55 protein-coding genes (1 of these 55 cut by a window edge) are annotated in these 56,526 nt (G+C 61.4%); 40 read left to right on the forward strand and 15 right to left on the reverse strand.

Features of this window, described 5'->3' with window-relative positions; all coding sequences use genetic code 11:
* A protein-coding gene (locus tag NL532_RS18430; protein ID WP_023755282.1) for a sensor histidine kinase crosses the window boundary here: on the forward strand, positions 1-740 show its 3' portion. It extends 784 nt beyond the left edge of the window; 740 of the gene's 1,524 nt are visible here — the last part of the coding sequence; the start codon falls outside the window, past its left edge; it ends in the stop codon at positions 738-740.
* A 9-nt stretch (positions 741-749) separates the two neighbouring features.
* Here NL532_RS18430 and NL532_RS18435 read toward each other — a convergent pair whose 3' ends face one another.
* On the reverse strand, positions 750-1,748 hold the full coding sequence (locus tag NL532_RS18435; RefSeq protein ID WP_023738819.1) for a nicotinate-nucleotide--dimethylbenzimidazole phosphoribosyltransferase: 999 nt from the start codon (positions 1,746-1,748) through the stop codon (positions 750-752).
* A 185-nt stretch (positions 1,749-1,933) separates the two neighbouring features.
* On the opposite strand from NL532_RS18435, the gene NL532_RS18440 reads away from it, so the two are divergent.
* Positions 1,934-2,167 carry a DUF1289 domain-containing protein gene (locus tag NL532_RS18440; protein WP_023824914.1) on the forward strand — a complete coding sequence of 78 codons (234 nt, stop codon included), beginning with the start codon at positions 1,934-1,936 and terminating at the stop codon, positions 2,165-2,167.
* 13 nt (positions 2,168-2,180) lie between these two features.
* Entirely contained in the window at positions 2,181-2,885 is a 705-nt protein-coding gene (locus NL532_RS18445) for a TIGR02281 family clan AA aspartic protease (RefSeq protein ID WP_023726599.1), read from the forward strand.
* A gap of 5 nt (positions 2,886-2,890) precedes the next feature.
* On the opposite strand, the gene dusA is transcribed toward NL532_RS18445, so the two are convergent.
* Entirely contained in the window at positions 2,891-3,886 is a 996-nt protein-coding gene (dusA, locus tag NL532_RS18450; RefSeq protein WP_023829846.1) for a tRNA dihydrouridine(20/20a) synthase DusA, read from the reverse strand.
* 115 nt (positions 3,887-4,001) lie between these two features.
* On the opposite strand from dusA, the gene NL532_RS18455 reads away from it, so the two are divergent.
* Both NL532_RS18455 and NL532_RS18460 read left to right on the forward strand, forming a co-directional pair.
* Positions 4,002-4,622, forward strand: a complete 621-nt coding sequence (locus NL532_RS18455; RefSeq protein ID WP_050591015.1) for a hypothetical protein — start codon at positions 4,002-4,004, stop codon at positions 4,620-4,622.
* 38 nt (positions 4,623-4,660) lie between these two features.
* Positions 4,661-5,008, forward strand: coding sequence for a DUF1294 domain-containing protein (locus tag NL532_RS18460; RefSeq protein ID WP_023755284.1), 348 nt, complete (start codon positions 4,661-4,663; stop codon positions 5,006-5,008).
* A 586-nt stretch (positions 5,009-5,594) separates the two neighbouring features.
* Here the strand turns inward: NL532_RS18460 and NL532_RS18465 are convergent.
* A complete protein-coding gene (locus NL532_RS18465) occupies positions 5,595-6,269 on the reverse strand; it encodes a methyltransferase family protein (protein WP_023829848.1) in 675 nt (224 codons plus the stop codon).
* A gap of 745 nt (positions 6,270-7,014) precedes the next feature.
* Here NL532_RS18465 and NL532_RS18470 point away from each other — a divergent pair.
* The 3 genes from NL532_RS18470 (at position 7,015) to NL532_RS18480 (ending at position 8,814) form a co-directional block, all read left to right on the forward strand.
* Complete coding sequence (locus tag NL532_RS18470) at positions 7,015-7,500, forward strand: tetratricopeptide repeat protein (RefSeq protein WP_023755287.1); 486 nt, start codon at positions 7,015-7,017, stop codon at positions 7,498-7,500.
* 98 nt (positions 7,501-7,598) lie between these two features.
* Positions 7,599-8,186 (forward strand): hypothetical protein, encoded by a 588-nt coding sequence (locus tag NL532_RS18475; protein ID WP_155923875.1) that lies wholly within the window; start codon positions 7,599-7,601, stop codon positions 8,184-8,186.
* A gap of 67 nt (positions 8,187-8,253) precedes the next feature.
* The gene (locus NL532_RS18480) at positions 8,254-8,814 is read left to right on the forward strand and encodes a hypothetical protein (protein WP_023829851.1); all 561 of its coding nucleotides are present in this window, start codon (positions 8,254-8,256) and stop codon (positions 8,812-8,814) included.
* A 33-nt stretch (positions 8,815-8,847) separates the two neighbouring features.
* Here NL532_RS18480 and NL532_RS18485 read toward each other — a convergent pair whose 3' ends face one another.
* From NL532_RS18485 to NL532_RS18500, 4 genes are all read right to left on the reverse strand, one after another.
* A complete protein-coding gene (locus NL532_RS18485) occupies positions 8,848-9,813 on the reverse strand; it encodes a phosphatase PAP2 family protein (protein WP_023829852.1) in 966 nt (321 codons plus the stop codon).
* Positions 9,814-9,911: 98 nt separating this feature from the next.
* A complete protein-coding gene (locus tag NL532_RS18490; protein WP_023755291.1) occupies positions 9,912-10,187 on the reverse strand; it encodes a hypothetical protein in 276 nt (91 codons plus the stop codon).
* Positions 10,188-10,341: 154 nt separating this feature from the next.
* A complete protein-coding gene (locus NL532_RS18495) occupies positions 10,342-10,536 on the reverse strand; it encodes a hypothetical protein (protein ID WP_286487400.1) in 195 nt (64 codons plus the stop codon).
* Between the two features lie 294 nt (positions 10,537-10,830).
* On the reverse strand, positions 10,831-11,358 hold the full coding sequence (locus NL532_RS18500; RefSeq protein ID WP_031203561.1) for an A24 family peptidase: 528 nt from the start codon (positions 11,356-11,358) through the stop codon (positions 10,831-10,833).
* 435 nt (positions 11,359-11,793) lie between these two features.
* On the opposite strand from NL532_RS18500, the gene NL532_RS18505 reads away from it, so the two are divergent.
* The 17 genes from NL532_RS18505 to NL532_RS18590 all read left to right on the forward strand — a co-directional run bounded on the left by NL532_RS18505 (position 11,794) and on the right by NL532_RS18590 (position 27,813).
* The gene (locus tag NL532_RS18505) at positions 11,794-11,988 is read left to right on the forward strand and encodes a hypothetical protein (protein ID WP_023755294.1); all 195 of its coding nucleotides are present in this window, start codon (positions 11,794-11,796) and stop codon (positions 11,986-11,988) included.
* Positions 11,989-12,147: 159 nt separating this feature from the next.
* Positions 12,148-13,149 (forward strand): Flp pilus assembly protein CpaB, encoded by a 1,002-nt coding sequence (cpaB, locus tag NL532_RS18510; RefSeq protein WP_023755295.1) that lies wholly within the window; start codon positions 12,148-12,150, stop codon positions 13,147-13,149.
* Positions 13,150-13,191: 42 nt separating this feature from the next.
* Positions 13,192-14,697, forward strand: a complete 1,506-nt coding sequence (locus tag NL532_RS18515; RefSeq protein ID WP_023830081.1) for a type II and III secretion system protein family protein — start codon at positions 13,192-13,194, stop codon at positions 14,695-14,697.
* A 34-nt stretch (positions 14,698-14,731) separates the two neighbouring features.
* On the forward strand, positions 14,732-14,965 hold the full coding sequence (locus NL532_RS18520) for a pilus assembly protein (RefSeq protein ID WP_155922393.1): 234 nt from the start codon (positions 14,732-14,734) through the stop codon (positions 14,963-14,965).
* Positions 14,966-15,054: 89 nt separating this feature from the next.
* Complete coding sequence (locus tag NL532_RS18525; protein WP_023830079.1) at positions 15,055-16,521, forward strand: Tad domain-containing protein; 1,467 nt, start codon at positions 15,055-15,057, stop codon at positions 16,519-16,521.
* Entirely contained in the window at positions 16,518-16,997 is a 480-nt protein-coding gene (locus NL532_RS18530; protein ID WP_023830078.1) for a TadE/TadG family type IV pilus assembly protein, read from the forward strand. Before NL532_RS18525 ends, NL532_RS18530 begins: the two co-directional genes overlap by 4 nt.
* Positions 16,991-17,620, forward strand: coding sequence for a TadE/TadG family type IV pilus assembly protein (locus NL532_RS18535; RefSeq protein WP_023755300.1), 630 nt, complete (start codon positions 16,991-16,993; stop codon positions 17,618-17,620). Before NL532_RS18530 ends, NL532_RS18535 begins: the two co-directional genes overlap by 7 nt.
* A gap of 43 nt (positions 17,621-17,663) precedes the next feature.
* On the forward strand, positions 17,664-18,797 hold the full coding sequence (locus tag NL532_RS18540) for a hypothetical protein (RefSeq protein ID WP_023830077.1): 1,134 nt from the start codon (positions 17,664-17,666) through the stop codon (positions 18,795-18,797).
* Positions 18,794-19,378 carry a L,D-transpeptidase gene (locus NL532_RS18545; protein ID WP_023830076.1) on the forward strand — a complete coding sequence of 195 codons (585 nt, stop codon included), beginning with the start codon at positions 18,794-18,796 and terminating at the stop codon, positions 19,376-19,378. The genes NL532_RS18540 and NL532_RS18545 overlap by 4 nt, the downstream gene beginning before the upstream one ends.
* Positions 19,379-19,392: 14 nt before the next feature.
* The gene (locus NL532_RS18550; RefSeq protein WP_023830075.1) at positions 19,393-20,835 is read left to right on the forward strand and encodes a TadA family conjugal transfer-associated ATPase; all 1,443 of its coding nucleotides are present in this window, start codon (positions 19,393-19,395) and stop codon (positions 20,833-20,835) included.
* 7 nt (positions 20,836-20,842) lie between these two features.
* Positions 20,843-21,796, forward strand: coding sequence for a type II secretion system F family protein (locus NL532_RS18555; RefSeq protein WP_023755304.1), 954 nt, complete (start codon positions 20,843-20,845; stop codon positions 21,794-21,796).
* Positions 21,797-21,805: 9 nt separating this feature from the next.
* Complete coding sequence (locus NL532_RS18560; RefSeq protein WP_023755305.1) at positions 21,806-22,747, forward strand: type II secretion system F family protein; 942 nt, start codon at positions 21,806-21,808, stop codon at positions 22,745-22,747.
* A gap of 1,656 nt (positions 22,748-24,403) precedes the next feature.
* Positions 24,404-24,880, forward strand: coding sequence for an Hsp20 family protein (locus tag NL532_RS18570; RefSeq protein WP_023824891.1), 477 nt, complete (start codon positions 24,404-24,406; stop codon positions 24,878-24,880).
* A 74-nt stretch (positions 24,881-24,954) separates the two neighbouring features.
* The gene (locus NL532_RS18575) at positions 24,955-25,464 is read left to right on the forward strand and encodes an Hsp20/alpha crystallin family protein (protein WP_023696160.1); all 510 of its coding nucleotides are present in this window, start codon (positions 24,955-24,957) and stop codon (positions 25,462-25,464) included.
* Positions 25,465-25,645: 181 nt separating this feature from the next.
* Positions 25,646-26,302: an NADH dehydrogenase ubiquinone Fe-S protein 4 gene (locus tag NL532_RS18580; protein ID WP_023750881.1), complete on the forward strand. Its 657-nt coding sequence runs from the start codon at positions 25,646-25,648 to the stop codon at positions 26,300-26,302.
* A 205-nt stretch (positions 26,303-26,507) separates the two neighbouring features.
* Positions 26,508-27,005, forward strand: coding sequence for a 2,4'-dihydroxyacetophenone dioxygenase family protein (locus tag NL532_RS18585; protein ID WP_023755307.1), 498 nt, complete (start codon positions 26,508-26,510; stop codon positions 27,003-27,005).
* Between the two features lie 70 nt (positions 27,006-27,075).
* Complete coding sequence (locus tag NL532_RS18590; protein WP_023706883.1) at positions 27,076-27,813, forward strand: SDR family oxidoreductase; 738 nt, start codon at positions 27,076-27,078, stop codon at positions 27,811-27,813.
* A 513-nt stretch (positions 27,814-28,326) separates the two neighbouring features.
* Here NL532_RS18590 and NL532_RS18595 read toward each other — a convergent pair.
* Together NL532_RS18595 and NL532_RS18600 are read right to left on the reverse strand one after the other, a co-directional pair.
* Complete coding sequence (locus NL532_RS18595; RefSeq protein ID WP_155923885.1) at positions 28,327-28,884, reverse strand: hypothetical protein; 558 nt, start codon at positions 28,882-28,884, stop codon at positions 28,327-28,329.
* Between the two features lie 292 nt (positions 28,885-29,176).
* Positions 29,177-30,271 (reverse strand): mandelate racemase/muconate lactonizing enzyme family protein, encoded by a 1,095-nt coding sequence (locus tag NL532_RS18600; RefSeq protein ID WP_023755309.1) that lies wholly within the window; start codon positions 30,269-30,271, stop codon positions 29,177-29,179.
* Positions 30,272-30,458: 187 nt separating this feature from the next.
* On the opposite strand from NL532_RS18600, the gene NL532_RS18605 reads away from it, so the two are divergent.
* From NL532_RS18605 to NL532_RS18630, 6 genes are all read left to right on the forward strand, one after another.
* Positions 30,459-31,208 carry an FCD domain-containing protein gene (locus NL532_RS18605; RefSeq protein ID WP_023682469.1) on the forward strand — a complete coding sequence of 250 codons (750 nt, stop codon included), beginning with the start codon at positions 30,459-30,461 and terminating at the stop codon, positions 31,206-31,208.
* The gene (locus tag NL532_RS18610; protein WP_023755310.1) at positions 31,205-32,824 is read left to right on the forward strand and encodes a GMC family oxidoreductase; all 1,620 of its coding nucleotides are present in this window, start codon (positions 31,205-31,207) and stop codon (positions 32,822-32,824) included. Before NL532_RS18605 ends, NL532_RS18610 begins: the two co-directional genes overlap by 4 nt.
* Before the next feature lie 102 nt (positions 32,825-32,926).
* Entirely contained in the window at positions 32,927-33,907 is a 981-nt protein-coding gene (locus NL532_RS18615; protein WP_023672664.1) for an ABC transporter substrate-binding protein, read from the forward strand.
* 60 nt (positions 33,908-33,967) lie between these two features.
* Complete coding sequence (locus tag NL532_RS18620) at positions 33,968-35,512, forward strand: sugar ABC transporter ATP-binding protein (RefSeq protein ID WP_023830072.1); 1,545 nt, start codon at positions 33,968-33,970, stop codon at positions 35,510-35,512.
* A complete protein-coding gene (locus tag NL532_RS18625) occupies positions 35,509-36,513 on the forward strand; it encodes an ABC transporter permease (protein WP_023693472.1) in 1,005 nt (334 codons plus the stop codon). The genes NL532_RS18620 and NL532_RS18625 overlap by 4 nt, the downstream gene beginning before the upstream one ends.
* A 3-nt stretch (positions 36,514-36,516) precedes the next feature.
* On the forward strand, positions 36,517-37,482 hold the full coding sequence (locus tag NL532_RS18630) for an ABC transporter permease (RefSeq protein ID WP_023682464.1): 966 nt from the start codon (positions 36,517-36,519) through the stop codon (positions 37,480-37,482).
* A 183-nt stretch (positions 37,483-37,665) separates the two neighbouring features.
* On the opposite strand, the gene NL532_RS18635 is transcribed toward NL532_RS18630, so the two are convergent.
* Positions 37,666-39,066, reverse strand: a complete 1,401-nt coding sequence (locus tag NL532_RS18635; RefSeq protein WP_023707500.1) for a Do family serine endopeptidase — start codon at positions 39,064-39,066, stop codon at positions 37,666-37,668.
* Between the two features lie 445 nt (positions 39,067-39,511).
* On the opposite strand from NL532_RS18635, the gene NL532_RS18640 reads away from it, so the two are divergent.
* The 3 genes from NL532_RS18640 to NL532_RS18650 all read left to right on the forward strand — a co-directional run bounded on the left by NL532_RS18640 (position 39,512) and on the right by NL532_RS18650 (position 41,736).
* Positions 39,512-40,123, forward strand: a complete 612-nt coding sequence (locus NL532_RS18640; RefSeq protein ID WP_023672669.1) for an ATP-dependent Clp protease proteolytic subunit — start codon at positions 39,512-39,514, stop codon at positions 40,121-40,123.
* Between the two features lie 69 nt (positions 40,124-40,192).
* Positions 40,193-40,621, forward strand: coding sequence for a GFA family protein (locus tag NL532_RS18645; protein WP_050591035.1), 429 nt, complete (start codon positions 40,193-40,195; stop codon positions 40,619-40,621).
* Between the two features lie 47 nt (positions 40,622-40,668).
* Positions 40,669-41,736, forward strand: a complete 1,068-nt coding sequence (locus NL532_RS18650) for a M42 family metallopeptidase (RefSeq protein WP_023672671.1) — start codon at positions 40,669-40,671, stop codon at positions 41,734-41,736.
* A 129-nt stretch (positions 41,737-41,865) separates the two neighbouring features.
* Here the strand turns inward: NL532_RS18650 and NL532_RS18655 are convergent, their stop codons facing one another.
* On the reverse strand, positions 41,866-42,690 hold the full coding sequence (locus NL532_RS18655; protein WP_023745098.1) for an SIR2 family NAD-dependent protein deacylase: 825 nt from the start codon (positions 42,688-42,690) through the stop codon (positions 41,866-41,868).
* A gap of 912 nt (positions 42,691-43,602) precedes the next feature.
* Between NL532_RS18655 and NL532_RS18660 the strand changes: the two genes are divergently transcribed.
* Positions 43,603-43,815 (forward strand): hypothetical protein, encoded by a 213-nt coding sequence (locus tag NL532_RS18660; RefSeq protein WP_023830069.1) that lies wholly within the window; start codon positions 43,603-43,605, stop codon positions 43,813-43,815.
* Entirely contained in the window at positions 43,812-44,309 is a 498-nt protein-coding gene (locus NL532_RS18665; protein ID WP_023830068.1) for a metallophosphoesterase, read from the forward strand. Before NL532_RS18660 ends, NL532_RS18665 begins: the two co-directional genes overlap by 4 nt.
* 196 nt (positions 44,310-44,505) lie before the next feature.
* On the opposite strand, the gene NL532_RS18670 is transcribed toward NL532_RS18665, so the two are convergent.
* The 3 genes from NL532_RS18670 to cphA are packed head-to-tail and all read right to left on the reverse strand — an operon-like array spanning position 44,506 to position 49,123.
* Complete coding sequence (locus tag NL532_RS18670) at positions 44,506-45,330, reverse strand: cyanophycinase (protein ID WP_023830067.1); 825 nt, start codon at positions 45,328-45,330, stop codon at positions 44,506-44,508.
* Positions 45,327-46,226, reverse strand: a complete 900-nt coding sequence (locus tag NL532_RS18675) for an isoaspartyl peptidase/L-asparaginase family protein (protein WP_023830066.1) — start codon at positions 46,224-46,226, stop codon at positions 45,327-45,329. The genes NL532_RS18670 and NL532_RS18675 overlap by 4 nt, the downstream gene beginning before the upstream one ends.
* Positions 46,226-49,123, reverse strand: coding sequence for a cyanophycin synthetase (cphA, locus tag NL532_RS18680; protein WP_245270412.1), 2,898 nt, complete (start codon positions 49,121-49,123; stop codon positions 46,226-46,228). The genes NL532_RS18675 and cphA overlap by 1 nt, the downstream gene beginning before the upstream one ends.
* A 537-nt stretch (positions 49,124-49,660) precedes the next feature.
* Between cphA and sdhD the strand changes: the two genes are divergently transcribed.
* Positions 49,661-50,050, forward strand: a complete 390-nt coding sequence (gene sdhD / locus NL532_RS18685) for a succinate dehydrogenase, hydrophobic membrane anchor protein (RefSeq protein ID WP_027050929.1) — start codon at positions 49,661-49,663, stop codon at positions 50,048-50,050.
* 103 nt (positions 50,051-50,153) lie between these two features.
* Here the strand turns inward: sdhD and ctaD are convergent, their stop codons facing one another.
* Positions 50,154-51,812: a cytochrome c oxidase subunit I gene (gene ctaD, locus NL532_RS18690; RefSeq protein WP_023830064.1), complete on the reverse strand. Its 1,659-nt coding sequence runs from the start codon at positions 51,810-51,812 to the stop codon at positions 50,154-50,156.
* Between the two features lie 311 nt (positions 51,813-52,123).
* On the opposite strand from ctaD, the gene NL532_RS18695 reads away from it, so the two are divergent.
* The 3 genes from NL532_RS18695 to NL532_RS18705 all read left to right on the forward strand — a co-directional run bounded on the left by NL532_RS18695 (position 52,124) and on the right by NL532_RS18705 (position 56,113).
* Positions 52,124-52,951: a DUF2243 domain-containing protein gene (locus NL532_RS18695; RefSeq protein WP_286487402.1), complete on the forward strand. Its 828-nt coding sequence runs from the start codon at positions 52,124-52,126 to the stop codon at positions 52,949-52,951.
* Between the two features lie 30 nt (positions 52,952-52,981).
* Positions 52,982-54,358: an NAD(P)/FAD-dependent oxidoreductase gene (locus NL532_RS18700; protein ID WP_023706866.1), complete on the forward strand. Its 1,377-nt coding sequence runs from the start codon at positions 52,982-52,984 to the stop codon at positions 54,356-54,358.
* A 285-nt stretch (positions 54,359-54,643) separates the two neighbouring features.
* The gene (locus NL532_RS18705; protein ID WP_023830062.1) at positions 54,644-56,113 is read left to right on the forward strand and encodes a protein adenylyltransferase SelO; all 1,470 of its coding nucleotides are present in this window, start codon (positions 54,644-54,646) and stop codon (positions 56,111-56,113) included.
* Positions 56,114-56,526 lie beyond the last annotated feature (413 nt).

The following is a 56,526-nucleotide window of genomic DNA, read 5'->3' on the forward strand; positions in this document are numbered from 1 at the left end:
CGCGCTTCCTTGCTTCTATGAGCCATGAGCTCAGGACGCCCCTCAACGCCATTCTCGGTTTTTCCGAGGTGATGGCCAATGAGGTGCTCGGGCCGATGAGCAACCCGACCTATCGCGACTACGCCCGCGACGTGCACGATTCCGGCCAGCATCTGCTCGACCTGATCAACGAAATCCTCGATCTGTCGCGCATCGAGGCCGGCCGCTATCAGCTCAACGAAGAGCCGGTGATGCTGCTCAACATCGCCGAAGATTGCTGCCACATGATGGAATTGAAGGCGCGCAACAAGGACATCCGCATCGTCCAGGATTTCGAAAGTGCCCTGCCGCGGCTGTTCGCCGACGAGCGCGCGGTGCGGCAGATAACGCTCAACCTCCTGTCCAACGCCATCAAATTCACCGCCACCGGCGGCGAAGTTCGCGTGCGCGTCGGCTGGACGGCGGGCGGCGGCCAGTACATTTCGGTCAAGGATAACGGGCCGGGCATACCGGAAGACGAAATCCCGATCGTGCTGTCCGCCTTCGGCCAGGGCTCGATCGCCATCAAGAGCGCCGAACAGGGCACCGGGCTCGGACTGCCGATCGTGCAGGGCCTGCTCGCCATGCATGGCGGCGAATTCGAACTTCAGTCGAAATTGCGCGAAGGCACCGAGGCAATCGCCATTTTCCCGCTCGCCCGAGTGATGGAGGAACTGCCGGCGCTGCCAACCAAGACCGTGGCGGCGGCCCGCCGACGTTGACAGCTTGTTCTAGGCTTTGACCGCCGCCGCCATGCCCGAACTGGTAAGCGCCGCCGCCTTGACCAGACCGGCGGCAAGGGCGGCCCCTACCCCTTCGCCGTGGCTGATGCCGAGATCGAACAGCGGCCTGAGGCCGAGCCGCTCGGCGGCAAGCCTTTGGCCGGGTTCGGGCGACTGGCTGGCCAGCAGGCAATGGTCGAGCGCACCCGGGTTGGCGGCATGCAGCACGGCAGCGGCAGCGGTCGCGGCGAAGCCGTCGAGCAGCACCGGGATTTTTTGCATCCGGGCGGCGAGGATGGCGCCGGCAATGGCCGCAAATTCGCGGCCACCGACCCGGCGCAGTGCTTCCAACGGGTCCTTCAGAGCCGCACCATGGAAGGCGACGGCTTTATCGACTACATCAGCCTTGCGCGCCTGCATGGCCGCGTCCGCGCCCGAGGCGGGGCCGACCCAGTCGGCGCCGCTGCCACCGAACAGGACGGCGCACAAGGCCGCCGCAACGGTGGAGTTGCCGACGCCGAGATCGCCGAGGCAAATCAGATCGGAGCCACCGGCAATGGCTTCCATGCCGAAGGCCATGGTGGCGGCGCAGCCGCGTTCGTCGAGGGCGGCGTCCTCGGTGATGTCGGCGGTCGCAATGTGCAGCGCCAGATCGAACACCTTGAGGCCAAGATTGTTGGCGACGCAAATCTGGTTGATTGCCGCACCGCCGGCGGCGCACAGCTCAACGGCGTTTGCGGTCGCAGCGACAGGGCGCGGCGAGATGCCGTGGCGGGTCACGCCATGGTTACCGGCGAAGATCGCCACCAGGGGCCGGTTCACCGCCGGCGGGGCGCGCCCGCTCCAGACAGCAAGCCAGGCGGCGATGTCCTCGATACGTCCAAGCGAGGCTTTCGGCTTGTCGGCCTTGGAAAACAGGGTGCGCACCCTGTTTTCCGCGACTGTATCGGCAGGCGGCAGGCTCGCCAGCAGATTGCGAAAGTCGTCGAAGGGCAGCGCGCTGGTCATGTCGGTCCTGATCATCCCTGGGATTGATCAGCGGCATAACCGCCTTGCCCGGCCGGCACAACTCCCCTCGACATTGGCGCGAAAGCGGTTGCCGCGCCGCATTCCGAAGGGCTTGCATTGGCTTTGCCGTTGCACCATGTGGAGATGAAACGAGGGATTCCGGACGGAACCTTCAAGAGAAAGTCATGACGGCCATCGAATCCCCATGCATCCTGGTCTGTTCGATCGACATGAAAACCGGCTTCTGCTTCGGCTGTGGCCGCACGCGCGATGAAATCGGCGCCTGGATGGGGATGACGCCGGAGGTACGCCGCAGCGTCATGGCCGAGTTGCCGGCCCGATTGGAAACGGTCGAGCGCCGGCCGCGCCGGGAAACACGCCGCAGCCGCATGGCGCGCGAGCGCGACGTCCTCTCTTGAAACGGCAGGTCCAATGAACCGACTGTTCTGGATCGTGATGGCGGCAATCGGCCTCGGGCTGGTGCTGCTGATGATCAACAACGACGCCGGCAGCACGTTCGGCATCGAGAATTACGATTTCAGCCGTCTGGTCTGGCTGGGGGCGATCGGCTTGCTGGTCAGCGCCGGCCTTGTCCGGTCCGGCAGGCCGCTCGGCGTCATGGCCCGCAATCTCGGCACGTGGGCCCTGATCGTGCTGGCGCTCGTCGCCGGCTACCAGTACCGCTACGAGTTGCAGGATTTCGCCAGCCGGGTGACGGCGGGCCTCGTTCCCGGCAGCCCGCTGGCGCTCGGCGTCGAGGACGGCCATGCCACCGTGACCCTGGACAAGGCCGACAGCGGCCATTTCGAGGCCCGCATCACGATCAACGGCGCGCCGATCCGCACCGTCGTCGATACCGGCGCGACCAGTACAGTGCTCACCGCCGAAGACGCGCAGGCGGCCGGCTTCAATCCGGCAGCGCTGAGCTTCACCGTCCCGGTCTCGACCGCCAATGGCATGGCACGCGCCGCTTCGGTGCGCACCGACGAACTGGCGATCGGCGGCATCGTGCGCAAGAACATGCAGGTGATGGTCGCCGCGCCCGGCGCGCTCAGCCAGAGCCTGCTCGGCATGAACTTCATCGGTTCCCTGTCGGGTTTCGACGTGCGCGGCGACCGGATGATTCTGCGCGACTGAACTGCTTAAGCGGCCTTTTCAACACGGTCGAAATCGACGGCAGCGAACGCTGCCTTCAGCACATCCGGTCCGGCGCCGGGTTTCGTCGCGTCGGTGGACAGTATCTGCCGGAAGCGGCGCGCGCCCGGCAGGCCGTGGAACAGCCCGACCATGTGGCGGGTGACGTGGCCGAGCCGCCCGCCCTGCTCGATATGCCGCGCGGCGTAGTCGGCCATCGTGTCGATCAGCGCGGCAAAATCGTAGGCGCCGGCCTTGTCGCCGTAGAATGCCGCGTCGACGCCGGCCAGGATGCCTGGCGTGTGGTAGGCGGCGCGGCCAAGCATGGCGCCATCGACATGATCGAGGTGGCGAGCCGCCTCTTCGAGCGATTGAACGCCTCCATTGATGCCAATGAATTTGTTCGATTTTCTAGCCTTGAGGCGATAGACCCTGTCATAGTCGAGCGGCGGGATGTCGCGATTTTCCTTCGGGCTCAGACCCTCCAGCCAAGCCTTGCGCGCATGCACCCACAGCGCGTCGGCGCCGGCCGCGAAAACGCCGTCGGCCAGCGCGTCGAGCGCGGGCTCCGGATCCTGCTCGTCGACGCCGATGCGGCATTTGACCGTCACCGGGATTGTCACCGCCGCCTTCATCGCCTCCACACAATCGGCGACGAGGTCAGGCACTTTCATCAGGCAGGCGCCGAACGTGCCGGACTGGACCCGGTCGGACGGACAGCCGACATTGAGATTGATTTCGTCGTAACCGAAGCCCTCGCCGATGCGCGCCGCCTCGGCCAGCTTTTGCGCATCGGAGCCGCCGAGTTGCAGTGCCACCGGATGTTCGGCCTCGTCAAAACCAAGCAGCCGCTCGCGCGCACCATGGATGACAGCGTCCGCCACCACCATTTCGGTGTAGAGCAGCGCACGCTGCGTCAACTGGCGGTGGAAGAACCGGCAATGCCGGTCCGTCCAATCCATCATCGGGGCCACGGCCACTCTATGATCTTGATTATTCAGCATTTTTTCTTTAACATCAAATCGTTATAACCTACCGAGTGCACACGAATTTACGCCAGAATACGACCCTTTTCGCCACGTTTCGATCTCTCATTGCACACGGAGCGCACACGAAAAAATGGCCACCTACACGAAGCTCTCATCCGGTTCCTGGCGCGTCCAAGTCCGTCGCAAGGGTCGCTACGTCAGCGAGACCTTCCTGCACCGAGACGACGCCCGGCGTTGGGCCACCGAAACCGAGCGCCAGGTCGATCGAGGTGAGACGCCGACCAAGTCCCGCATAGCGCGCCTCAAAACCTTCGGCGAACTGATAGACCTTCATATCGACGACATGTGCGATGTAGGCAAGTCCCCTCGCCGCTCCAAGGCCGCGGCCCTCGATATGCTCCAACGGCATTTGGGGAAGTGCAACCTAGCAGCGCTCGATCGCGAACGGCTCATTCGTTTTGGTCGTGACCGCGCCGCCCAAGGTGCCGGACCGATGACTCTCGGTATCGACATCGGCTTTATAAAACTTGTTCTTACTCACGCCGCTGCGGTGCACGGTCTGCCCGTCAAGGTCGAACCGGTTGATCTCGCGCGTATTGCCCTGAAGAGGCTTCGCGTGGCTGGAAAGGCCATCAGCGCGACAGGCGCCCGACGCAGGATGAACTCGACAGGCTCATCGGTCACTTCGTGTCACCATGACGACGTTTCAGATAGCCCATTTAGATGGACCCGTTGCCATCCGATGATTTAGCGGGCTTAGGTTATACTGGCCCGAAGGTGGAGGAGCGCATGCCGGGTCAGTTTGCAATCGGGGTCATCGGCTACGCTGTCGCGGTAAACTTGCTGGCTTACGCCACCATGTCGTTCGACAAGGCTATGGCCAAAAACGGTGCCCAACGCATTCCAGAGTCGACGCTTCTTACACTCGCCATCATTGGCGGTAGCATCGGGACTGTGATCGCGCAAAAGACGATCCGGCACAAGACGCGCAAGGAGCCGTTCCGCTCCAGCCTCGCTCGCATCGTCCTGCTCCAAGTCCTCGCGGTAATCGCGATTGAAGTGGGATTGCTCTTTCCGGGATTGCCCGAAGCGCTCTCGCAATTACTGACATTCGGAGGCGAATTCGGGGGCCTCTAGTTTCAAGGGTGTCAAGAGCGGACGTTCAGGTCATACAATTCGCGACATGGCCGAAACGGATGAGGGCGCGCATTGCCTGCTGGCAGATTTGGCGGCAAGCGGCGCGTCCATCCGGCCGGCACCTAATAATTGTTACCCAGTTACGTGGTGCTGTCCCTGGTAGCCGTTCTGAGTGGCCCGGCACCTTGGCGGGGCTCCACCAAGTACGCGCCGGGCCTAGCCGGAAGTGGACTATCGGGAAACCGGCTGGGGCCACATGCGCACCATCTGGACATCGGCGAAACATGCAGACGAATGACGCCCTGCCACGCGCTGAGAGCTTCCCTGCGTCGGCCTCTATTTGCTAGCAGGGACGGCGGTTTCGAGAAACACGCCAAGCTTGGTCTCGTCTTGCAATCCCGCAAACCAGCGCCACGCCGTAAAGCTGGATCCAGGTCCCGTGAGCGGATCGTCCCAACCCATTCGGATGACGGCAGCGCACGCTCTAATCTTAACTTGCTCCCAATGAAAGGCTCCAATGCCAAGCGGCACCGGATCAGCGATGAATGTGGGGCGCCCTACTGGAACCGTCCCCGACTGGTGCCCCTCAATGCGCGGCTAGCGTCAACCTTCGCGAAAAAGGAATGAGCATCGGCACCTTTCGCGAGTACGAGTCATATTCGGGAAAGGACAAGGACAAGACGCGTTCTTCGTTCAAGATCCGCCAGTATTGAATGGCGAAATTCACCACGACCGACGTGATGACCACGGGTGACGGATTGGCCGCGACGGCTCCGAGCATGAAGAGCGATTCCGCGAGATAAAGCGGATGACGGACGACGGCGTAAGGACCGCGCGTTACCAATCGGCGGGCCTGCGCATCGATCGAAAACGATCGGCCGAGCCAGAGAAGGCAATAGGCAGAGCCCGTCATGCCCGCGAAAACCAGCAATGCCGCGACGGTTTGCATGCCCTCTGTCGGTGCTGGGCGAACCATGATGGCGATAGTCGCGAGCATAAAAGTTCCGCAGACAGCTGCGATGCGCGGCGCCCAGCCAAGGCTGATATCCCTAGGCGGGAGCCGGATAATGGTAAAAGTGACCAACAGCGTGGAGAAGATGAGCGAAGACGTGCGCGAGACGAATTGGAGTATGAAGTCGACTGGAGACATTTGCGCGTCGCCAAAAAGTGCGACGAGGCCCCCAGCTCCGTTAAGCACGAAAAATGCAAAGACCAGCATGAGGATCAGGCGTCCCGCGAAGTCGAACGACCAGATTTTCATGATCCACTCCCCAAGGCCGACGCAGAATGAAGCATTTCTTAACCTTGCCCGCAACTTCGATCTCAAGAAAGCGTTAACGCTGTTCTTAACGTCGAATTAGCCGAAGTTCCCTAACTTGGGTACATCGACCTTGGGGCGCTGTAGCTTATGTTTCGGCAATCTGTGCGAATTCTGGTGGTGCTTGTCAGCCTCCTGATCGTGGCGGCTGGCGTTTTCATTGGCCGGCTTCCTGCTCAATGCGAGTGGAAACTTGGCACTGGCCCCATGAGCGCTTGTATCAATCGCGCGATCATCCGCAACGGGGATCGCTTTGAGACGAAGCGGATGCATGCCTCGGCGTGATCCGGCCGCGCTTGAGTCACTCCCGATATAAGTCATGGCTCGGAGGACAGGGCACCCGCTTCGTATAAAAGCCTTTGCGTATCCGCTGCGGATTGCCTGCTTGGCGACTTAGTATTTGATCGGGCATCAATGCTGTTCGGGCTGGGCAGTGGCGGGCCCTGAACGCGAGCGCCTGGGGCTGGAGGTGACGAACGCCACCAGGAGCTGTCCAGAGCGCATCCCCGATCACCCGCTGGAACGATTTTCATAATGCGGTCCCGGGGCATTTTTGCAACAGCTTGTTCAGAAATACCTAATATAATCGGTCGCGCTGTTGGATTCGGCATATTCGGCCTATAGCCTTGGGGGAAATAGGTCCTGCGTGGGGAAAGGTCCGGGAAGCGTGTTCAGGAGGGGCTGGGGTTTGGCGGCGATTGTCGTCGGCGCTTTGTTTCTGGCCGGTTGCCAGACCGGAGATTTGTCCTCCTATGGCGACAGCGCCGCCTCCGTGAAGGACCTGCCCGACGTTTCTTTCTACAAGACCGACGAGCTGGTCGCACTGGGCAAGACCCAGTTCAAGGAAAAGAACTACGGAATGTCCTACGCGCTCTTCAAGCGCTCGGTCGAACTCTTCCCCAAGGACCCGCAGGCCTGGCTCGGCTTCGCGGCTTCTGCCGATCAGATTGGCCGTTTCGATACATCCGACCTCGCCTATCGCCAGCTTGCAACGATGATCGGCGGTCGCCCGGAATACTATAACAACGTCGGCTACTCCTATCTTCTGCGTGGAAATCTCCAGCAGGCGCGACGCAATTTCCTGAAAGCCTACGAGCTGGACCCGTCGAACGAGACGACTGCTAACAACCTTCAACTGCTCGCCAACAGCACTGCATTAGCGAAGCGGCCGTGATGCAATGTCTTCACGGCGGTTTTGGAAAGATGGCTGAACTGAGATGGATCGGACGGCTCGGCTGCCCCCGTTGAAAGAACCGGTCCGGCGAGGCGGTTATGCTTAACTTCGTCGTCGGCAGTGAACCGGCAATTCTGGAGTATCCCCAAAACTCGGAACCGCCAGAGCCGGGGCCGTTGATGCAGAAGGCCGGAGTGGCCGGCGGCATAGCCATCACGCTGAACGTCATCTCGCTTGCTTTGGCCATCGGCATGGTCGTCATGCTGATCTTTCTCTTCCAGTCGATCCGCGAGGTTTCCGCGCTCGAGGATCGGCTTTCCGGCCTCGGTCAATTCGAGACGCGGCTTTCCAGACAATTGGATACCGTCAACCAAGGTGTCCAAAGCCAGTTCGGGGAATTGAACCGGCGGATCTCGGCGCTGGTCGATCAGACCGCGCAACTCGAGAAGCAGGTGGCGAAGCTCACAGGCGAAAACCAGGACATGGCCGAGCGTTTACAAGCCGTCTCCGAGGCCGGCGGCGCCGTGCTCGACGCCCCGGAACCACCGAGGGAAATCGTTCTGAGCGCTCCCCCGTCGCAGCCGAAGGAAGTGCGTTCCGAACCTGCCCGTCCGGCCAACCCGGTCCAGTTCGAGCGGACCGTGTCGCCCGACGGAAAAGTAACCTACAGCAAAGTTCGCAAGTAAGTTTCGGCGGAACCAATCCTTAACGGAGAAGGTTCATCGTCTGCGCAGACATTGCGGGGGACGACCGATGCTGAAATATGCCGCCAGGTTGATCTACCTTGCGCCTGCGCTGACCTTTGGCCTCGGCGCGGCGTTCATTGCGTCCGCCTATCGGCTTGGCGCCTCACCTGCTGATCCGGCCGCCTGGCAAGGTTTTATGACTCTCGCCCCGCTGGTCCGCGAGCCGGTCTACCTGGTTGCCGGGCTGCCGGGTTCCGGTTACGCCGCCGCCTTCGTCATATTCGCGGCTGCCGCACTCGCCGCCGCCGTGATCGCCTTCTCCTCCCGTCCAGCCGGCAGGGCACTATTTCTCCAAGCCCATCTGGCTTTCCTGATGCTTTTTCTGTCGATGGGTCGCGCCGGAGTGTTTTCAGCCGGCACCGACACGGGCGGCATCGGCCCGGCATCGCCGATCGACTGGACCCCGGATTTCGGCAGCTTTCCCGCCCTTGGCGTGAGCCTTTTCGCGGTCGTCGCCCTGGCCTGCGCGGCAAGCCATCTGTTCGTCATACGCGACATGATTGCGCGGTCGACGGCCAGGCGGCAGGTCGAGAGCCGATTGCTGACTGGCCTGCGCGAGTTGGCCTGAGACGGGACTGCCCAACCTGCTTGCTCGCCGGCGTTATGTGGCTCTTGAAGGCAATCCGGCCTGTCTGGCCGTGCCGACTCTGAAAAAGCAGACAAAGTAGATCGACAGGGCCGCGATGGCCCCGCCTGCAAGAGTGTCGACGAGATAGTGGCCGCCGAACGGCACGGCGCCAACGATCAGAAGCGAATTGAGAACTATTGCGGGACCACGCACATAAGGTGTTGCCCGCATGGCGAACGCCAGCAGTACGGCAAGGATCGTGTGAAAAGACGGAAACGACACAATCCCGGCGTTGCGCTTCAACAGAAACGGTTCCCCAGACCTTAATGCATTGAAATCTGCCAGATGGGAACTTCCGGCGACATTTGAGTAGGCATCGAACAGGGCCGGCGCCGGATGATAGTAGCCATAAGGTCCGATCACCGGGACAACGGCCGAAATAGCTACCGTGAGCGTCACGGTGAGGCCAATCAGCGCCGCAAGTTCAAGCAGGCATCTCGTTTGCGATGTGGCGATCAAAATGATTGGTACCACGGCCAGTTGCCAATTTAAGCTCTGATAAGCGAACTGAAGGACAGATGGTGCAAAGGCAGTCTCGTTCGTAAGGGCAAGGAAGCCGAGCCAGTCAAAGGCCAGCGCCGCGTCGAGCGCGGAGAGATCGGCGTCAACCAGCGATACCCCGGCGGCTGCGGCGAGATAGCTCAAAACGACAGCGGGGACCGCGACTGGCACCATGATGGCCAGATAGAGTGCCGCACGCATGGCCACATTGAACACCACGACGAACGCCCGGCCGAGCCTGGATTGATCGTCTCGGGCTCGATAAACGATAAATCTGCTGAATAGATACAGGGCCAGAACGAAGGCTTCGAGCACCCCGAAACTGCGGACGATGACCGGGTCGAGCGTCACCGTCGAACGGGGTAGCAAAACCGCAAGCGCGGCCAGGTTCAAACCGGCAACCACCAACGGAATGACGATCAGTCGGTAGGGTTTCATTGGCGCATCGACCTCGAGAGCAGCATTATCGCGAATTCCTGAAAAGCCAAGTCGTTCCGGCAGGACTACAAGGGGTACCGTTGGGCGAGGTGACGCTTTCACGTTGCGAAATAGCGCGAGTAAATCGCAACCAGCGCCGCCGCGGCCATGATGACGCCATAGGGCACCTTGCGCGATTTTCGGATCTCCTCGATGCGGGACAGCGCCGGCCATGCCTGGTGTTGCAGCGGCATGGGAAACTGCAAGGCGAGGCTGACGACGACCCCGCCGACGGCAAGCCCGACGGCGAACGAGAACAGATGGTCCAGCCCGACGACAGGCCGATCGGGAAGAACAGTTTGGCGTCGCCGGCGCCCAGCATCCGCAAGGCCCATAGCACGAAGCCGATCGTGAGCAGCCCGCAGCCATGTCGCCCTGGAGCGGCGAAGCGCTATCGATCTCCGCTAAAATGCCGGCCCCTGCCTGCCTTGCCCAGCGGCGAAAGCAAGCGAGCCGACATTTAACGTGATGGCTATGCCACTATCGATGTTACGCCGGGGCGGAGAGACTGGTGGTGAACCACGTACCCCAACTCGTCCACGCGGCGCTCAGGTTGACACCGACCGCCAGTACCGAAGCGATGACGCCTCCAACGAGCAGGCCCAGGAGAACGAGGTATTCCGAAAGCGCGATGCCGTCCTCTTCGCGGGCGAAGGCACGGAACATGCTGGTCAATTTGGTCATGATGATACTCCCTTACATGACGTTTCCATTACCGGTCCGCGAGAGGAGCCCCCAGCGCCAGACGAGTTATTAATAACTCCTTAACAAGAGTGACGTCAATTAGCCGACACTAATGTGACCTTTCTGATTTGGTCTATGGTAAATTATCAACGGTCCTATGCACCTGCTCCTACTTGGCCGGCGAAGTAGCTCCTGCGCGAATTGTCCTGAAACGGACTGTCGTTCGCTCGCCAGTGTTATGTGGCTCCTGAAGGCAATCCGAAGCCACTCGACAAAAGCTGCATCGCAAGCCTGTCAAGCCGCGAAATAACGCAGGTACATCGCAACCAGTGCCGCCGTGGCCATGATGACGCCATACGGCACCTTGCGTGATTTTCGGATCTCCTCGATGCGGGACAGCGCCCGCCATGCCTGAAATTGCAGCGGCACGGGAAACTGCAAGGCGAGGCTGACGACAACCCCGCCGGCGGCAAGCCCGACGGCGAACGAGAACAGATAGTGCAGCCCGACGAACAGGCCGATCGGGAAGAACAGCTTCGCGTCGCCGGCGCCCAGCATCCGCAAGGCCCACAGCACGAAGCCGATCGTGAGCAGCAACAGGCCCGCAGCAAGGTCGCCCTGAAGCGGCGAATCGCCATCGACCCCCGCCAGAATGCCGACGCCTGACGGGTTCGCCCAGCGGATCAAAGCCAGAAGCGCGTAATCCGCAACCAGCGCCAGAACCGTCCAGTTGCGTATTTTCCAAGCCAGAAAGTCCTGCCATGCGGCGATGACGATCAATCCCGCCCCTGCCGAGATAGCCAATGCCCCGAGGAATTCCATCCCGCCTGTCCCCATTTTCCATCTTGGCATATTGCCGGACGCCCGACCGGCCGAATCATGCAGAATGATTATGCCCGGCGAAAGCCGCCGGCGCATCCGCCCGATCGCTGCCATCGGCAATTTGATCGAGGCCAGGGGAAGCGGCGGACGAAGCAGGCGGAGACCTTAGCCAACTGTAACCAAGAGGCGGTGTCGCGGCCGCCAGCGGATGGTCGTTGTTGTATTTCCACTCACCTCCTCCGGAGCTACTTCTTTAGAGCTACTCCTTTGGAGCTACTTGCATGGGCGTTAATTTACCATAAACCAAGTCGGAAAGGTACCATTAGGACGAACTAATTGACGGCACCCTTTTTAAGGAGTTATTAATAAATCGTCTGGCGCTGGGGGCTCCTCTCGCGGACCGGTAATGGAAACGTCATGTAAGGGAGTATCATCATGACCAAATTGACCAGCATGTTCCGTGCCTTCGCCCGCGAAGAGGACGGCATCGCGCTTTCGGAATACCTCGTTCTCCTGGGCCTGCTCGTTGGAGGCGTCATCGCTTCAGTGCTGGCAGTGGGCACCAACCTGAGCACCGCGTGGAGGAGTTGGGGTACGTGGTTCACCACCAGTCTCTCCGCCCCGGCGTAACACCGCCAGCGTCAAAAGGCGGCTTGGCTGCCGTCTTTTGACCTCAGCAGAATATGGTGCATAGATAATAAGCGGCTTTGTCAGCCGCTTGTTATCCAGTTACTATCTTGATTGATTGATTGTTCCTCTGGGCGAACAAGTTACGGCGGGGGCCGTTAGATGAAAAGCTCCACCACGATAAGTCTGCTTGTCTCGGTCGCGCTGGCACTGCTGGCTGTTTTCGGCGTTCGCTCCTATCTCGCCAACCAGCGCGACATTCTCGCGCAGCGTGCCGGCCTGGGCGAGCCCGCATCCGAGGAAACGATTCTTGTCGCCACCCGCGCGCTGCGCTTTGGCGAGGCGATCAAATCGGAGGACGTCAGGGCTCTTGCGTGGCCGACCGGAGAACTGCCGGCCGGCGCCTTCCGCAAGCCGGAGGATTTGCTCGGCAAGGACGGTGAGCTTCGCTACGTCATGTCGGCAATGGAAAAGGACGAGCCGGTGCTCGCCTCCAAAATCACCGGGCCCGGCCAGCGCGCGACATTGTCGGCGGCGCTTGGCGAAGGCATGAAGGCGGTCTCGATCCGCGTCAACGACGTCCTCGGCGTCGCCGGTTTCGTGCTGCCGGGCGATCGCGTCGACATCATGCTGACGCGGGTGATCAAGGTTGATTCCGGCGCTGACCAGACTTTTGTCGACGTGCTGCTGCAGGGGGTCAAGGTTCTCGCCGCCGACCAGACCGCGGACGACCGCACCGACAAGGTCGAGGTCGTCAAGACCGTGACCTTCGAAGTCACCACCACCGAGGCGCAGAAGCTGACGCTGGCCGCCAATGTCGGCACGCTTTCGCTGGCGCTGCGCAATGTCGCTTCTTCCGGCGTGGAACAGACGCAGCCGGTGACGCTCGCCGATCTCGGCGGCGGGCCGATGGCGCAGGCGCTCAAGAACGATCGTGCCGACCAAGATGAAAGCAGACTTACCGATCTGGAGAAGCTCGTAAAAAGTGTTGGCGACACGCTCGGCAATCGCCTCGGCGCGATGGAAGACAAGCTCAAGCCAAAAACCGTGCCGGCTGAACCTGCCGAACCAGTTCTGGTGGCGGCGCCGAAACCGGACTTCGTGGTGATTGGCGTTTCGCGCAATATGAAGCGGGAAGAATATCGGGTCCACCTGCTGGACTGACAAGAAGCCATTCGGGAGCGGACGGGGGAAGGGTGACGGAGCATGGGCAATCGCCAGCTTGAAGACAGGGGCGCACCGGCCTCGAGGCCGACGCGCGTTCTCGTTGCAATTGCGTTCCTGGCTGCCGCGATCTCCCTTCTTGTCGGTCTAGTCGAGCCTGCATACGCCCAGCAAAAAGCCATCACGATCGGCAGTGGAAACGTCATTCATGTGACGGTCGCGCCGGGCAGCACGCTGACGATCACCACCAGCCGCCGCTTCGCCGATCTCGTGGTTGGCAACGCGACGGTGGCCGACGTTGTGCCCTTGACGGAACACTCGCTTTATGTCCAGGGAAAGGGATCGGGTGCCACCAACATCTCGATCTATGACGACGCGAAAAATCTTCTTGGCGTCATCGACGTGCGCATCATGCTCGATTTCAACGAAATCAGGGCGGCGATCCGCTCGGCGGTGCCGAGTTCGAAGCTGATCGTCACCAACGTCAACGACCGCATACGGATTTCCGGCGTGGTCAAGGACGGCGTCGATCTTGCCCGGGTGCTGGAGATCGCGCAGCAATATTCGAGCGATCCCGTGCTGAACCAGGTTCGCGTTGCCGACGCCCAGCAGGTGATGCTGGAGGTTCGCATCATAGAGGCATCGCGCAGCGCGGGGCGGGATCTCGGGATCGGGTTCAATGGTGCAAGTGCGAGCGGTGGCCTCTTTACCGCGGCGCCCCGGCTTCACATCGGCGTTAACGATGACTCGCATCAACTCCAGACAGAAGTCGGCGGCGTCGCCACGCAGAACGGCACGCCATTCGGCGAGATGATCGCCAAGGTGCTGGAAGTTTCCGGCTGGCGCATTGACGTCGTCATCAACGCGCTGGAGGCAAAGGGTCTCGTCCGCCGGCTGGCGCAGCCAAATCTTGTGACGATGAGCGGCACGACAGCCAGCTTCCATGCCGGCGGGGAGGTGCCGATTACGCGCGCGGTGTCCGCTGGCGGGGAACTCGCGACCGAAATCAGCTATCGGCCCTATGGCGTCAAACTCTCCTTCACCCCCATCGTCCTAGACGATGGCCTCATAAATCTTGTGATCGAGCCGGAGGTCAGCGAAATCGACCGTTCCGTCACGGTCAACGGCAATCCCGGCTTCATTTCGCGCAAGGCCAATGCCACCGTCGAACTGCGTGACGGGCAGAGCTTCGCCATGGCCGGCCTCTTGCAGTCGGTCAACGCCGGCGACGTGCAGCAAATGCCGTGGCTTGGCCAGGTCCCGGTGCTTGGGGCGCTGTTTCGCTCCACCTCGTTCCAGAAGCGGGAGAGCGATCTGGTGATCGTGGTGACGCCTCGCATCGTGCGGCCGACCTCGCCCGACGAGAAGCTGCATTCGCCGCTGGACCAGACGCGGCCGGGCAACGACGTGGATATGTTCCTGCTCGGCATGCTGGAAGTCGACAAGGACATGATGCGAGGCTTCAAGGACGGAAAGGGCGTCATCGGTCCTTACGGCCACATCATCGATCTCGATTTCGGAGGCGCGTATGCCGTCGGCAAGAAATAGGACGGCCATCGCCGTGCTCGGCGCATGCCTACTGATGAGCGGTTGCGCCGATTACATGGCGCACAGGGATTCGGTGACGCTGGGCCTTGGCGACGCACCGCAGGCCAATATCGGCATCCAGACGATTGATCCGTTCCCGAAGGAAGCGTGGAACACCAGGATCGACGGCGACGGACGCGTGGTCGCACGGGCGCAGCAGCGCTATGCGCCGACCGCGGTGATCGTGCCGGCGGCGGTCGCGCCGGCTGCAACGGAGACCACGAACTGAGGACGACAACGAGGACAAGTTAGGGAGCAGGCGGCGGCTCCGGGGTTTGCGAAGCTAAGTGCGGCGAAAACCGACGCTAGGGGCTGGATATGGGACGGAAGATACTCGAATTGCTGTTCGACGACCGTGGCTATGTTACCGCGCTGACACTGATAGCCATGCCGATGCTTCTGGGCTTCAGCCTGCTGGTCATCGATGTGTCGCGCGGCAACAATCTCCATACCGATCTGCAGAATGCCGTCGACGGGCTGGCGCTCGCCGGAGCAAGAGAGCTGAACGGAGCGCCGGACGCCATCACACGGGCCGATGCCGCGATTGCCGACCTGGTCAAGAATGAAGCAAGGTTTTCCAATGGTGGCCCGATCACCATGGACAAAACCCAGGTCAGCATAGCGTACCTGAAGATCATTCCGCCTAGCGACGACACGGCGATCGACGCTGCCTGGATTACAACGAACGGAACGACTGACAGCACTGCCGCTGCCTATGTCCTAGTCCGTTCGACGCCGCGCGCCATGACCTCGCTGTTTCCGTTACCCGTAGGACTGACGAATCCGACGCTGAACTTCCAGGCCGAGGCCGTCGCGACATACACCGCTGCCGCGTGTGACGTCACACCGATGTTCATCTGCAATCCGTTCGAAGCTCAGGGCCTTTCGATGCAACAAGCATACGCACAGGGGTTGACCTATAGCCGCGAACTGCAGGTGCTTAAAACCGACAGTACACCAGGGCCCGGCAATTTCGGACTGCTGGACACCGATATTCCGCTCAAGGACGCCTTCGCCAAGGGCGCCAGCGGGCAGTGCTACACGAAGAAATCCGTGGTTACCAAGACCGGCGTAACGTTCGGCCAGGTGAATGTCGGCCTGAACGTGCGTTTCGACATATACGCCGGAAGCCTGGGTTCGGCGAAGGGAGATCCGCTGTATCGCCCCGCCACCAATGTTCGAAAGGGAGCCAAAAACACCACTGGCTCGGCTGGCTGCGGCAAGGTGGACAGTGACGTTCCGAGCAAGGCAATGGGATTCGGGCCAGGAACGTATCCGACGCCCAGCTTGGGTATCAGCACTAATGGTTCCTGGGACCGAGCCGGCTATTGGAGTCTGAACCATGTCAGCACCCCCTTCCCGGCGGCGCTTCAGAACGCGTCACGCTACGATGTTTACAGATATGAAATCGACCACAATCTTGTTGCAGACAGGGCGGGCAACAAGGGGAGCGGCGAGAACGGCGTCCCGCGTTGCTACACCGGCGCGCCGGAGACACTCACTGATAAGCCGGATCGCCGCACCATATTCGCGGCTGTCGTTGATTGCGGTGACTTCACCGATGACACCAAGCACACGACGATCAGCGGCAAAACGACCCTTAAACCCGATGCATTCGTCAGTATGTTCCTGACGAACCCTATCGAAAAACAGGACAACAGCAAGGAAGACGATACAACCGCCAGTGAAAAGCCGATCCGTCTGGAGATCGTGGATGTCACGGGCCAGGGCGGCAGCGGGACGCTGGATCAGTTCCTGCGCGAGGAGGCGCAATTGGTCCGATGATCACCAGGCTGAAACGGTTTCTCGAACGGTTCCACCGCGACGAGCACGGCGCGGTCCTCGCCGAGACGCTGCTCATCGTGCCGTTCGTCACGGTGTTTGCCGTTGGCATCCTGGAATTCGGCAACATGTTCTGGGAGAAGGAGCAGGTCGAGACCGGCCTGCGTGACGCGGCGCGCTATCTTGCCCGCTGCCAGCCAAGCAATGCGCTTTCCGGCTACGTGTCGCAATGCAGCGACACCGTCGCCCGGCGCATCGCCTATTACGGGACGTCCAACCCGGCTGCCACAGTGCTGCGGGTGCAAGGATGGGGGCCGAGCGGAAGTGCGATCGTATTCGCCACGGTTACGCGCTCGGGGACTAAAGTTATCACCGCGAACACGTCACTTGCCTACAGCTCCTCGCCGCTGTTCGGCTGGACCGGCCTCGCCAACATCACCATCCAGGCCTTTCACGAAGAAAGATATATCGGATGGTGAGGGCACCTCTCTTCCGATCCTTTGTCCGTGAGGAGTCCGGTGTCACGCTCGCGGAGGGGCTGATCGCGATGCCTTTGGTCCTGCTGATTTTCGCTGCCTTCGTCGAGTTCGGCTATGCGGCGTTCCAGTGGAACCAGACCGTCAAGGCGCTGCAATTCGGCGCGCGCAGGGCGGCGGTTTCGAGTTCGATGGTAGCCGGCTTCGATCCCGCCATCGTGACAGCCCTGGCGCCCGGGAGCACGAACGGCGGCGTTGCGATACCGGTCGGCGCGCTTGGCCCCTGGACATGCACTGGGAGCCCGGCCTGCACCACGGAACTCAACCGTATCGTGTATGGCGCCCCCGGCGTGACATCATGCCAGCCGATCGGCACCGGCAGTCCGGCAATGTGCCAACTAAACCCCCGCATCGGCATAGACAACGTTCGCGTCACCTACATGATGTCGGGACTTGGCTACTACGGAAGGCCGGGCGGTGCGGTGCTAACCATACGCATGGAAGTTCTCGGCATCACTTTCAATCTGCCTTTACTCGGCGCTTTATTAGGACTCAATAATGTAACGGTTCCAGCCATGCCGGTGACCGTCACAAGCGAGGACTTGAACACAAACTCGGGCAGCTGACCAAGGCTGCCGAACATCGAGCATTTCTCGGATGACAAGCCATATGAACTTTTCGAGAAGAATAAAGGTGCTGATCGCCTCGGCGGATCAGGCGGCGTCCGAGTTCATGCAGAGCTCGCTGTCGGCGCTTTCGCAATACGATTCCGAGGTGAAGGATCATGGCGCGCTGCTGGACAAGCGCATGGCGGTCGATCCGGCAAGCTACGATTTGCTGGTGCTCGACGCCGGCGATGGCGCCCTCCTCGAAAGCACCGTCGCGCAGGAACTGCGGCGCAAGTTCGCCGCGCTTCCGCTGATCGTGGTTTCCGATCCGCTCACCGACCAGCGCATGCGGCTGCTGCTGAAGCTCAACGGCAGCGACTGGGTGAGAAAGCCGCTGGACCGCAAGGGCTTCCTTGAAGCCGTGACCGGAAATGTGCAGATGGCGCATTCAGGCGGCAACCATGTGCATGCGGTCGTCTCGGCGGTGGGCGGAGCCGGCGGAACCTCCGTCGCAATCTCGCTGGCCGATGCGCTCGCCCGCACGGCGAAGAAAACGCAAGTCAGCGTTGCCTTGTTCGATCTCGATTTTGCCACCGGCGCTTGCGGTCACTACCTGAATACGCCCAATGACTACGATTTACGGCCGATCATCGCGCAGCCTTCGCGGGTCGATCTGGAATTCATCGACATCATCAAGAAGAAGCACCAGCGCGGTTTTTCGCTGCTGTCGTTCCGCCAACCCGGCGTCACGATGGCTCCCACCGGCGGCGAACTTGTCCTGCGCATGCTGGACGTCGTGTCTCTCCAGAACAATCACACCGTGGTCGACATCCCCTATTACGAGACGAGCTGGAAGGATGAACTGCTGGCCGCGGTCAATTCCATCCATCTGGTCACCGAATTGACCATTCCCGGCCTGCAGCAGGCCAAGGAAGTCTACAACCGGATCAAGAAGCTCAGAAGCGACGATATTGCGATCAAGGTCATCGCCAACAAGCATCGCAGGCGTCTCTTCAGCTTCGGCATCGGCAAGAAGGACGCCAACAACATCTTCAAGCAATCGAGCGCCATGGTCGTCGAGGACGACTGGGGCACCATGAACGAGGCAATCAATCGCGGCATGCTGCCGGTCGAAGTCAACCCGCGCTCGAAATTCGTCCGCCAGATCGAAAAACTAGCCGAGGCCGTGAAATGACCAGTCTGGGTCGGATCGGCCGCCTAGCGCGCGGCAGCGCCCGAGCCGGTCTTGTGTTGGTGGCCATCGCCGGCATCGGCAGAGCCGATGCGACGGAGAGACGAAGCGACCCGGTGCCGAAGAGCCTTGGGCCGGTCACCAGGCGCGTCGTTGCGACGGAGACCAGGGAAAAGCCGGGAACAATCCTGATTTCGACCGCGGCGCGAACGCTCGACTTCGTCGTGGCGCCGGGCAAAGTCGCCAGATACTCGATCGGCGTGGCTGAGGATGGGTTCGTATGGACCGGCACCGTGCGTGTCGGCGGTAAGGCCGAATGGCCGGAATGGCGGCCGCCGGCCGAGATGCGCCAGCGCGATCCGCGGCTGCCGGAAATGATGCCGGCAGGCCCCTACAATCCGCTTGGCGCGCGCGCGATCTATCTGTTCAAAGGGCAGCGCGATACACTCTATCGCATCCACGGCACCAACGATGCGCCCTCGATCGGAGGATTCGTGTCTTCCGGCTGTTTTCGCATGACCAACGCCGATGTGCTGAAGCTCTATGGCGAGGTGCACATTGGCGCAAAAGTGATTGTCGAATAGGAAGAGCGGGCGGTATGGCCAACGGCATCATTGGACGATTTTACAGATCACGATCCGAGGATCTGCCGCAGGCGCCTGTCGTGGCGTCTGACCTCGCGCTCGCCGAGAAGAACAAGACCGAAGTCGTTCCTTCCGTTCCGCCGCTGACCGAGGAGCCAAAGCCGGAGGAGCGTGGTGCTCTTGGCCCCGACATGGTTTCGGAACGTGTGAACCTGCACCGCTATCTTCTGGACCGTATCAATCTCGGACTGCTTGAGACCGCGCAAAATGACGAACTCGCGGCAGAAATCCGGCCGCTGGTGCGCGAATACGTCCGGGCGCGGAATTTCCCGCTCAATGCACGTGAGCTCGACACCCTGATCAGCGACATTACCGACGAGATGCTCGGGCTCGGCCCGATAGAGCCGTTGCTCAAGGACGATACGATTTCCGATATCCTGATCAACGGCCATGAGCACGTCTACATCGAGCGCTATGGCCAGCTTGAGGATACCCCTATCCGGTTCAAGGACGAAGATCACCTTATGCGCGTGATCAACAAGATCGTCACGACCGTCGGGCGACGTGTGGACGAGTCGTCGCCGCTGGTCGACGCGCGGCTTCCCGACGGATCCCGGGTGAACGCTGCCATCAGGCCAGTCGCGATCGATGGTCCGCTCGTCTCGATCCGCAAGTTTTCGCGCCGCCCGTACACGCTCGACCGCCTTGTCGAAAGTCATTCGATGGCCAAGGCAATGCAGGTTCTGCTGACCGCGGCGGTCAAGGGCAAGGTCTCGATGATCATCTCCGGAGGAACCGGTTCCGGAAAGACCACCATGCTCAACGCGCTTTCGTCGCAGATTTCAAACCGCGAGCGCTTGATCACGATCGAAGACGCCGCCGAATTGCAGCTTCAGCAACCCCATGTCGGCCGGCTCGAAACGCGGCCGCCGACGCTGGACGGACGCGGCGAAATACGCCAGCGCGAGCTCCTGAAGAACGCCCTCCGTATGCGACCCGACAGGATTATCGTCGGTGAGGTTCGCGGCGAGGAAGCGTTCGACATGCTGCAGGCCATGAACACCGGTCACGAAGGATCGATGACGACGATTCACGCCAACACGCCGCGCGATGCGGTCTCCAGGCTTGAGCAAATGATCGGTATGGCGGGCATGCCGATGTCGCAGTTGAGCATCAAGTCCCAGATCGCTTCGGCAATCACCCTGATCGTCCAGGTCGAGCGCCTTCACGACGGCACGCGGCGTCTGGTTTCAGTCACCGAAATCACCGGCATGGAGGGCGACGTCGTCCAGATGCAGGAGATCATGAAATTCCAAAAGCTTGGCGTTGACGACTTGAACAGGGTGAATGGTCAGTTCCGGGCAACCGGCATCCGTCCGCGATTCCTCGAGCATATCGCCGAACTGGGCTTCCAGCTGCCGGGCGACATTTTCGATCCGGGTCGCTCATTGGTGTAGGTGCGCAATGGACCTCATGCTCATCTACGCATTAGTTTTTATCGGTGGCCTGATACTGTTCGAAAGAGTCACAGGGATTGTCGCGAACCAATTCCGGCGAAGCAGTTCGCTGAACTACCGCCTCAAGCTTCTGCAAGGCACCGAGGACAGTCTTGGCGTCTTCAAGGGGATGGTCCGCGAAAGGGCGCTTGACTATGATCGCCGCGGCTTCAAACCGCTGGTCCGACTGCGGCGGTTGTTCGCGCAATCCGGACTGAAGCTGGACGTCATGAGGCTGGCGATCTATGCGCCGGTGATCGCTGTTCTGGTCTGGTTGGTGCTGAGCTATCTAGGTGTTCCGACACTGCCGAGGTTCATCTCGGTGGTCCTCTTTTTGGCCGCCCTGCCGCTTGTCATCATGATACGCGTGCGTGGGAAACGGATAAGAAAGTTCACGACCCAATTGCCAGGCACACTCGACGTGGTGACCCGGAGCCTTTCGGCCGGGCATCCATTGCCGATATCGATAGCCCTGGTCTCGCGGGAATTGCCCGATCCCATAGGGACGGAGTTCGGCATGCTCAGTGACGAACTCACCTACGGAACCGATCTCAACGATGCGATGCTCAACATGATCGAGCGCGTCGGAGCGGAGGACCTGAAGCTTCTGGCGATCTCGATGAGCGTCCAGCGTGGAACCGGCGGCAATTTTGTCGAGATACTGGAGAACCTGGCGAACGTGGTTCGCGAACGAGCGATCCTTCGGGCCAAGGTCAAGGCCCTGTCCGCCGAAGGCAGGATAACGGCCCTGATCATGTCGGCATTTCCCTTCGGCCTCTATCTTATGATCAGCACACTCGTGCCGACCTATTTCGATCCTGTCTGGGAAAGTGGATATAGCAACGTTATTTTAGCGGTGGCCTTCGCTGTGATGGCTGTCGGGAATTTTATTCTCTATAAACTTGTCAATTTCGATTTTTGAGTGCGATAGATGAACGAAACACTGATCCTCCTTGCCACTTTCGTCGGTGTTCTGCTTTTCTCGACGGTCATTGTTGGAAGGATTGCGAGCCAACGCGAAATGGCGTCCAGGCTGACAGATGCAGCGAGCGACAGCGACGCGGTCGGCGGTTCCTATTACAGCACTGCATCCGAAATAACCGATGACCGGTACGGCGTCTTCGTCAAAAACTATTTCAACGTTGTCCGGAAAGACGCAAATTCGAATTCATTGCCGAACCGCCTGTTGCGAGCCGGGTTCTTTTCACCGCAGGCTAGTACGATATTTCAGACCGCGCGTGCCGTGATCTCGGTGCTGGTGCTGCTTGGCACATTTCTGGTTTTCGAACACTACTTGGTCAGCGTTTCCAGGCCGCTCGCGATCCTGATATCCATGTTGTGCGGGGGCCTTGTTTTCTTCATCCACGGCATCGTGCTCGAACGCATGGGAGTTGCCAAGGAGAAAGCCTATCGCAGGATCTTTCCTGATTTCATGGATATGTTGATCGTTTGCGTCGACGCCGGCCTGAGCGTCGAAGCGGCGGCCGATCGTGTCGCGCGTGAGTTCATGTCGACCCGGCCCGACTTCGGGCTGCACCTATCCATAATGATGCTTGAAGTTCGCGGCGGCCGGCGCCTACGCGATGCATTGACCAACCTGGCGACCCGCCTGCGCATCGACGAGGCCAGGTCGCTTGCCGTGTTATTTCGACAGTCGGAAGAACTTGGCTCCAGTGTCACAAAGAGCCTTCGCGTCTACAGCAAGGAAATGCGTCAGATGCGAATCCTGCGCGCCGAGGAAAAGGCCAATGCCCTGCCTATCAAGATGCTCTTTCCGCTGGCCACATGTCTGTTTCCGCTGAGCCTGATAATCGTACTGATGCCGATAATCATGCGCGTCGCTTCGATGCTGAAGTCGATGACGCCCGGGTAGCGCGCAACTCAGATCCGTCGAGGTAGAGCAACCCGCTCATCCCGCCACCGTGGCGTACGCGCGTCAACGATATCCGTGAAAAGCCCATGGAGTCGGGCTGAAACAAGCGCCAATAAATAGGACGCGGGCCCAAGTCACGCCAAATCAAACCGCGATTCCCGGGCGTAGGTCCGTCTCCGGCCGGGTGCAAGTTGCCGTCCTGTGGCGATATGAGGCGTAAAGCGGCCGTCTACACTCGACGCCCGCCAAACTGCCGGAAGCCGAATCTCCTTCCCGCTTCGTCCAGGAGCCCCAGTAATTCGGGCTGAGGTGCGACCCAGAAAGTTCGAACAGCTTCCATGAACCGCAGAAAAATTGGACGCCGCATCGGAGAATGAGGTTCACGGATATCCCGGCGAACATCCGGATTGGAACGGTCAATGTCGTCGGGAAGAAGGGCGTCCGAAAAGGGCAGTCGGCGCCGCCGTCGTGGGAACGAAAAAGAAGAGAAGCAGAACTTACGTGTGCGATTTTTGCACACGGTATCATGCAGCTATCTGATATTACTCATCATCTATCCCATCCATCATCGGTGCAATGGCCAGTCTATGCTCTTGATTTTTCAGCATCTGTTTAACATCAGAACCTTAGAACCTGCCGCACACGCTGCGTCAGCGAGACCTTCCTGCAACGCGAGGATGCGCGGCGCCGGGGCACCGACACCAAGTCGATCGCAGTGAGACGCCGACAAAGCCCTGTTAGCGCGCCTGAAGCCTTCGGCGAACTCATCGACCTCCATATCGACGACATGTGCGATGTAGGCAAGTCCCCTCGCCGCTCCAAGGCCGCAGCCCTCGCTATGCTCCGAACATCTGGGGAAGTGCAGCATCGCCACCCTCGATCGCGAACGGCTCGTTCGCTTCGGTCGTGATCGAGCCGCCCAGGGTGCCGGACGATGAGTCTCGGTATCGACTAGGGAAAGTCGTTGAGCGTCGTTCCTGGATGATCTGCCTGGTCGTGATCGACAGCCGCTGGCGAGAGCCGCCAAACACGCATGAGATTGTCTGAAGCGGAGGACCATCCATGGAAGGACCCATTTCGACCTATTTTGCATCGATTGAACCCGTGGCCCCCGACGTTTTCTGGACCGCTTGCTGCATCCGGCGCGGCATTTCAAACATCCCCACGACGTTTTGGCCGACGTTGCCCTGGCTGTTCAGGAGTAGCGCGCCATTCTTTCGTCATGGGCGTCGGATGCCTGCGCCGTAGAATCCGTGCCAGCGCTTCGCATGCAGCCGGGAGCGGGTGAACCGGTCAGCTTCGACACGATCATGGATGCGTTGCAACAGTTGGATCAATCGGATGAGCGTGCCGGTCCTGACTGCAGTGACAGCGCGGCAGTGGCCGCGTTCGTACCATTCGTCGATCGGATTTAAGGGCGACGTAGTTGTTCTTGACACCATGGACCCGTCGGCGAGTGACCCCGCCGGCGGGAGGGGTGTGGCATCGGTGCGTTCGCCCAGATTGCCGATGAAAATTTTCCTATTCTTCCTCTTGAAGGTGCACGTCGCGATTCTAAATGATGGTCGCCGGCCGCCCAATGGGGCCGGCAACACCAGGAGGCGGCAAGGCTCTTGGCGCCTTCTGTTGTCCATGTTGCTCAAGGAGGATGTGGCTATGAAGACAAACCTCGATTTTACCCCTCTATACCGGTCCAGCATCGGCTTCGACCGCATGGTCGACATGCTTGAAAGTGCGAGCCGTGTGGCCTCGTTCGACAACTGGCCGCCCTACGATATCGCCAAGGTTGATGATGATCAGTATCGCATCACGATGGCGGTCGCCGGTTTCTCGCAGGACCAGCTGACCGTCACCCACCAGCCCAACATGCTGGTTGTGAGCGGGTCGCAATCCGGCGATGAGAACGGCCGGTATCTGTACCGCGGCATCAACGGGCGCGCTTTCGAGCGTCGGTTCGAACTGGCCGATCATGTCAAAGTCGAGGGCGCCAGCCTTGAGAACGGACTGCTGAGCATCGATCTCAAGCGCGAGGTTCCCCAGGAGATGAAACCGCGCAAGATCGAAATCTCCAGCGGGGCTCCCATGCCGAAGATCGAGGCGCCCAAGGTCGAGACCGACAAACTGGCCGCCTGAGCAATCCACCATGAAGGCTTTCGCTTGAGCCGGGCGTCCCGCCCGACTCAGAGACCTACAAAAGGAGAAAGACAATGAGCGTACGTGACTTGATCCCATGGGGCCGGGGCAACGGAAACTCGGCGCCCAGTCTCTTCCCCGACGGAGATCGAGACCCCTTCGTCTCCCTCCACCGGGAGGTAAACCGGCTGTTCGATGACGCCTTCCGCAGCTTTGGCGCCAGACTGCCGGCCTTCGGTCCCTCTTTCGCCGCCAGTTGGCCGAGTGTCGAAATCTCCGACACGGACAAGGAAGTCCGCGTCACGGCGGAAATACCTGGCCTGGACGAGAGCGACATAGAAGTCCTGCTGGAAAATGGGGCGCTCAAGCTTAAAGGCGAGAAGCGTTCCGAGACCGAGGACAAGGACCGGCAGTTCTCCGAGCGCTTCTACGGTCGCTTCGAGCGCCTCATTCCGCTCGGCTACGAGGTTGAAGAAGACAAGGTCAACGCCGCCTTCAAGAACGGGGTGCTGACCGTGACGTTGCCCAAGACCGAGCGGGCGCAGGCGAAGGCCAAGCGGATCGCAATCAACGGGAAGAACTGACGGATGCAGTATGGGTGGCGGCCCTTACGGCCGCTGCCCGTGCGACCCTTCATAACGGGAGGGACAGGCAATGGAGACAGTTCAAAGCAGCGACAACAGAAACCTAACCAAGACGTCCGTCCGGCCGGACAATGACAATCGGCCTCGTCTAGACGGGCCGGCTTTGTCAATGGGACGGTCAGTGTTTCCGGACGGCGCAACGGCGCGGATCTACCAGCCATGCCGCCCGGCCATGACCTCGGCAAAGCCCCGCAAGGCCTGGCGATTGGTCTTCGAACGCCGCACAGCCCCGTTCATCGAGCCGCTGATGGGCTATACCGGTGGCCGGGACACCCTGACCCAGGTTGAACTGAACTTTCCGACGCTGGAAGCGGCGATCCGTTATGCCGAGCGTCAAGGCCTCAACTATGTCGTGCAGGCTGCACCTCCTGCTTCCCAGGCCAAGGTCACGCGCCAGCATGCATCGGAGGAGAAACAGGCCTTTTCCGACCTGGTTTGGCAGCGGCTGCAGTTGGCTTGGCTCCAGGCAAGCCACGGCTATGGCGCCGGTGCACAGGCAGCGCACATACAGACGGCGCTGTCGGAGCCCGAGACATTCTACGCCTCTCCGATGGAGGTTGTGGATGACCCAGTGCTAGCACCCGACGAGAAACGCGCCGTGCTCAAGAACTGGGCCTGGAACGAGTATCTGATCGACATGGCCACCGCCGAAGGCATGCCGGAAAATGCACGCCCGTCGCGATTGGACGAGGTCCAACTCGCTTTGCTGGCCTTGGAAGCCCGAAACCGGGGCTTCCAGACCAGTACCAGCCCGGTGCACTCCCGGATAGCCGCATGATGAGGCAAGAATGAACCCACTGATCGTCTTCGACGCCCAACGGACCGTTCCGAACTCCTTCCCGCTTGCGGTCGCGGCAGCGGGCGGGTGCGCGCCTACAACATTCCCAATGGGTGGGCGCCCGATTGCGCCTCGGCAGAACTCGGCCCAGTTGTTAGGATCGCGCCGATATGGACGTTCCAATGAATTGGCGACAGAGGTTCCTATGTATCAATCCTTCAACGGCTCCGCCCATCCCCTGGCACCGAAAGAGATCGCGGTCGCTGCCGTCCCCGAAGACGAGCGTGTCTGGGTCCCACAGGCGGAGGGCGTGTGGTTCCGACCACTTATGCTCAACACAATGCAAGGGCAGTGGTGCAATCTGCTCCGCGTACGCCGGGCCGGGATATTAAGCCGTCATCTGCATCCGGCCCCCGTGCATGGCTATGTGATCAAGGGGCGTTGGCACTATCTTGAACACGACTGGATGGCAGAGACCGGATCTTACGTTTTCGAGCCGCCCGGTGAAATCCACACGCTCACGGTTCCAAGCGACGTGCCCGAGATGATCACCTTCTTCAACATCTCCGGCTGCATGGTTTACCTGGACAAGGATAACAAGCAGATTGGTTTCGAGGACGTTTTCACCAAGATCGACATGTGCAGAAATCACTATGCGAGCGTGGGTCTCGGTGACGATTTCGTCGATCAATTCGTACGGTAGACATCCGCCCGTTTGTCTTCCGCTGCGATGAGTTCGCGCTCCGCCACAGAGGCGAAACGAGGAGATTTTGGTGACCGATTCCATATGGGCCATGCCCTTCTTCGCGGGCAAGATCGTCGTCATTACCGGAGGCACGACAGGCATCGGAAACGGCATCGCCATGGCGTTCGCCGGGGCCGGGGCAATCGTCCACGCGACGGGGGCCACGGCCGCCGAGGTGGCGGCCGCTCGTGCATACGGCACCGCCGTCTCGTATTCAGTACTCGACGTCCGGGACATGACTGCGGTCGAAGGATATTCCAGTCAGTTCACATCCGTTGCAGCGCTCGTAAATTGCGCAGGGGTAAACCTGCGCGCCGCCGAATTCACTGTCCAGGGTTTCGAAACGGTGGTCGATATCAATCTCACCGGCTCCATGCGGAGTGCGAGCGCGTTCCGAGGGGCACTCTCGAACGGGGGCGCCATCGTCAACATCGCCTCGATGTTCGCGTTTTTCGGCGCAGCTCATGCGCCGGCTTACGCCGCATCCAAGGGCGCCATCGTGCAACTTACCAAGTCGCTCGCCATCGCCTATGCCGGGGATGGCATTCGCGTAAACGCATTGGCGCCTGGCTGGATCGAGACCGCCATGACCGCCGCGCCACGGGCCGATCCAGCTCGCAACGCGGAATTGATGAAACGCACTCCGATGGGTCGCTGGGGTACGCCGGGCGACCTGACCGGCCCCGCCTTGTTCTTGTGTTCGCCGCTCGCGGGCTTCATCACTGGGGCAATTCTGCCGGTTGACGGTGGCTATCTCATTGCGTGAGGCGTTGGCTATGCTGCGCGACCGATCTCCAACCCTGTGTCGTCGAGATCAAGATCGAACGCGACCAATCGACCATGCCTGACCGCAATTGCCGCCACCAACTCCGCAAGCTCGCCATCCGTATGCTCGCAAAAAGCTGCCTGTTTCCTGACAATCGTGACCGCATCCCGGGTCGATACGACAGAGAACGGCCTCCGGGATCTCACGAATGATTCCGCAACCTCGGCGACGGATGAAGCTCGGTCAAAATTATCTTGCATACTTGCACCTCTGTACGACGCTAGCCCAAGCTCGGCCCGTGCAAATTGTTCCCATTGGCCTAATGCAGCCTGATTGGCATCCGGCTTGGGCTCCTTGTGTGCGAAGGCCGGGAGCAACGCGACATGGCCGTCGCCGTGCCTTGGACAGTGGGCTGGACGCATTCGTCTCCACTCAACGAAAGGTCACGCCATCGGCTAGTCTCACTACATGCTTCAAATGCGAACACGAGCCCGACGCTAGAGACGAGCAGGATCAGATGTGTCCAAGCCGCTCGCCAAAGTTTCCGATCCTCGGATCACCGCAGTTCCCGCGCAACAAGTCGCCGGGAGACCTGTTTGCTCGCGTTGATTGCGGTCGACTGACTCCTGGCTCATTCGCCGCCTCGCCGGCTGGCTCCGGTCGGCCGGCCTCGTCCGTCTCCGTCATCGCTGGCCGGCGGACGATCCAATCCACCAAACCGGCTTCGGTCTGCTCGCAGGCCACGAATTCGCGCACCAGACTTCGCGCCAGTTCGCGCCATTGACACTCGGGCACGTTCATCTCCGCGATCAGATCTCGGCATGCAGCGCGTATGATGTCGGCATCGAAGGCTGACACGGCGACAGGACCACGGTCTGTATTCTTTGCTCGAGGAGTGTCGTCGCCCTGACGTTCGCGAAAGCGCCTCAGCACCTCGCGCGATGTGGCGATCGCTTGTCGGGTTTGACTCATAGCCTCGTAAAATCCAACTTCGCGGACCGGTGAGCGGTGCCGTGATAGAATGAAGTCCTCCATAACCGGATGCGCAGTGTCCGTACGCGTTGCAACCATCGCCGCCTCCCTGCAGGCGCACCCAATGCTTGCAGCTTCTGCCCGTTTTCGGGCGGCCGCCTGCATTTGTCGTGTCGCTGCTATGATCGCGTGAGTTAAAGCCGGTGAAGCGTCGCTGCAATTACAAATGTAAGTGTGGCATCCGATAAGTGGTATGCCCGCTGGCTGCGGCGGCGGCGAGTTCGTTCTTCAGACGGTCGAAGTCTTCCTCGGCGAAGCGCTCTCCGCGTGCCGGAACGAGGAAGCAGGATCTGGACAAAATGCATGCGGCCGTGCCGCCGTTCAGGGGGCGCTATTGGCGAAAATCCGCCAATTTCCGCCAGTCGAAGACAACGCCCACTCCAGGCTCGTCGGGTGCTATCGCCAAACCATCCTGAAGCCTCAGCGGCTCAGTCGTATAATGGTCAATATCAAAACTATGCGCCTCCACCCAGCCGGCATTTGTCTGACCTGCAACGAGGCTGACATGAAGTTCCTGCATCCCGTGACTGCAGACCGGAATGCCAGCCTTGCGTGAGAGCGCTGCCACGCGCAGCCAGCCGGTGACCCCGCCGCAGTTGGAGGCGTCGGGTTGGATGTAGGCGAGATTCGACCAAGCGAAGGCATGCTCGAACTCCTCGATGACATGCAGGTTTTCTCCCATTGCCAGGGGCATTCCGGTCGCCTTGGCAATGCTGGCGTAACCCTCATAGTCGTCGGGTATGATGGGCTCCTCGAACCACAGCAGATCGTAGGCGGCGAATGCTCTCGCTGCCTCGATCGCTCGCGGGACGTCGAGCGCGTAGTTGGCGTCAACCATAAAGGTGACATGAGGGCCGATGCGCTCGCGAACTGCCTTCACCCGGGCCACATCCTCGGCAAGGTCGTCCTTGCCGACCTTGATCTTCACCCCGGTGAAGCCGGCATTGAGATAGGAATCGATGCTGGCCAAAAGCTGATCGAGGGTGAAGTTTAGGTCGATGCCGCCGCGATAGGCCTTGGCGCTCTTCCCGGCCCCGCCCGCCATCTGCCAAAGCGGCAGGCCGCTACGCCGGCCCTTGAGGTCCCATAATGCGATGTCGATCGCCGAGATCGCGAAAGAAGCGATGCCGCCGCGCCCGACATAGTGGATGTGCCAGAGCATGCCGTCGTAGATCGTGTGGATTTGCGTTGCGTCGCGTGCCTTGAGGAACGGCGCGAGGTCGTGATCGATCATTGCCTTGATTGCATAGCCGCCCCTGCCGCCGGTGTAGGTGTAGCCTGTGCCCTCGGTGCCGTCGGCAAGCCTCAGCGTGACGGTGACCAGCTCGAAATGCGTGTGCGCGCCGTGCTTGGCATCGGTCATCACCTCACGCAGTGGGACCCGAAACAGCCGGGTCTCGACTTCCTTGATTTCGGTGCGGCTCATGCTGCGCTCCATTCACGTTTTTTCATCGGACCATAATTGCACCGGCAGCGCTGACTGGCAACAATGTGGCTGATCTTTCAGCGGTTCTGAAGCCAATCCGTCATTTTTGGTCCTACAAAAGCATCAATCCGCTTGTGCTTTGGTCCGATTTACCTTCTAATAACAGGACCATCTGGGAGGAAAAGGCTTGCTGGATACGGAAGAGCGTCCTGAGATGCCCGCGGCTATTCTCGCCGCCCGCGCGGCCGACGCGATGGTGGCCGGCATAGAGGCCGACATCACGTCCGGAAGGCTTGGCGACGGCAGCTACCTGCCGGCCGAGCGCGAACTGATGATCGAGTATGGTGTGGGCCGGGGCGTTGTGCGTGAGGCGATTGCGCGCCTGGCCAGCCGCGGCCTGGTGGAAGCGCGTCCGCGGTTCCGGCCCGTGGCGCGCCGGCCTGGCCTGGATGCCGCGCTCGGCGCCCTCGACGGCATCGTAGGACATCTGCTGAGCGACCAGGCGGGCGTGAAGAACCTCTACGACATGCGCGTCTTCCTCGAGGCGTCGCTGGCGCGCAACGCCGCCATCCATGCCCGCAAGGATGACGTCACAGCCCTGAGGGCGGCGCTGGCGATGAACGAGGCAGCCATCCCGGATTCCGAGAAATTCTATGCGACGGACGTGGCGTTCCACGCAGCGCTCTATGACATCGCGCGCAACCCGGTGCTGCCTGTCGTGCACAAGGCATTTACCGCCTGGCTGTCGCCGCATTGGATGCGCATGCCACGGTCGCCCGAGCGCAACCGCGTGAATTTCCTCAGCCATCGTGAAATCTGCACGGCCATCATTGAGCGAGATCCTGACGGCGCCGAGCGGGCGCTGCTCAACCACCTCTCGGCGGCCTGGGAGTATGTCCGCGGTACATTCGAAAGCCGTGAGGCGCCGGAAGCATGACGCAGTCCTACGACCATATCGTGGTGGGCGGCGGAGCAGCCGGCTGCGTCGCGGCGGCAAGGCTTGTCAAAGCGGGACGGCGAACCCTGCTGCTGGAGGCCGGCCATTCCCATCATCATCCCTTGCTCGACATGCCGCCCGGCATCTTCAAGATGATCAACGGCTCGAAATTCATGCGCTATCACCGCACCGAGCCGCAGGCCCATCTCGACGGCCGCGTCCATGAAATCTCGCAAGGCAACGTGCTGGGCGGCGGCACCTCGGTCAACGCCCAGGTCTACATGCGAGGCCGCTCGGCCGATTATGAGGAGTGGGACGAACTGCTGCGCGGCAACAATGCCGGCGTGCGCTGGAACTGGCAGGCGGTGCTGCCGCATTTCACCGGCATGGAGGGAAACAACCGCCTCGGCGGCGAACTGCATGGCAGCGAAGGTCCGCTGCTGGTCTCGGATCCAGGCCACATCGATGATGTTTCCCGTTGGTTCGTCCAGGCCGTCCAAGGCCTTGGATTGCCGTACAACCATGACTTCAACGGACCGTCGCAGCGCGGGGTCGGCTTCTACCAGTTCATGAACCGGCGGGGAAAGCGAAGCAGCGCCGCCTATGCCTTCATCGAGCCGCTGACGAATGATCCCAAGCTGACGCTGAAACTCAATTGCACAGTCAGCCGGCTGCTGATCGAGAACGGTCGGGTCACCGGCGTCGTCTATTCGGATGCGTCGGGCGCCGAGCATACCGTCCATGCGGATGCCGACGTGATCGTCTCGTCCGGTGCCCTCGTCTCGCCGAAACTGCTCATGCTGTCCGGCATCGGCCCCGCCGAGGCGCTTGCCGGGCACGGCATTTCCTGCGTCGCCGACCTGCCCGGGGTCGGCGAAAACCTGATCGACCATCCAGAGGTGCCGATCATCGCCACCGCAAACGGCCCATACGGCTATTTCAGGCAGGGCCAAGGCTGGCGGATGATCAAGAACGGCCTGCATTTCAAGCTCTTCGGCACCGGCACGATCCTGTCAGCGGGGGTGGAGGCCGGAGCCTTCGTCAATCCGGCCGATCCCGAGGGCGAACCGACGATCCAGGCCTTCTGCGTACCGCACGTCTATCTGGACCGCGATATCCTGACCTTGGTCGAGAACACCTATGGGCTTACCGTGACGACAGTGGTGGTGAAGCCAAAGTCGCGCGGTTTCGTGAGGCTGCGTTCGGCGGATCCGAAGGACATGCCGATCGTTTCGCCGAACCTCCTTAAACATCCCGACGACATGAGGGAAATGATCTCCGGCCAGCGTTATTTCCTGCAGGTTTTTCAGACCAAGCCGCTCGCCGATCGGGTCAAGGCCATTGCCGTGCCAAGCCAGGATGATCTCAGCGACGAAGCCATGACAAAGCATTGCAAGCGCTTTGTGAAGACCAACTACCATCCGGCCGGGACATGCCGGATGGGCTCGGACAGCGACCGGATGGCGGTGCTGGACGCGGCGCTGCGCGTGCGCGGAATAGACAATCTGCGGGTTGCCGACATGTCGGCCTGCCCCAACATCAATGCCGGCAATACGGCGGCGCCCGCCATGATGCTGGGCGACCGCTGCGCCGACTTTATTTTGGAGGCGGCATAGCGCCGGATCCAGCTTGCCGACGGCGTCTCGCCGAAGCCGTCTGGGCCGATATCGTGAGGAAATTACACAGTCGCTGAAAGCGACAATAAAGGAGGAAAGAGCATGATCATTACCCGTCGAAAACTACTGGTTGGCTCCGCCGCCGGCGCGGTCGCGCTGACACTCGGCTCACGCGCCTTCGCGGCGCTCCCGCCACTCGCCAAGAAGGACAAGTACAAGGTCGGTTTCGCCCAGACGGAAAGCAACAATCCGTGGCGCCTTGCCGAGACCAAGAGCATGCAGGACGAAGCCGCCAAGCTCGGCCATCAGCTGGTCTACACGGATGCCGCCGGTTCGTCGGCCAAGCAGGCCTCCGACGTGAACTCGATGATCGCGCAGGGCGTCGACGCAATCTTCCTGCCGCCCCGCGAAGACAAGCCCCTGGTGCCGGTCATTCTTGCCGCGCGCGATGCCGGCATACCGGTGTTTCTGGTCGACCGCGACGTTGATCACACCATGGCCAAGCCGGGCGAGGATTATGTCTGCTTCATCGGTTCGGATTTCATCGAGGAGGCGACCCGCGTCGGCGAATGGCTGGTCAAGAACGCCAATGGCAAGTCGAAAATCATCGAGCTGGAAGGCACGACCGGAGCCTCGGCCGCTACCGACCGCAAGAAAGGCTTCGACGATTTCATCGCCAAGCACTCGCAGTTCACCATCCTGGCATCGCAGTCCGGCGACTTCGCTCGTGACAAGGGCCGGCAGGTCGCCGAGACGCTGCTTCAGGCGCACCCTGATGCGGATATCATCTACGCGCACAATGATGAGATGGCGCTGGGCGCCATCGCCGCTTTGGAAGCAGCCGGCAAGACCCCGGGCAAGGATGTGCTGATCTTGTCGATCGACGGCGAGAAGGAAGGCGTCCAGGCGATCATTGACGGCAAGATCGGCGCTATCTGCGCTTGCAGCCCGCTGTTCGGGCCGAAGGCCTTCGCTACGATGGCCGACTATGCGGCCGGCAAGAAGATCCCGCCGTTCATCAAGAACGAGGATGCCTTCTTCGACGCCACGAACGCGAAGAAAGACTTCGATATTGCGTTCTGATATCCACTCTCTTTCCAGCTGCCTTACCCGCTCCGGCGGGTAGGGTTTGGGAGTTTGACGATGACCGCTCAGCCGGACCAAGCCGCGCTGCTCCTGGACATGCGTGACATCCAGAAGCGTTTTGCCGGCATCCCTGCCCTGGCCGATGCCTCGCTCCAGGTTCTTCCGGGCGAGATCCACGCACTCATCGGCCAGAACGGTGCGGGCAAATCGACACTTATCAAGGTGCTCACCGGCTATTACCGCCGGGATGCGGGGCAGGTGCTGTTCGAACGGAAGCCGTTCGAAGTTGGGTCTCCGCATCAGGCGCAGGTCAGCGGCATCAGCACCATCTACCAGGAGATCAATCTCGTACCGCTGCGCTCGGTGACCGAGAACATCTGCCTTGGACGCGAGAAGCGCCGCCGCGGCCTGCTCGACTGGAGCGCGATGCATGCGGAAGCCGGGCGCCTGCTCAGCCGCTTCTCGATCGGCATCGACGTGCGCCGCCCGCTCAGCGATTTCAACACCGCCACGCAGCAGATGGTGGCGATCGCCCGAGCCATCGGCTTTTCCGCCCGCCTCGTGATCATGGATGAGCCGACCTCCTCGCTGGACGAGCGTGAAGTCTCGGTCTTGTTCAGCGTTATCCGTCAGCTCAAGGCCGACGGCGTCTCCGTTCTGTTCGTCAGCCACAAGCTCGACGAGTTGTACGAGGTCTGCGACCGGGTCACGATCATGCGTGACGGCCGCACGGTGCGAAGCGCGGCGATGAGCGACATCGGCAAGCTGGAGCTGGTCGCGGCCATGCTCGGCCGCGACGTCGCAGCCGTCGAAGGCCACGCAACCGCGTTCGGCGAGCGCGATCGGTCGACGATCGGTGATGTGCTGTTTACCGCGCAAGGGCTGGCGGCCGGCCAGTTGGTGCGTGACGTGAGCTTCGACCTGCGCCGCGGCGAGATCGCCGGCTTTGCCGGCTTGCTCGGCGCCGGCCGCACCGAAACAGCCCGCCTCGTATTCGGCGCCGACCGCCGGAGCGCAGGCGAGATGACGATGGAGGGCGCGTCCTACCATCCCGCACGTGCCGCCGATGCCATCGCCGCAGGGATGGGCTTCTGCACTGAGGACCGCAAGGCCGAGGGCATCGTGCCGGAAATGACCGTCGCGGAGAACATAACACTGGCACTGCTGCCGAAAATCAGCCGCAATGGCATCCTGAACGAGGCCCGGCAGAAGGAGATCGTCGAGCGCTTCATTCGTGAACTCGACATCAAATGCTCGGGGCCTAACCAGAAGGTCCGCGAGTTGTCGGGCGGCAACCAGCAAAAGGTGCTGCTTGCCCGCTGGCTGGCAATGAACCCGAAGCTGCTCATTCTCGATGAGCCGACGCGCGGCATCGATGTCGGGGCCAAGGCCGAGATCCAGCGCCTCATCCGCAAGCTTGCCGATGACGGGCTCGGCGTGCTGATGATCTCCTCGGAACTCGAGGAAGTGATGGAAGGAGCCGACCGCATATTCGTGCTGCGCGAAGGAGTGAGGGTGGCCGAACTGGAAGGCCAGGCAGCCGACGAGGAGGACGTGCTCGCGGCGATGGCGCATGGCGGCGCGGCGAAGGAGGCAGCGTGAGCGATCTGGCCACACCATCCGCAGCCAACGACGCTGGAAACCGCCGCTTTGATGTGTTCGGTTTCCTGGCGCGCTACGGCACGGTGATCGCGCTTGTGCTGCTGGTGGTCTTCAACCTTGCCTATACGCGCAATTTCGCGACGCTGCAGACACTCAACGTCAACCTAACCCAGGTCTGCACGATTGTGATCGTCGCGGTGGGGATGACCCTGGTGATCGCCACCGGCGGCATCGACCTGTCGGTTGGTTCGCTGATGGCGATCTCCGGCGCATTGGCGCCGATGATCTTCATGGGCACGATCTTCCCGGTCGGAAACATCTATCTGGCGGTAGCCGTCGCGATGATTGCCTCGATCCTCGTCGCCGGCCTGTTCGGGCTGTTCAATGGCTGGTTGGTCTCGCGTTTCCGCATCCAACCTATTGTTGCAACGCTCGTGCTGTTCATCGCCGGGCGCGGGATCGCGCAGGTCATGACCAACGGCAATCTGCAGACCTTCCGCGTGCCGCAATTCCAGTGGATCGGACTTGCCCGCCCGCTCGGCATTCCCGCGCAGGTCATCATCATGGCCGTGCTGGTTGCGGTGGCCGCTTGGGCCCTTCACCGCACGGTGTTCGGGCGAAGCATCCTGGCGGTCGGCGGCAATGAAAAGGCCTCTGAACTCGCCGGCATCGCCGTATCGAGGATCAAGCTCGCTGTCTATGCGATCAGCGGCCTGTGCGCGGGGCTAGCCGGTCTCGTCGTCATTGCGATCAACTCCTCCAGCGACGCCAATCTCGTGGGGCTGGGCATGGAACTCGACGCCATCGCGGCGGTCGCGGTGGGCGGCACGCTGTTGAGTGGCGGAAAGGCCACAATCATCGGCACCCTGCTGGGCGCACTGACCATCCAGTTGGTGCGCTACACGCTGCTCGCCAATGGCGTACCCGACGCCGCTGCGCTCGTCGTCAAGGCCGGCATCATCGCATTCGCCGTCTGGCTGCAGCAGCAACACCGGGTGTAATCCATGAACAGCGCCAGACTGGTTCGCATCATCGGCACTTACGGTGTCGTCATCGCGCTTGCAGCCCTCGTCCTGTTCGGATTCCTGCGCTACGACCGCTTCCTCGGCCTCTTCAACGTGATGAGCGTTCTGCGCTACAACTCGATGTTCGCGCTCGTCGCGCTCGGCATGTGCTTCGTGATCATGACCGGCGGCATAGACCTGTCCGTCGGCTCCGTCGCCGCCTTGGGCAGCGTCGCGTCAGCCCTGGCGAGCCCGCACGGCATCGTGGCAGGCCTTGCAGCGGGCGTTGGCGCCGGCCTGGCAGCCGGGCTGATCAACGCGCTCCTGGTTACGCGCGGCAACCTGATGCCTTTCATCGCCACGCTTGCCACCATGCTGGCCGCAAGCGGCTCGGCGCTGCTTCTGGCCGGCAACCAGACCGTTTCGGTGTCTTACGATTCGGGTTTCACCGCCATCGGCCAAGGGAATTTCTGGATTTTCCCGATTCCGGCAGTCATCGCCCTGGTTGCCTATGCCGTCGGCTCAGTGGTCCTGAACTACACCAGCACGGGACGGACGGTGCTGGCCATCGGCGGCGGCGAGGATGCCTCGCGGCTGATGGGGCTGCGCACGGACGGCGTCAAATTTCTCGTCTATGTCGCAAGCGGGTGCCTGGCCGGGCTCGCCGGCGTCGTCCTCGCTTCTCAGTTCGGCGCAGGCCAGCCGATCGAGGGCGTCGGCTGGGAACTGTTTGCCATCGCAGCGGTCGTCGTGGGCGGGACGCTGCTGACCGGCGGCTCTGGCTCGGTGTTGACCACGCTGGCCGGCGTGCTGTTGCTCGGCATCCTTTTCAACGTCCTGAACTTCGAAAACGGCATGGGCTGGATTTCGCTGTCAGCCTACTGGCAGTCGGTGATCCGCGGGCTGTTTTTGCTCGTCGTCGTCCTTCTCCAGGCACGGCTTACGGCAAGGCGCGAAACTGCCTGAGGATGGCGAGCGCCTTCGAGCACGATGGCGCCGCAGAATCAGTGCGCGTTGCGCACCCGGCCGATGAGCGCATCCCGCAGACTTTCTGCGGCGATGCTTCCCCGGTGCACCTGGGGTCCGACACCCTTGGAGCAGGATCCGCAAGCGGATCCTGGTGCAGTCACATGGCCGTCCTGGAGACGGTCATTTCCCGGCGACCGCCACGAACACGGACTGCCCCTGCCTTTCCAGCCGAAACAGGATGGGCTTGCTCTGCCGGCGAGAGTTCGCCCACTCCTCGACGATATCCGAAGGCTCCGTCACGCGGCGATTGTTGGCCGATATGATGACATCGCCGGGCTGCAATCCGCTCCGGGCGGCAAGGCCATCGGGAACCACTTCCACGACGAAGACGCCGGTTGTTCCTGATTTGATGCCTAGCTGCTGACGCGCCTGATCCGGAATCGGGCTGAGGGATAGGCCGAGGCCTTCGGCCGCCGACTTCTTGTCGGGAACAGCGCCGGTCTTCACCTCCGCATCCTTGCGCTCACCGATGACAAGCGCGATCTCCTGGTCCTTTCCGCCGTTACTCCGTGTCAGAGTGGCCTTGCTGCCAGGCTTCTGGCTAGCCGTCGCAAGCGTGAGGTCATGGACACCCTCAATGCCCTTGCCGTTGAACCGGGTGATCACGTCACCCGGCTTCAAGCCGGCTTTCTCCGCCGGGCTGCCGGGCTCGACCGAAGCAACCAGCGCGCCCTTGTCATCTTTCATCCCGAGGGCCTCAGCCAGCGACGGCGTGATGTCCTGCAGGCGGACCCCGATGAAGCCACGCTCGATCCGGCCGGTTCTGATCAACTGGTCGGCGATGCTTTGGGCGGTGCGCGATGGCACCGCAAACCCGATCCCGATGCTGCCGCCGGACGGCGAGACGATGGCGGTGTTGACGCCGATCACCTCGCCACGTGCGTTGAACAGCGGACCGCCCGAGTTGCCTCGATTGATCGACGCGTCCGTCTGGAGAAAATCGTCATACGGCCCGGCTTGAATGTCTCGCGAGCGGGCCGAAAGAACGCCGACAGTGACAGTCCCTCCGAGCCCGAAGGGACTGCCGATCGCGATTGTCCATGCGCCCGGCTGCATTGCATCCGAGTCACCCCATTTGGTCGTGGTCATGTTGGGCCGCGGGTCGACCTTCAGCACCGCTATATCGGTGGCGGGGTCACGGCCGACCAATTGCGCCGGCGCCGTTTCCTTGTCGGAAAATACGACATGGATCTCTGTCGCATCGGCAACGACATGGTTGTTGGTGACGATGTAGCCGTCGGCACTGATCACAAATCCGGAGCCAAGCGCCTCCCTCACCTGCGGCTGAACGGGTCCGAGGCCCTGGCCGTCGAACGGACTTGTAAAGTCGCCCGCCGTCGTCTGGTCCTGGACAACCTCCCGGGTCGTGATCGCGACCACGGCCGGCAATTTCTGCTGGATGATCGCTGTGAAGTCGGTCGGGGTATCCTGGGCCAGGACAGGCGCCACGCCACTGGCCGAGAGCATCAGCGCAACCGCGATCAAGCGCGTTGCAAATCGTCTTTGCATATCGTGAGACATTGCTGGACCTCCTGCCGGACAGCCCCGGCCGCTCGGCCGCGCCGCGCGGAGCCGGTGCTCCGGACGCTAGAACTGCCAACAAAGCTGTTTGTTTCAGCCCCCCGGAAAAATGGCACGGCCAGGAAAAATAGCCCGACCGCGGGGGTCCGGAAGGCAGCAGCCGGGAACCATTGAGGCCGTTGAGTTCAACCGTCCACAGGACTGGTCCCGGACGTGGCAGAAATCAGCAAAGCGACTGCGTCAGCTCCGGCAAATGCCCGATATGCCGATGGAGCCAACCTAGCGGCTGAGGTGCCTCTACCGGGCCTGGTGCGAAAAGGATCTGCAATGAAAGAGGGAGCTCCACAGCCGCCGAGAGACGCGGCTGTGATCACCACCGCTCGAACTCCCTCAAGGGAACAAAAGGGTACCAACTAAGTTCGGCCCCCATAATGAGGATGCCTATATGGACCTGCTGCCCCAGTCAGCCGAACACACCGTCTCCCCGCCGCCCGCTCCAGACCTTCACCGGCTTTTGTTCGATCCAAACTTGCGTATACACGGCTTGATTGATGACACTGTCGTCACCAAAGCCTTGGACGATTTGAAAGCCGTGCGTTCCGGGGAAGACGATCTCTACGTTGAAATCGACACGCCCGGAGGCGACGCCGACGGCGCGCGACGTCTAGCTCTAGAGTTCAAACTTTTTCTGAAACACTCGGGCCGCAACGGCTACATCATTGGCAAGAATACGGTTTACTCTGCCGGGGTAACGGTCCTTGCCGCTTTCCCGAAAGCCTGCAGGTTCCTTTGCCCGCAAGCAGTCCTGCTGATTCATGAAAGAAGGCTTGAGAAAGACTTGGTTCTGAATGGACCAATTCGAAGCTGTCTTCAGATCGTTCGCGAACAACTTGCGCTGTTGGAAACGGCAGAGCGACTCGAGAATGAAGGGTTCGCCGATCTCGTCCAAGGTTCTCGAACATCGCTGGAAGAGCTGCGCGACCATGCCCTGAACAGCTGCTACCTGATGGCAGCAAGAGCTTTGGAGCTAGGCCTTGTTGAAGACATTGCCCATTAACTTGATGCCTCGATGGAAACGGCAGAGCGGAGTCCAACACGTTTCCCCTCACTCATGTCGGCGGCGACCATGAACGACGAGGTTGACAAGATAGAGCGGACCGGCGGCTGTCTTTGCGGGTCTGTGAGGTATGTTGTTGCCGGCGCGCCGTTGCGCGTTGGCTTGTGTCATTGCCAGGATTGCAAGCGAACCAGCGGCAGCACCTACAGTGCCTTTGCCGTGTGGCCACGGTCGGCTTACCAGTGCAAGGGCGAGCTTGCGGCGTTCAACGGCAGAGGTTTTTGTCCGGCATGCGGGTCGCGCGTGGTGAATCTCCGCGACGACGAAGCCGAGATCATGACCGGCACTCTCGACGATGCGCCAAACGACCTTCTCCCGACATACGAGCTTTGGACCCCCCGGCGCGAAGCCTGGCTCCACAACCTGCCTTGGGCTGACCAATTCGCGGGCGATCGCACCGAAGAAGGCCAAAATTGGCGCGAAGCCCGACGAGTATGACCATGCTCGAATGGCCCTCCACCCCTTGAACCGTGAAAGTCAGCTTGATGCGCGATGAATCACTCAAGTTCTTGAAGGAAATTGTGGCGACCCCGTCGCCGAGCGGCTTTGAGCAACCCGTAGCGGAGCTTTTCCGCGAGTATGTTCGTCCGTATGCCCACAGGTTGACGACGGACGTCATGGGCAATGTCACGGCGATCATCAATCCTGAGGCGTCTATGCGCTTCATGTATGCCGGGCACATGGATGAGGTCGGCTTCATCGTCCATTACATCGACGATGACGGCTTTCTTTTCTTCAGCACCATAGGTGGAACGGACGTTGCCACTGAAATCGGCCAGCGTGTCTGGGTGCACGGCAAGGAGCCGATCCTGGGCGTCGTAGGTCGCAAAGCAATCCAGACCTTCAAAGCCTCTGACACGTCTCAAACTCCCTCGCTGATGGAACTATGGATCGATATCGGCGCGAGTTCGCGAGAGGAAGCGTTGAAGGTCGTAGAGGTCGGCAGCGCGGTCACTATCCACGGCGAGTTTGCGGCGCTACAGGGCAACCTTGCTGTCGGACGAGCGTTCGACAACAAGGTTGGCCTCCTCATCGGCGCCGAGGTCCTGCGCTGCCTCTCCGAGGAGGGAGGCGTTCACCCCGGCGTGGGCCTCTATATCCTGGGTACGGTTCAAGAGGAAATTGGGTCCCGAGGCGCGATGACCTCAGCGTTCAACATCGCACCTCGAACCGGCCTCGCAATCGATATGGGCGTGGCGATGGACTATCCGCGCGCTCGCGCCGAGGATCAGGGCAAACTGGACCTTGGGAAAGGGCCGGCAATCACTCAAGGCGCGAACACCAACCCGGTGGTGTTCAATCTGCTGAAGTCGGTGGCCGAGAAAGAGGGCCTACCTTATCAGCTTCAGGCGGTGGGCAGCTCAAGCCCTACCGACGCGCGTGTCATGCAGCAGAACCGAGGCGGCGTCGCAAGTGGAGTGCTCTCCGTGCCTTTGCGTTACATGCATACCCCGTCCGAAGTTGTTTGCCTGGATGATGTGCAAACGACGATTGACCTTGTTTGTGCATATTGCCGGCAATTGACGCCGGAGATCGACTTCACGCCAAGATGATCGCGGCGGGATTGATTGTGGAAGTCCTAGCTCCAACAGTCGCTGATCTGGTGCCTGTCGGCCACCGCCTGGTGCGTCGGTCACCGCGCACCTGAGAAAACCCAACTGCAGTCCACTGGGGAGCGCGCCTCAGGTCACCCCCACCGCTTCCACCAAACGCCTGAGGAAGTCCGTCAGACCGGCTTCAGGATCATCACCTGCGCCAACGAGCACCGAAATACCCCAGCGCCCAAGCACGGCCTCCTCCACAGGGTTGCGGCTGGGCATGAAGATGAACGAAGGGGGACGATCTTTCTCATATCCAGACCGGTGCCAGGTCTGCCAAAGCCGGTGCAACAGCAGCCGGATGTTTGGATCGGAGAGGCTATAGCCAATGAACAGGATCGTGCTGCCGAGAGCATCGGAGCGAAAGCGGACATCAAGGGGAGAATTGAAGGACAGGCGGTCAAGATAGTCGGTTTCGGTGAGGACAAGGGAAGAGTCCTCGTCAAAGTCGCCGTGAAATTTCACGATGTGCGTTACGCCTCGACGGGCCTGCGCAACGTGCCGTGCGTTGGCCACTTTCACGTACTCTAGACCGTGGATTTCAAAAGCGAGTTCCAGGTTCCGGTCATAGTTCGTCGTATAGATGACGGGAAAATCGAGCGTCACGATGAGTCGGTGCAATTCCGATTTCTCAATCCGTTCCTTGGCGACAGACCAGTTTCTGTCCATCCAACTGCGAAGTGGTCCGATACTGCCATGCTTGATCCGATAGTATTCGGCCAAGGTCTGAAAACGATCGCGTCGCGTGGAAAATTCATCGTCGACGCCGAGCTCCTTTGCCATTCGCTCGATGAGTTTCTCCCAAGACGGAAGTCCGACGCTGATCGATACCCCCGCCCCCACAAACAAAATTGCGCTGCGATGACGAATTGCATTGGCGAGCGAATCTATAGGATCATCATCGTTCATGGATAGGTCCTCCGAAGCCACTCGCGTGGGCCGGACCTAAGGTGCGTGCCCCGGTGCGGGGATCGTGGACGCGGCTCCCCAATTCGAGCCAGCGTGCTCCGCCCTCATCGACGAAATCGGGTCGACCACGCACCAGCCAGCCCAGAGGGGGCGGCCCTTGCAGTCCTGCCGAGCCGCTTGCCACCCGAACCGAGGTAGCGGCCGCGAGGACACTGGCTGTGAACTGGAACCGGCGCTGTTGCGGTTTACTGGCCACGTTGATTCAGTTCTGCGCCAGCCATATTTCGCAAAACTCTATCGAGTTTCGCATTCACCAAGAGGTTGCGCCGCTTCGCGCCGATAAAGATGGCGAGAGAGTAAATCATTGTAAGAACAGAGATCATCGTCATTCCGGCCTAAACATCAGCGACCGGAGATGTTCCATGCGCCCGGAAATATTCCAGTGGAGGTGTTTTAAATCGCCGAAGCTACGCGCTCAATGCGCGGTTGGTTTCGTCCAGGGCGGACGAATTAGCGCAAGGCGGTATTCATCCTCCCACATCGGCGGCGGACTGAAGCGAAATGCTGGTTGTGTCCCCCAGGATGCAATGAGAACGCCGATGCTTTGCATGCGGCCCGGAACAAATGCTCGCTTGCACAGTTCGAGCCATGCAGCGGTCGACCCCCGCGCTGCAAGATCGGTAGCCCGATCGCCCGCGCCGGCCCCTCCCACGGCGCGGGCTTTCGTTTGAATTCACGCTGTCGGGGTTGGAGTCGCTCCACCGTTGTCGCGAGCCGGCTGATATACGCGCTGTCCGGGGGCTCGCGCGGTGCCGGCGACATCGGCATTCGCGCAGTCCGGCAGGTCAGCCCATGCACGGGAACAACGCGGCACTGTGATGGTTTGGTGGCCTCGGAAGGTGGCAGAGAACGATGGGCAAAAAGCCCAAACAGCACGCAAAATCCACGGCGGATCGCGAAAAGGCGATCGAGGCGCTCTACTTCGCGCGCAAGTGCGGCCTTACGAAGGAAGAGGCACTCAAGATGCTCAAGGAAGCCCCGATCGGGATCGATGATGAAGCCGAGAGCGCTCCGGCAGTTAGAGGTGACCGCCAATCGCGCATCGCAGCCGGCCGCGGCGCATGATCTTCTTCACTTCCGATACGCATTTCAACGATCCGCGCATTCTGCGCCTCGACCGGCGTCCCTTCGCCTCGTTGGTCGAGCATGACCAGGCGCTGGTTGCGTTTTGGAACGAAACGGTTGGCCCGAACGACGAGGTCTGGCACCTCGGCGATTTCGCCAAGGGTCCAGCCGAGACCGTCTCTTCACTGCTGTCGTCTCTTAACGGGTCCAAGCACCTGATAATTGGCAACAATGATGGCGCTGCCACCATTGCTGACCCGGCCTGGGCGAGCGTGCACCACTATATGGAGCTTCTTGTCGAGGGCAGCTTGCTGGTTCTGTGTCACTATCCTTTTCGCACCTGGAACCAGATCGGCAAGAGATCGGTAAACCTGCACGGTCATTCGCACGGTCGTCTGAAGCCGATGACGCGCCAGCATGATGTCGGCGTCGACGCATGGGGGTTTCGTCCGGTAACCTTTGCTGCCATTCAGGCCAGTCGCCGCCGGGGCTAGCCCGGCAGAACGCCGGGTGAGCGAAGGTCTTCAGCTTTGCGGGATTCGAGCCGAGAGAGGCCGTCTGTAATCCTGCCGGGCCCGCAACAACGCGACAATCCTGGTTGGGCGACTTCAAATGGGAGAACTGCCTCATATATACGGTTTTCACGGTACGCGGACCGCGCCACACCATCAGCTTGAGTGCGGCGAAGTCTTAAGGAATCCCCACCGGCCGTCGTAGCGCGAGATCGAACGCGTCGCCTGAGCTCAGCACGTGAACCCTCAGATCATGGATGGAAAGGGCGGCATCAGGCTCACCTTCCGCGATGTTGGAATGGGTCACGCCGGCTGCATCGACCAGATAGACAGCGCCGCTGCCAATGACCTTGAACATCTCGCCCTTCACCACGATCGCGGTGTCTTCATCAATGCCGATGCCGAGGACGCGCGGGTTCTGCGACACCGCCCCGATGAGCCGCCCAATGCGGCCACGTTCCGCAAAGTGCTGGTCGATAATGACATTCGGCAACAGGCCCAGTCCCGGCGCCATGCGAATGTGGCCGATCCGAAAGGACGCTGCGTTCGGCCCCTTCACCATCATTGTGTCGCTCATGACCGACGCGCCCGCGGAGGTGCCGGCAATGATGCCTCCGGCTTCATAGATTTCGTGCACCCGCTCGTCGATGGGCGTGTCGCCGATCTGGCTGGTGATGCGGAGCTGGTCGCCGCCGGAGAAGAACACCGCGCTCACGTCTGCAAGCGCACTTATTTTCTTTTCATGAGCTGCCTCGAGGCGGTCGTTGACGTAGAGCTCGATGACATCCTTGATGCCCAACTCACCGAAGGACCTCTGATACTTCTCGAGATAGCCATCCGGCTCATGAGACGCGATGGTGGCAAGCACCAGGCGGCCGTTCGGAACCAGGCTCGCTACCTCCTTCAAGATGACACGATCGCCATCGTGGTCCTCGTGGCCGCCGATGATGACGAGCGTTCCGGCTTTACCGTTCGAGGATCGTTTTTTCTTCTTGTCGGTCATTTGCCCACGTCTTTCTTGCGCAGGAAAACGTGCGGGTGGTTGTCCTCGCTGGTCATGAAAGCGACTGCGAACTCCCTGCTGTTATGCGCCCATCCAGACACGCCGGTCGCGGTAAGCACGATGGCTCCGGCTTCGCCGCCGATCGCCTCGACTTCCTTGAGCGCGGGATTCAGCACCTGCTCCAGGCCGCCTTCAGCCTGTCCCGAAGACAATGCCTGCCGCGCCGAGAGTGCCTGCATGACACGGGCCGCGAGAGCCTTTCGCGCGATATGCTCACCGTCTCCCGAGAAGGCGACGGCTCCCAACCGGTTGTCGGCATAATAGCCGCAGCCGGGTTGCGGAGAATCCCCCACACGACCGGGAGCACTGCCGTCCAGTCCGCCGGTCGAAGTGCCCACGGCGATGTCCCCGTATTGATCCAGGGCAACCACACCGATCGTATCCTTCGCCTCAGACTTGCTGGAGGCGTCGCGCTGCTGCGACGTGATCAAATCCGCCGGATCGCAAAGTTCCAGCTGCTTGTCGGCGGCGAAACGCCGGGCCCCCTCCGACGCCAGCAGGATCGGCTCCTCATGCAGCATGGCCTTGGCGACACTGATTGGATGGCGCACGCCCTTGATCACTGCGACGGCACCTACATTGAAGTCCCTGCCCTCCATCAGGCCAGCGCACATCTCGACCTCGCCGTCCGAATTGAGGGCACTTCCATATCCCGCATTGAATGTCGGGTCGGCCTCGAGGACGCGACCGGCAGCTTCCACGGCATCGACCGCCGTTCCGCCGCCGGCCAGGACGGCCCGACCTGCCTCGAGCGCCTCGATGCATCCGTTGCGATGCGCCTCCTCCTCTTGCGGATGGATCTCCTTGGCGCCGCCGTGCAGGATCAGCGACCACATCAGCCAGCCCTCAGATGGCGAATATGGGTCTGATCGGGCCCTCCCCTCGAAGGCGTCGCGCCTCCGAAGCCGGTTACCTGCCGCCACACGGCTTCAACGTCGTCGACGGTGAGCACGACAAGGTCGTTCTCCCGAGCAAGCCTGAGACACACGTCGACGGCCTCCTTCTCGGGACAGACGGCGTGAATGCGGCCTGGGGCGCAGCCGGCGTTCAAGGCACCTTCCCGCAGCAAGCCGGCGATCGCTCCGGGGGCTCGGCCGCGCAGCTCCTGCTCATCCTCCTTGAAGACGATGACGTCGAATATCCGCGAAGCGATCGCGCCCATCTCGCGTATATCACAATCGCGGCGGTCACCGGGTATGGCGACCAAGCCGATCGTGCGCTGATAGCCGCGCCTCATGTGGGAAACGAGCTTTCCGAGCGCCTTCAGCCCTTCCGGATTGTGCGCATAGTCGACGATCGTGCGGAAACCATGCCCGTCGAAGACGTTGAGGCGACCGGGAGATTGCTCGAACGAGGTGCCAAACTCGGCCAGCGCCGCCCGGATCGTTGCCGCCGGAACGTCGTGGCAATGCGCCATGGCGACGGCTGCCAGGCTGTTGGCAACGTTGAATTCGGCAGAACCCTCGAAGGTCGCGGGAATTTCGTCGACGCTCATCAGGAACATCGATTCCCCATCCTCGTGGATGAAAATGTCCCAGCCGTCGCTGCTGGGCTCCCGCGTCACGGCGCGGCCGCCTTCCGCCAGGTGGCTGCGCAAGAAACCGGGCCACTCGCTCCTGCTCGCCAGCGAGAAGTAGCAGATCCTGCCGCCGGCATCTCGCGACATTGCGGACGTATGGACGTCGTCGGCATTGAGAATGCTCCATCCCCCGCGGCGGACGGACTCGACCACGACCGATTTCACCTCCGCCAGGTCCTCGATCGTGTCGATGCCCCTCAGCCCGAGATGATCGCCGTGGACGTTCAGAACGGCGCCAACATCGCATGCATCGAAGGCAAGCCCTTCGCGCAGGATGCCGCCGCGCGCACATTCCAGCACCGCGACATCGACACCCGGCTCGCGCAGCACGATCCTGGCGCTCTGCGGACCGGAGCAGTCCCCTGTCATGATCCGCTCGCCGTTCAAGTAGACGCCGGTGGTGGAGGTGAGCCCGACGGTTGCCCCATTCGCCTGCAGGATGTGCGCCAGCATCCGGGCAGTGGTCGACTTGCCGTTGGTTCCCGTGATCGCGAAGATCGGAATCCGGCCGTCCTTGCCGCCTTTGAAGAGAAGATCGAGCACGGGCCGTGCGACGTTGCGGGCGCGCCCCGACGAGGGTTCGAGATGCATGCGAAAGCCAGGACCGGCATTCACCTCTATGATGCCGCCGCCGGTTTCGCTCACCGGCCGTGAGATGTCGGGACAGACGAAGTCGATCCCGGCAATGTCGAGACCGACGATCTGTGCCGCCCGCCTGGCGATCAGCGCGTTTTCGGGATGGATTTCTTCCGTCCGGTCGATCGCGGTCCCACCGGTGGAGAGATTGGCGGTGGGCCGCAAGAGCACCATTTGGCCCGGCGCTGGAACGCTCGCCAGGGCGAGCTGCGATTTTGACAGGAAATGCTCGACGCATTCGTCGATCTCGATGCGGGTCAATACCGAGGAATGGCCCTCTCCCCTCCGCGGGTCGCGGTTCGTCTCCTCGACGAGCTCGGCGACAGAACTCCGGCCATCGCCGACCACATGGGCCGGAACCCTCTCGGCAAGCGCCACCACCTTTCCGCCGATTACCAGGATCCTGTGATCCGAGCCGACGAAATGCTGCTCGACGATAACGCTGCGGCTGTGTTCTCGCGCCTGTTCGAAACCCCAGCGGACGTCGTCTTCTGTTGCCAGACCGATGTTGACGCCGCTTCCATGATTGCCATCGAGTGGTTTGGTGACCACGGGGTAGCCCAGCCGTGCTGCCGCCGCGACTGCGTCCTGCGCCGATCGCACCAGCTCCCCGCGTGGCACCGGCAGGCCGGCCTGTTGCAGCAGGAATTTGGTCAGGTCCTTATCCGAGGCGATCTCGGTCGCAATCTCGGAAGTGAGGTCGCTGCAACTGGCGCGGATGCGCTTCTGATGCTTTCCGTGACCAAACAGCACGAGGCTGCTGTCGTCGATCCGCGCCGCCGGAATGCCTCGCCTCTCGGCCTCGCGCACCAAGGAAGCAGTCGTAGGCCCCAAGGCACGCTCGGCGGCCAGAAGCTTGAGCTGCTGCAGCCTGGCTGCGAACTCGAATGGCCCCTGCGTTTCCGCAATGTCGCCGAGCCCCTCGACACCATGCAGATTGGCCGGCAGCAGGCTGTCCACCAGTTCGAGCGCGACGCGTCCGGCGAGCAGCCCGACAAGCTCATCCTTGTAGGCGAACATGACGTTGTAAGTGCCGGGACTGCCTTTGACCGACCGTGTCTTTCCTCGTGTTACCCGGTGACCGAGCATGCTCTGCAGTTCCAGGGCGACATGCTCGACGACGTGGCCGAGCCAGGTTCCTTCCTGCATGCGGCGGACGAAGCCGCCGGCGGCGCCATAGCTGCAGCCATGGCCCGCAAGGCCGGGCAACAGTCGGACGATTTGTTCGGAAAACCCGGGCAGTTTGTCTGTCGGGAACGCCTCAAGGGCTCCGAGGTCGATCCGAATCTGGACCATTGGCGTCATACTGTAGAGGTGCGGCCCGCGAAACACGCGGGCGTCCACGACGCGGATAGGGCGAAAACGCGAGGCGCCCCGATGAATTTCTTTGTCCGACATAGTCCGTTTCTCCTGATTAACTCCGCAACATCCGGAGGATCGGTTAGTTCCCGGCCTTTCAGCCCAAATATTTTTGCAGGAGAGAGAAACAAAAGTGGCCGTTAACATATGTTGGCCCAAGAACACCCTCTGGTCATCTCGGCCACGTGCGGTCGCTGTTCTGAGGGCTACTTATCTCTCGGGACGAGGCGGGCCAGGCATTCGCTCGTTTTCACAAGCATTCGCCGGGCACATCGCGCCCGTTGAGCTAGTGCCCGGCTTTAGCTCATGGCGACCCATTGTGCGGGTCCAGCACTGAGGCATTAATCTTCAGCACGCCTTCGGCACCCGGGAACATTTCCAGACGCGTCAGGTTTGGAACCATCCTTGCACCGGAACTACAGCCATGCAGAGTCGAAAACCGGTGAAGGCCGCGCTCGTCAAGGAGATCGACGCGGTCCGCCTTCGTATCTCGCTGCTTGAAAGCGAGCTATGCAGAGATGGCAGACCCAGGCAAATTGGATGGCGTTCAGGATACGAACTGAACGCCCACAAAGCCCGCCTTGTTCGACTGGAGACCGTGCTTGCCCACTATCCGTCGGCACCGACGGCCCGGGCATCGAAACAGCAACAGCTTGAGTTGCGCGCAAGGCAACCAAGTAGTTTTGGGGAAACGCCATGGCTGACAGACCCTCAATCAGAACTCCGCTAGCTCGAGTGCGGGGCCTTGGATCGGCGAAACACGGAACCGAAACGTTCATGCTGGAGCGGCTGACATCTGCTGCCCTGTTGATCCTTGTCATTTACATCGTCGCGGTCGTTATAATGCTGGTCGGTGAGCCTCGAGACGCCGTCCTCAGCGTCGTAGGATCGATCTATGTCGCGCCAGCCCTTATTGGCTTCATTCTCGTAAGCTGCGTTCACATGCGGCTTGGAATGCAATCGATCATCGAAGATTACTGCCATGCCACCGTGCTCAAATCGCTTCTTCTGATCGCCAATTGGTTATTCTGCTGGGCAGTCGCGCTCGCAAGCTTGTTCGCTGTGCTGTTAATCAGCTTCAGATAGCGATCCGGTTCTCAGCTGCAGCCAACGTCTGCCACCGGCAGGCTGAAGTTCGCCTCAGCGGCGAACCGGGCTGGCTTGCGCAAAGGAGTTCGACAACCCGGCCTCATCTGATTTGCGGCAGCCTGTCCCATTGATGGAAAGGGGGTGGAGAGGTCAGCTCCCACTCCAATGTGGTAGCTCCTGGCCCCCATGGGTTCATGCCGGCGGCTCTTTGCCGGTAGAAAGCTTCCAAGATGCCGAAGAGGAAAATCACGACACTCGCGGCCGACAGGTACGATCCATACGAGGACACCATGTTCCAGCCGGCGAATGCGTCGGGATAGTCGACATAGCGACGCGGCATGCCCGCCAATCCAAGGAAGTGATGGGGGAAGAAGACGAGGTTCACGCCGACGAAGGTCGTCCAGAAATGGACCCCAGCCAGAAGCGGATTGTAGAGATATCCCGTCATTTTCGGAAACCAGTAATACCAGCCCGCGAAGATGCCGAAGATCGCTCCCAGTGAAAGTATGTAGTGGAAATGCGCGACGACGAAGTATGTGTCGTGCAGTTCACGGTCGAGGCCGGCATTTGCGAGTTGAACGCCCGTCACCCCGCCTACGGTGAACAGGAATATGAAGCCGAGGGCCCAGAGCATCGGCGTCCGCAGGCTGACCGAACCGCCCCACATGGTTGCAATCCAGGAGAACACTTTTATCCCGGTCGGCACTGCGATCACCATCGTGGCGAAGGTGAAGTAGCGCTGCGTGTCGAGGCCTATCCCGCTGGTGTACATATGGTGGGCCCAGACGACGAAGCCGATCACCCCGATCGCCACGATTGCGTAGACCATCCCGAGATACCCGAAGATCGGCTTTCGCGAGAAGGTCGAGATCACCTGGCTGACGATGCCGAACGCCGGCAGGATCATGATGTAGACTTCCGGGTGGCCGAAGAACCAGAAGAGATGCTGGTACAGCAGCGGGTCGCCTCCGTCGTCCGGCGCGAAGAACGTGGTTCCGAAATTGCGATCGGTCAGGAGCATGGTGATGGCGCCGGCCAGCACCGGCAGAGCCAGCAGCAGCAGGAAGGCGGTGATGAGGATCGACCACACAAACAGGGGCATCTTGTGCAGGGTCATCCCCGGCGCGCGCATGTTGAAGATGGTGGTGATGAAGTTGATGGCTCCCAGGATCGAGGAGGCGCCCGCAATGTGCAGAGACAGGATGACCAGATCCACGGCGGGACCGGGATGGCCGGAGGTCGACAGCGGCGGGTACAGGAACCAGCCGGTCCCAGGGCCATAGCCGCCGGGGACGCTGGGCATGAAGATCGACAATAAAAGCAACATCAATGCCGGCGGCAGCAGCCAGAACGAGATGTTGTTCATGCGCGGGAAGGCCATGTCGGGGGCGCCGATCATGATCGGAACCATCCAGTTGGCGAAGCCGCCGATCAGGGCGGGCATCACAGTGTAGAAGATCATGATCAGCGCGTGGGCCGTGGTGAAGACGTTGTAAAGCTGCTTGCCGGCGTCGATCGCCGCGTCGCCCTGGTAACCATAGATCATCGACGCCAGTCCGGGGAAAAACTGGATCCCGGGTTGCTGCAGCTCGATTCGCATGCTCACCGACAAGAGCATGCCGATCACCCCCGCGATGAAAGCGAAGACCAGATAGAGTGTGCCGATGTCCTTGTGGTTGGTCGAAAACAGCCATCGGGTGATGCCGGTCGGCTGGTGGCTGTCGAGACCGTCCGGATCTGCCGCCGTATATTCGTTCATGACCTTCTCCGCTTGAGCCGTCCGTCGCCAGCATCGAACCGTGCTGGAACTTGATTGTTCCCTCCACCGAACCGGCGGTAGGAACATTCCACGGAAGCCGCGGTTAGGTTCCGCGCGGCCGACCCTGCGCGGCTGAGGATCGACGTCCATGCTGGCGATAATTGCTGCGACCCTGGTTCTGACGACGGTGGTTGGTGGGCTGATATCCGCCTTCTGGCTCGAGGCGCGTCATGGTCTCCATGACCCCACGCCGCCGGACATGTCGGTGCCCAGGCAACTGAACGCCCCGGCCTGGAGCCGGTGGTCCTGACATGGACGCGATCACCGCGACACTCGACCCGAGAACGCGAGCCGGCTGGCTGCTGCTCGGCTTCGCGCTCGGCGGTTTCTTCGACGGCATCGTCCTGCATCAGATCCTGCAATGGCATCATCTTCTCTCGGGCGTCGCCGATCCGGTGGGTTCCGACCTGCGCTTCCAGATCATGGCCGACGGCCTCTTCCATCTTTTCATGTATGTGCTCGCCGTCGCCGGCACGGTGCTGCTGGTGGCCGCGAGGGCGGCCGGCGCGCGGCCCGGGACCACCACGGAGATCCTGCGGCTCGCCTTCGCCGGGTTCGGCGTCTGGCATGTCGTCGATGCCGTCGTGTTTCACTGGCTGCTGGGTCTGCACCGGATCAAGATGAACAGCGACTTGCCGCTCGCCTGGGATATTGCGTGGCTGGTCATCTTCGGCATCGTGCCGCTTGTGTTGGTGCTGGTGCTGCCCAACCGCGGCGGACCGGCACGCGGTGCTTCGGCAGCGCTGACCAGCATCGTCCTGCTTGCGGGACTGGCAGCCGGCGCCGGCCCGTTCTTCAACGGTGCCGCCAATTCCATCATCGTCTTTCGGGCCGGGATGGAACCGGCGGCGATGATGCGGGCCGTTGAAGTCGCCGACGCCCATCTCAAATGGGTCGACGCCAGCGGCACCATCTGGGCGGTCGACCGCGTCTCATGGCGCGGGTTGGTAGCCCTTCACGCGCGCGGCGCCCTTGTGGTCAGCACGACGCCTGTCATTGCCGGATGCCTTGCCTGGACCGATGCCGCCGGAGTGAGCAGTAGCTCCAGCCAGCAGCGAGGCACTCCTGCCAGGCTATGACTTCCGGACAGGGATAGGGGAGTATCAAGCATGCAATTCGCCACCGAGAGCAGCCACGGCCGGAGCCTGACACCGCGCATCGTCGTGGTCGGCGGAGGCTTTGCCGGTCTGGAGGTTGCCAAGGCGCTCGGCAAGGCGGAAATCGGGGTGACGATCATCGACCGCCACAATCACCACCTGTTCCAGCCCTTGCTCTATCAGGTTGCAACCGCCGCCTTGTCGGCGCCTGACATCGCCGAGCCAATCCGCAAGATCCTGGGCCGCTATCCCTCGGTTCAGGTCCTCTTCGGCGATGTCACCGAGATCGTCACCGAAGCCAGGATACTGGTGCTGGCCGATGGGACCACGGTCCCCTACGACATCCTGGTCTTGGCCACCGGTTCGCAGCCATTCTATTTCGGCCAGGAGAGCTGGGCTCGGGTTTGTCCCGGCTTGAAGACCATCGAGGACGCGCGCACGATCCGGTCACGGCTGCTGCTATCGTTCGAGCACGCGGAACGGACCACCGATCCAGTCGAGCAATCCCGGCTGATGACGATCGCCATTATCGGCGGCGGCCCGACCGGTGTCGAACTGGCGGGCTCGATCGCCGAACTCAGCCGGCACACACTGGCGCGCGACTTCCGCAACATCCGGCCCGAGAAGACAAGGATCATACTGGTAGAAGCCGGCGAGCGTCTGCTCGCCGGATTCGCCCCGGAGCTTTCCAGATATGCACGTCTGCGCCTTGAAAGCCTGGGCGTCGAGGTCGCGCTCGGCAACCGGGTCGAGGCGATCGAAGCGCATCAGATCACCGTCGGCGGCCAGGTGATCCCGGTGGCCTTGACGCTCTGGGCCGCCGGGGTGGCGGCTTCTCCGCTGGCCGCCCAGCTTGGTGTCGGGCTCGACCGCGGCGGTCGGGTGAAGGTCGAATCCGACCTGCAGGTCGTCGGCCATCCCGATGTCTTCGCGCTTGGCGACGTCGCACTGGTCGTCGATGGGAACGGCCAGCCATTGCCTGGTCTTGCCCAGGTCGCCAAGCAGCAGGGCGAGCACCTCGGCAAGGCACTGGCACGCCGGATAGATGCTGGCGACACGCTGCCCGCTTTTGTCTTCAGCAATCGAGGCAACACGGCCATTGTCGGCCGCCACGCTGCCGTGTTCGAATCGGGCAGGCTGAAACTGAAAGGCTGGTTCGCCTGGTCTGCCTGGGCGCTCATCCATGTCTACCTGCTCGTCGGTTTTCAGCACCGCGTTCAGGTCTCGATCCAGTGGCTCTGGCGCTACCTGACCTATGAGCGTGGCGCCCGGCTCATCGCCGAGGAGCGAGTCGAACCGGGTTCGACATCGTCGCCGGGAGCGGCCCCGAGAGAGCCGCTGCCAACCAAGGCAGACGCCGCCCCGGCATTGCACGCCCGCACTGACTAGATTGCCGGGTGCTCAGTTCGGAGACAGTGGCGATGCGGGGGTCAGCTCTGGATTCCGCCACGGCCCGTCGTCCCACGGCAGCCCGAACCTCGATAGTTGAGGCGGGTGGTTCCCAGCTTGTATCCGGTGCCGGCCTGATGGATCCGGATGGCACCAACGACGTTGCGTCCCTATATGAACAAATGAACACAGGCTCCTCGAAACGGGATCTGTTGAACCCCTCCTCTTCAGAGACAGCTCGTCATGACGTCACCTGCGACTGCTGAACAAACCCCGGTCATTCAGATGGGGCTTCCTGCCCTGAGCAACAGCTATGCGCAACTGCCGGAGCGCTTCTTCGCGCAAACACATCCGAAGCCGGTATCCGAACCGCGGCTGATCCGGTTCAACCGGCCCCTCGCCGAGGAACTCGGGCTCGATGCCGACCTGCTTACCAGCCCGGATGGAGTGGCGATGCTGGCCGGCAACAAATTTCCGGAAGGCTTGCAGGCAATCGCTCTGGCCTATGCGGGCCACCAGTTCGGAAACTTCGTGCCTCAGCTCGGCGACGGGCGCGCTCTGCTTCTTGGCGAAGTGGTGGACGTCAACGGCATTCGCCGTGACATCCAGCTGAAGGGATCGGGACCAACGCGGTTCTCGCGCAACGGTGACGGCCGCGCCGCACTCGGCCCTGTCCTGCGCGAATATGTCGTCAGCGAAGCGATGGCGGCGCTCGGCATTCCGACGACGCGAAGCCTTGCGGCGGTGCTCACCGGCGACCCGGTCTATCGCGAGGTCCGGCTGCCCGGCGCCGTCCTGACGCGGGTGGCGGCAAGCCATATCAGGATCGGCACGTTCCAATATTTCGCCGCGCGCCACGACACCGAGGCGCTCAAGATATTGGCCGACTATGCCATTCAGCGTCACTTCCCACAGCTGGCGGGGGAAGCACGGCCCTACCGCGCTTTGCTGGAGGCCGTTGTCGCCGCACAGGCGGACCTGGTGGCGCGCTGGATGCTGGTCGGCTTCATCCATGGCGTCATGAACACCGACAACATGTCGATCTCGGGCGAGACGATCGACTATGGCCCATGCGCCTTCATGGACGCTTATGACCCCAGCGCGGTGTTCAGTTCGATAGACCGCGCCGGTCGCTATGCCTATGCCAACCAGCCTCGTGTCGCCACATGGAACCTTGCGCGCTTTGCCGAGACCCTGCTGCCGCTCATGAGCACGGACGAGAATGAAGCAGTGTCTGAAGCGGAAGAGGTGCTGAGGTCGTTCCAGGCCTCCTATGAGGCTGTGTTGCAGCGCGGCTTCCGCAGAAAACTCGGACTGCTGACCGAAGCGGAAGGCGACTTGCAGCTCGCTGCCGACTTTCTGGATGTGCTGGCTCGCGGCGAAGCGGATTTTACGCTCGGCTTCCGGCGCCTGGGCGATGACCTCGACGCTGCGGACGGCCAAGGCACGGCGCGGCAGTTGTTTAAGGATCCAGGTGCATTCGATGCCTGGTCGGCGCGGTGGCGCCAGCGCATCGCAAGCGAGGGCGACACGGCCACGCGCCGTTCTGCCATGCAATCGGTCAATCCCAAATTCATCCCCCGCAATCATCGCATCGAGGCGATGATCCAGGCGGCGTTGGGCGGCGACTTCACACTGTTCGAGGAGATCCTGGCAGTCGTCAGCCGTCCCTTCGATGAGCAGCCGGGAATGGAACGCTATGCTGAGCCGCCACGCCCGGATGAGCGCGTCCTGCAGACATTCTGCGGTACCTGAGACATTCGTGATGGTCGCTTAACATGTGCAAATGCGGAAGACCCATTTGCAAGCTATCGTCACGGGTACTCTCGTAGGGGCTGAGCTATGACGATCATAGAATTGGCATTCGAATTGCTGGCACGGAAGCTCGTAGACCGTACCGGAATATCAGACGAAGATGCTCGAAACCTTGTCGCAGCCATGGGAGCTGACTGGTCATCGCTCGTGCGAGCAGCGAGGGCGATCAAAGAGGCTTAGGCCTTTTGACGTCGTTTTAGCTGCCATCAGCTGCAGGCAGATCGGACCAGAGGCTGCTGCCGCGATCCAGGCGCGACACCGCGCTGGTCAGCGATCATGTCAGCAACGTGGTCAAGCACTGTATTTCGGTCGCCACTGAAGCCCGCTACGCAAGTCGCCGGAAGCTCGCAATA

The sequence above is a fragment of the Mesorhizobium sp. C120A genome, assembly GCF_030323105.1.
Classification (GTDB): Bacteria; Pseudomonadota; Alphaproteobacteria; order Rhizobiales; family Rhizobiaceae; genus Mesorhizobium.

Bases quoted from the DNA above. Each gene is read 5' to 3' on its own strand.
- NL532_RS18435 (WP_023738819.1), bottom strand. From the start codon at position 1,748: ATGACCAGCGCGCTGCCCTTCGACGACTTTCGCAATCTGCTGGCGAGC.
- NL532_RS18440 (WP_023824914.1), top strand. From the start codon at position 1,934: ATGACGGCCATCGAATCCCCATGCATCCTGGTCTGTTCGATCGACATG.
- NL532_RS18445 (WP_023726599.1), top strand. From the start codon at position 2,181: ATGAACCGACTGTTCTGGATCGTGATGGCGGCAATCGGCCTCGGGCTG.
- dusA (WP_023829846.1), bottom strand. From the start codon at position 3,886: ATGCTGAATAATCAAGATCATAGAGTGGCCGTGGCCCCGATGATGGAT.
- NL532_RS18455 (WP_050591015.1), top strand. From the start codon at position 4,002: ATGGCCACCTACACGAAGCTCTCATCCGGTTCCTGGCGCGTCCAAGTC.
- NL532_RS18460 (WP_023755284.1), top strand. From the start codon at position 4,661: ATGCCGGGTCAGTTTGCAATCGGGGTCATCGGCTACGCTGTCGCGGTA.
- NL532_RS18465 (WP_023829848.1), bottom strand. From the start codon at position 6,269: ATGAAAATCTGGTCGTTCGACTTCGCGGGACGCCTGATCCTCATGCTG.
- NL532_RS18475 (WP_155923875.1), top strand. From the start codon at position 7,599: ATGCTTAACTTCGTCGTCGGCAGTGAACCGGCAATTCTGGAGTATCCC.
- NL532_RS18480 (WP_023829851.1), top strand. From the start codon at position 8,254: ATGCTGAAATATGCCGCCAGGTTGATCTACCTTGCGCCTGCGCTGACC.
- NL532_RS18485 (WP_023829852.1), bottom strand. From the start codon at position 9,813: ATGAAACCCTACCGACTGATCGTCATTCCGTTGGTGGTTGCCGGTTTG.
- NL532_RS18490 (WP_023755291.1), bottom strand. From the start codon at position 10,187: ATGGGCCTTGCGGATGCTGGGCGCCGGCGACGCCAAACTGTTCTTCCC.
- NL532_RS18495 (WP_286487400.1), bottom strand. From the start codon at position 10,536: ATGACCAAATTGACCAGCATGTTCCGTGCCTTCGCCCGCGAAGAGGAC.
- NL532_RS18500 (WP_031203561.1), bottom strand. From the start codon at position 11,358: ATGGAATTCCTCGGGGCATTGGCTATCTCGGCAGGGGCGGGATTGATC.
- NL532_RS18505 (WP_023755294.1), top strand. From the start codon at position 11,794: ATGACCAAATTGACCAGCATGTTCCGTGCCTTCGCCCGCGAAGAGGAC.
- cpaB (WP_023755295.1), top strand. From the start codon at position 12,148: ATGAAAAGCTCCACCACGATAAGTCTGCTTGTCTCGGTCGCGCTGGCA.
- NL532_RS18515 (WP_023830081.1), top strand. From the start codon at position 13,192: ATGGGCAATCGCCAGCTTGAAGACAGGGGCGCACCGGCCTCGAGGCCG.
- NL532_RS18520 (WP_155922393.1), top strand. From the start codon at position 14,732: ATGAGCGGTTGCGCCGATTACATGGCGCACAGGGATTCGGTGACGCTG.
- NL532_RS18525 (WP_023830079.1), top strand. From the start codon at position 15,055: ATGGGACGGAAGATACTCGAATTGCTGTTCGACGACCGTGGCTATGTT.
- NL532_RS18530 (WP_023830078.1), top strand. From the start codon at position 16,518: ATGATCACCAGGCTGAAACGGTTTCTCGAACGGTTCCACCGCGACGAG.
- NL532_RS18535 (WP_023755300.1), top strand. From the start codon at position 16,991: ATGGTGAGGGCACCTCTCTTCCGATCCTTTGTCCGTGAGGAGTCCGGT.
- NL532_RS18540 (WP_023830077.1), top strand. From the start codon at position 17,664: ATGAACTTTTCGAGAAGAATAAAGGTGCTGATCGCCTCGGCGGATCAG.
- NL532_RS18545 (WP_023830076.1), top strand. From the start codon at position 18,794: ATGACCAGTCTGGGTCGGATCGGCCGCCTAGCGCGCGGCAGCGCCCGA.
- NL532_RS18550 (WP_023830075.1), top strand. From the start codon at position 19,393: ATGGCCAACGGCATCATTGGACGATTTTACAGATCACGATCCGAGGAT.
- NL532_RS18555 (WP_023755304.1), top strand. From the start codon at position 20,843: ATGGACCTCATGCTCATCTACGCATTAGTTTTTATCGGTGGCCTGATA.
- NL532_RS18560 (WP_023755305.1), top strand. From the start codon at position 21,806: ATGAACGAAACACTGATCCTCCTTGCCACTTTCGTCGGTGTTCTGCTT.
- NL532_RS18570 (WP_023824891.1), top strand. From the start codon at position 24,404: ATGAAGACAAACCTCGATTTTACCCCTCTATACCGGTCCAGCATCGGC.
- NL532_RS18575 (WP_023696160.1), top strand. From the start codon at position 24,955: ATGAGCGTACGTGACTTGATCCCATGGGGCCGGGGCAACGGAAACTCG.
- NL532_RS18585 (WP_023755307.1), top strand. From the start codon at position 26,508: ATGTATCAATCCTTCAACGGCTCCGCCCATCCCCTGGCACCGAAAGAG.
- NL532_RS18595 (WP_155923885.1), bottom strand. From the start codon at position 28,884: ATGGTTGCAACGCGTACGGACACTGCGCATCCGGTTATGGAGGACTTC.
- NL532_RS18600 (WP_023755309.1), bottom strand. From the start codon at position 30,271: ATGAGCCGCACCGAAATCAAGGAAGTCGAGACCCGGCTGTTTCGGGTC.
- NL532_RS18610 (WP_023755310.1), top strand. From the start codon at position 31,205: ATGACGCAGTCCTACGACCATATCGTGGTGGGCGGCGGAGCAGCCGGC.
- NL532_RS18615 (WP_023672664.1), top strand. From the start codon at position 32,927: ATGATCATTACCCGTCGAAAACTACTGGTTGGCTCCGCCGCCGGCGCG.
- NL532_RS18620 (WP_023830072.1), top strand. From the start codon at position 33,968: ATGACCGCTCAGCCGGACCAAGCCGCGCTGCTCCTGGACATGCGTGAC.
- NL532_RS18630 (WP_023682464.1), top strand. From the start codon at position 36,517: ATGAACAGCGCCAGACTGGTTCGCATCATCGGCACTTACGGTGTCGTC.
- NL532_RS18635 (WP_023707500.1), bottom strand. From the start codon at position 39,066: ATGTCTCACGATATGCAAAGACGATTTGCAACGCGCTTGATCGCGGTT.
- NL532_RS18640 (WP_023672669.1), top strand. From the start codon at position 39,512: ATGGACCTGCTGCCCCAGTCAGCCGAACACACCGTCTCCCCGCCGCCC.
- NL532_RS18645 (WP_050591035.1), top strand. From the start codon at position 40,193: ATGAACGACGAGGTTGACAAGATAGAGCGGACCGGCGGCTGTCTTTGC.
- NL532_RS18650 (WP_023672671.1), top strand. From the start codon at position 40,669: ATGCGCGATGAATCACTCAAGTTCTTGAAGGAAATTGTGGCGACCCCG.
- NL532_RS18655 (WP_023745098.1), bottom strand. From the start codon at position 42,690: ATGAACGATGATGATCCTATAGATTCGCTCGCCAATGCAATTCGTCAT.
- NL532_RS18660 (WP_023830069.1), top strand. From the start codon at position 43,603: ATGGGCAAAAAGCCCAAACAGCACGCAAAATCCACGGCGGATCGCGAA.
- NL532_RS18665 (WP_023830068.1), top strand. From the start codon at position 43,812: ATGATCTTCTTCACTTCCGATACGCATTTCAACGATCCGCGCATTCTG.
- NL532_RS18670 (WP_023830067.1), bottom strand. From the start codon at position 45,330: ATGACCGACAAGAAGAAAAAACGATCCTCGAACGGTAAAGCCGGAACG.
- NL532_RS18675 (WP_023830066.1), bottom strand. From the start codon at position 46,226: ATGTGGTCGCTGATCCTGCACGGCGGCGCCAAGGAGATCCATCCGCAA.
- sdhD (WP_027050929.1), top strand. From the start codon at position 49,661: ATGGCTGACAGACCCTCAATCAGAACTCCGCTAGCTCGAGTGCGGGGC.
- ctaD (WP_023830064.1), bottom strand. From the start codon at position 51,812: ATGAACGAATATACGGCGGCAGATCCGGACGGTCTCGACAGCCACCAG.
- NL532_RS18695 (WP_286487402.1), top strand. From the start codon at position 52,124: ATGGACGCGATCACCGCGACACTCGACCCGAGAACGCGAGCCGGCTGG.
- NL532_RS18700 (WP_023706866.1), top strand. From the start codon at position 52,982: ATGCAATTCGCCACCGAGAGCAGCCACGGCCGGAGCCTGACACCGCGC.
- NL532_RS18705 (WP_023830062.1), top strand. From the start codon at position 54,644: ATGGGGCTTCCTGCCCTGAGCAACAGCTATGCGCAACTGCCGGAGCGC.